The organism is Brevibacillus ruminantium, assembly GCF_023746555.1.
Taxonomy (GTDB): Bacteria; Bacillota; Bacilli; order Brevibacillales; family Brevibacillaceae; genus Brevibacillus; species Brevibacillus ruminantium.
Genome location: NZ_CP098755.1, coordinates 1,856,723 through 1,914,393, shown reverse-complemented (window position 1 = coordinate 1,914,393; position 57,671 = coordinate 1,856,723). Strand labels below are relative to the sequence as shown.

Sequence of the window (57,671 nt, the reverse complement as noted above, 5' to 3'; positions counted from 1 at the left end):
CCAGCGCTTTTACTGCCTCTTCATAGGTGTAGGCAAGGAAGGGTTTGTTCACAAACTCCTGCGTCTGCGCTAGATGAACAGGTGCTGTCCCGATCACAACCGGCAGACCGGCCGCTACCCGGACGGGTGATACTACTGACGTGGGAACTTCTGAAAAACGTACTCCGTGTTTGTATGCCATTATGCAACACCGCCTTTTGAAATTTGGAGAGCTTCTTGAAACCATACATGGTAAGACGATCCCGCTTTTGTGATTTCCTTTAGGGTTTCGTCCAGTTTTTCCGCAGGGACAAACAACTGCTGGAGCGCCTGGCTGCCCGCAAACTGCTCTTGCAGATGAGCAGGCATGCCTCCGATAAACGCGTTCCCGTGATTCAGTCCCAGCTTGGGAAGATTGGGGCCGCAATAAATCAGCGTGCTCGGCTGATTGTGATTGCTTGCCTCGTGAACTTTTTTCTTACGCGATGCCATCTGTCACATCGCTCCTTTCGATTAATGTTTGGGGAATGTGTACGGTCAGTGTCAGGGACGCGGACCATTCCGGTGGCGCTTGCTCTTCCGGCATGCTTGTCTTCATCACCGGGTCAATAGAAAAGGCTCCGAAGAACTGTCGTTCTTGCAGAGCCTGGCGAATCCGGATCAGGACATTCATGCAATCACGCCAGCCGCTTTGCCCGTCTGAGCTGTGCGTGCCTGCCGTGATTTTTACTATCGCTTTGCTGCCATCATCCTCTACGTAGCGGACGGCTACATAGGGAAGTGGTGCCGTGATGGCGTTTGGTTCATCCTCGCTTTGCGGCGGTACTCTGTTTACAAAACCGCCAATGACCTCAGGTGCCTTCCTTTCTCCATCCGGGTCCCCTGTCTCCAAAAGGAAACCGGAAACGATGGGCTTGATCAATTTGACCAACTCGTCAACGAGTACAATCGGAGTCAGCGGTTCCTCACCTCCTTTCCATGCCAACCTGTTTTCTGTGAAAAATGGCGTGAAAAAACCACCCGGCTGCCCGAGTGGCTTTTTCTCTTGCCCTTTATCTTTCACGCTATCATCATAGCACGGTGAAAAGGAAAGAGGATTCCATTTCCCTGTCATAATCCTCTCAAAAATGTTTCACTTTGATGTACGGAAATACTTCTCCCCTCTTGTTTACGCAGACAGATAGCGGTCTTTCCCATCATTTTTGGAAGCGTCCACCATCAGGAGAACCCCGGTTATAATATGCATAATCATTCCTACAAATGGGATCCAGGCTACCAAAGAGGTGACAATCCCGAGAATCGAGCCGTATTTTGTCGTGCCTTGTTTGGCGGAAACCATGAGTGTTGCGATATGGAGCACAAGCATGACAAAGAGTGGAAACCAATAAAGACCTAAAATAATCGTAGCGCCTAGCACCGGAATTCCCAACAGGATTTCTAGGGAACCGGATATCCATTTTAAAATGCGTGCCGTAGACATCTGAGCCTCCTCCTTTTTCATTAGAATTGCTTTTTTGAATGAATGGAATAGATCGATAGCATCACCCCGCTGTGTCAAACTTCAACAAAAACCATCATTTTCCTGTCGTGTTTTATTATCTTATCTAAAAATACGAATAATCAAAATGTGATTCGAATAAATGAGTCACTTGGTTAAAAGCAGGCACCATTACTTTACTTTAATACAAAAAGGTTTGCCCAAAGAACAGGGGAATCAGCTTGCGCGCCAGTCAGAAATGCGGCGGAACAGACAAAACTGCCCAATAAGAAAACCCCCTGATGTCTCAGGAGGTTTAACAGTTTTATTCTCGGCTCGTGATCAATTCCGGCCGTCCACGAAGCAAAATCTTTTTCCCCAGAGGAGAGCGATAGAAACCGCGCTCCAGCAAGCCGAAGAGGGAGCCACTTGTCCAGTACAGCCCCAGTGCAACAGGCGCCTTCCAGAGAATCAGAAGAAAGACGACAACCATCACTAGCGAGCTGGCTATGCGCGGAAACAGAGGAGCATCCGTGACCATCTCACTGGTCAACGGGATCAGGCTGGTGACAAAAGTGAGTCCCGCAGCCAATGCTGGCAGGATATGCCACTGATCAACCTGGGCAAAGGAAGCGACCCAGGGAATAAAAGACGAAGACATGGAAGCGCCATGAGACAAAAACAAACCGTACATCGCCATGAAAATCGGCATTTGCAGAATGGATGTAGTAAACATCGAAAGCGGTTTAATCCCCGCCCGCTGATACAGCTTCATCGTCTCTTCCATCGCCTTTGCCTGATCCTCTTTATGCCGTTCCTGAATCAGCTTCAGCTCGGGTCGAATGAGAGCCTGCCGCATCGTTTGACGGGCTGTTCGCAAGCTGAGCGGAAAAAGCAAACCTCTCACAAACAGCGTCAAGAGAATGATCGCGATTCCCCAATCCTGTACGAAGTGAAACAAAACTTGAAGAATTGACGCCAACAGATCAATAACAGGTTGTACAAAGGTATACATTCTTCACCATTCCTCCTTGGGTGATTGCTTGTGTCAAACACGAACAAGAAGGAAAGTGAATTGGAATCATCGAGTGAACGGCTTCGCTCTTTTGGCGCAATCTTGCGGCGGACAAAGAGCAGCCTTGGATTGGTTGCCAACTGCCCGGATTCTTTATCCGGAAGCGGTGAATCTAGGGTGCTGTGCAGTTGGGCCGTACACAGCAGCGGCATGGCCGGTCCGCGAAACAGATGGGCTACCAGATAGCCCGAGAGACCCAGCGCCACGACCAGGAGCGTCATATCCAGAGAAAACTCCACAGCGTCACCCCCTGCCAAGCATATGGCCGATCCTCGTCACCGAAGTCGGACCTTGGTTTTCTCTACTTGAAGCATACCATAAAAATAGACTGATTCCCTACTGAAAAATCTCTCCTTCCTAATTACTGTCCTTCGATCACGATCTGTTGGATTGAACATCTGCTTAGATTTGATCCCTCACCGTGGCCCGTGCAACGAGGCTGCCGCGAGAAGAATCATGCTGCTCCTTTCCCGCTATTATTTTTGTCTAATCAATGAAATGACAGAAACTCGCATTATTTTCTTTTCCTATTTATATACTATTGATCAATTTTATTTGCTCGCTTTATCTTCATCGCTTCCACCCACAATTTTTTATAAGCAAGCACCGGCTTCTTCTCACTACGGCCACATTTCCACATTTTTAAAGGATAAGCCCCTCAACTTCTTAAAAACGCTACTTCATCTCCAAGAGACAGTAAAAAGCCGGCGGCTCTTAAATTAAGAACCACCGGCTTGGTTATGTGTAAAGAAATGGAGCCATCTTGCTACTTCTTAACGGACGGCTGAACACCTTCCGGGATCGGGCAAACATACGGCTTGCCGCCCATTCTTTGCCTTAGCTCTTCCTGCGCTTTTTCGATCAGCTCAGGATGCTGCAGCATATCGATAGCCGTGGACGCCATCACTTTTCCGGCGTGCAGCATGCCTTTATGTCCGATGGAGGTGCCCCCCAGCGACACCCATTGCCAGGAATGGAGCGTGGAACCGTTGACGAAGCAAGCGGTTGTGCATTGCGCGGTTGGTGTAATCCGGCTGACATCGCCGACGTCCGTGGAACCGTTAAGCGGAATCAGGTCGCCATTATACGGGTTCAGCCAGGTGACCATATCCGCATCTGGTCCACCAGGGAATTCTTTTTGCGAGGTTTGCAGCTCTTCCGGGCTCAACGTCGCACGTACGGCTTTGGCCAGCTTCAGCTCCTCCTCGTCGTGCACAGGAACTCCAAGCTCTTGGTAGTTGCGATACATAACCTCTTCCAGCGTCTGGTTTTGCACCAGATTGGAGCATGCTTTGTCGAAAACGATCTCTACCACGGTGCCGGTCATTAGAGCCGCCCCTTCGGCGATTTTGCATACTCGTTCGTAAATTTCCTGCACCTGCTGCACCTCGGGAGCACGCACCAGGTAGAGCACTTCCGCGTATGCCTGCACCACGTTGGGGGAAAGGCCGCCAGTATTGGTGACGGCATAATGGACGCGCGCTTCCGGGATGATATGCTCACGCAGGTAATTGACGCCGACGTTCATCAGCTCCACTGCATCGAGAGCGCTGCGGCCCAGATGCGGGCTGGCAGCGGCGTGAGAGCTTTTTCCTCTAAATTTGAAATACACCTGATAGTTGGCGAGCGAATCCATCGCCATGATGCTGTTATATCCCATCGGATGCCAGCACAGGGCGAAATCGACATCGTCAAACAGACCGGCACGCGCCATGAAGGTTTTGCCGGAGCCGCCTTCCTCACCCGGGCAACCGTAATAGCGAACCGTCCCCGAAATGTTATTTTCTTCCATGTACTGCTTAACCGCAACCGCTGCGGCCAGCGAGGCTGTACCGAGCAGATTATGCCCGCAACCGTGGCCATTTGCACCAGGGACCGCAGGTTCTTGTGTGGCCTGCCCTTTTTTCTGACTCATTCCGGACAGCGCGTCAAACTCACCCAGGATCGCGACGACCGGACTGCCAGTTCCAAAGCTTCCGACAAAGGCGGTTTTGATGCCGCCTACGCCTCTTTCTACCTGAAAGCCTTCGCGCTCCAGTGACTCCGCCAGCAGCTCGGCCGAGCGATATTCTTCAAAACGCGTTTCAGCAAAGTCCCAAATGCTGTCGCTTACTTTGATATAAGTATCCCGTTTTTGTTCGATCATTTCCGAAATTCGTTTTGTATGCATGAAGAAACATCCTTTCTATCCATATCTGTGGATTCGAGAGTGTCCAATAGAAGGGCTCCTCACGTCAAAAATCTCGTGGCAATGCGATGCAACAGTGCTACGGCACGCGGCAAAATTTCTTCCTGGATATCAAATTTGGGGTGGTGATGCGGTGCCGGAATATCGGTCCCGATCGCCATGTACGTGCCTTTTCCGCCCCGTTCCTGGACGCGCTTGATCATGAAGCTGGCGTCTTCACTGCCCATGGAATTGGAATCGCTCACTTTGAAGGAGGTAAAGCCTTCGACCGCCCGCGCTTCTTCCATAGCCAGCTCGGCAAGATCCAGGTCGCTGTTGATCGGAATCGCTCCTCCCACGACCTCGATTTCATAGTCCAGCTCATGCATCGCAGCACTGTGGGCGATAATCGTGCGGACACGCTGCTCCAGCTCTGCGTTGATCTCCTCAGCCACTGAACGGGTTTCCACGACCATTTTTGCGTACTGCGGAATGATATTGGCCGCCGTTCCGCCCTCCAGGACGCCTACGTTTACGCGTGTCGATCCTGTGCTGAAACGGGAAATGCCATGGATGTTCAACAGGGCAGTGGCTGCTCCCAGCAGAGCGTTTCGTCCTTTTTCCGGCGTGGCTCCTGCGTGGGAAGAAACACCGTGAAAATGAGCCACCATTTTGGTCGTCGCCAAAAATCCGAGGGAGGCCCCATGCACCTCGCCAAGCGGCACATTGGTCCCCAAATGATGGCAGAAAAGATAGTCTACATCATCGAGGTGGCCTTTTTGAACGATGGAGTAGGCACCGCGCACCCCTTCCTCCGCTGGTTGGAAAATCAGCTTGACCGTACCGGAGAAATTGCCATCGGCCAGCTTTTCCGCCAGTCCAAGACCAATCGTGGTATGACCGTCATGCGCACAGGCGTGCATGTTTCCCTCATAACGGGAGCGAAAGCCTTTTGCCTGCGGCACGTGGTCCATGTCGGTGCTTTCCAGGACGGGAAGTGCATCCATATCAAAGCGGAAGGCGACAGTCGGACCCTCTTTGCTTCCTTTTTTGATTCCGATAACCGCTGTGTACCCGCCCCGCATTTTTTCTACAATCTGCGGATTGGCTCCGTCCCGCAGCGCACGCTCATACGCGGCCTCCAAAACGTCTGCCGGCGGAAGACCCCGGCGCGCGTCACCATCCATCGCTTCCGGCCCTATCAGAACCTCATAACCCAGTGAAGCAAGGATTTCGGCTACCTTGGAGGCTGTGCGAAATTCTGTAAAACCAACCTCTGGGTGCATATGAAAATCTCTTCGTAGTGAAACTAGATCCAACATCCTTCATTCCCTCCTGTTTTCCGGGCGCTCTATCCGGTTTTACATTTTCGGATATACACCAGGTCCAATCGGCAGTCCAAGGAAATACCAGACAACCAAAAGCAGCGTCCAGACAATGAAGATAATAATCGGGTACGGCATGATCAAAGAATAGTAGGTTCCCAGTTTGGCATCCTTTTTGTACTCCTGCAAAAAGCCCAGGAAGAGCGGGATAAACGGTGACACGATAGCAAACGGGATGACAGACGAATCGGCGATCCGGAACGTGATTTGCGCAAATGCCGGATGGTAGCCAAGCGCCATGTACATCGGGATAAAGACCGGTGCCAGTAGCGACCAGATCGCGGAGCCGCTTGCAATGAACATACACAGGAATGCAGACAGAAATGCCAGTCCGATAATGACAGGTGCGCCCGTCATGTTCAAGTGCTCAAGCAAATCGGTAATAAACAGGGCCAAAAAGCTGCCCATATTGCTCCAGTTAAACATGGCGACGAATTGGGAGAGCGGGAAAACCATGATGATAAATCCTGCCATGCCCTTGATCGGATCGGTCAGCAGATCCGGGATGTCATTTTGCTTTTTGATCACGCCCACGCGAATACCGTAGGTGATCGCAACTGTGAAGAAGAACAGCAGAATGATCGGCACAATTCCTGAAATAAACGGCGATGGCACGACCGTTCCCAGTTTCGGATCACGCAGAAGCGCACCCTCTGGCACGACGAGAATCGCCATGACTGCGATAAAGACCAATGCGGAAATGCCAGCTGCACGCAGCCCTTTCTTTTGCACCGGGGAAAGATCCTCCAGCACATTCCCTTTAGGACCTTCGTACACACCTAATTTCGGTTCCACAAACTTGTCTGTCACAAAGCCAATTACCGCTGAGAGCAACAGCACAGAGACGGACATGAAGAACCAGTTGTCCAGCACACTTACCGTAACGGCCGGGTCGACGGATTTGGAAATCTCGGAGCTGATCCCGGAGAGCAATACGTCTGTCGTTACAATCAGCATATTGGCCGTAAAGCCTGACCCGACACCAGCGATGGCAGCCAATAGACCTGCGATCGGATTTCGTCCCACAGCCAGGAAGATCAAAGCTCCCAGCGGAGGCATAATCACGAAGGCAGCATCTGAAGACACATGGCTAAAAAAAGCGATGAAAGCGACCAGATAGCTTGCGTATTTTGCGTTTACCCGCAGAGACATCTTGCGGATAACCGCTTCCAAAAGTCCAACCTTTTCAGCTAATCCGACACCGAGCATCAGCGTCAGGATCGCACCCAATGGCAAGAAATTGGAAAAGTTTTTGATAATGTTGGGAAGCAGCCATTGAAGCCCCTCTTGGCTGAGCAGGTTTTTGACATGTACCTCTTCGTTCTTGATCGGATCCATCGCAGTAATGTTGAAGAACGAGAGTGCTGCCGTGACTACGAACAAAATCGCAATCAGATAGAGGAATAGCATGAATGGATTGGGCAGCTTGTTCCCGATCCTTTCCACCCACTTTAAAATGCCCATTCCCTGTTGCTCGTGTAAATCGGATTTAACTTGATGCGAATGCATTGAGCAATCCCCCTTGGCCCATTCTGTCTGTTTTCGTGAGTTTTTTCCTCGTCTTGTTTGATGTCTCGTTTCAAACGTACGCAATCAAAACTGAACGAGCGATCAATCCGACTGTAAGCATCAACATGTAAGCACTTTCTTACAGCGCGTTAAAAAAAGTCACCCTCTCCGCGTGGTTTCCCCAAAAACTCTCCATTATACGAACAAAAAGAGAAATTTTCGTTAAAACAATTATAATATTGCATTTTCCTTTTTTCAATAGAATTGTACGATTTATCTCAAAACAGAAACCGCTTCCATTCTCCAGCCCTTTCCGCTCCTATTCTCGAGCCTTTCTATTCCTTTTCCTTTTTTTCCTTTCAAACATTCACAGCCATAAGCCTCTAAGCGTTGGCCGTACCCTATCATACAGTGTCAGGCAGGCACTCACGCCGCTATACCATCCTGTACATGTTAGAAAAACTTGGCTTATCGCCAAATCAAATAGCGAAAGCCTTAGTTTTTCTTATACTTTCATCATTTAACGCGTTAGCGAAATTGAACTTTCCGAAAGTACAAAAAAGCCAATCCCCAAAAAGAGATTGGCTTTTCTTATATTTCTTCATTATTTTTTCAACTGATACATCTTCTTCGGCCGTCCTCGTGTCGCCTGAAGCTCTTCTCCCCGATACTCGGCCAAACCGTGTTCGCACAGGCTGCCCAAGATACGCTGGGCATTTCGCACCGTCATCGACAAGTACGAAGCGATGTCCGAGGTGGTAAATGAAGTCCAGCCCATTCGCTGAACCAGCGCTTCGATTTTATGATAGGTTTTGACGCTGACATTTGCCTTGTTCAGCTTTTCCAACAGGTCTTTGTCACTGGAGCGGTAGGCGTAGGCAATCTGTTCGTTTTCCCCTACTGTTTCCACGATCACACCGTCATCCTGGACGATCACGATCCCGTAGCCATTGCGTTCTTTTGCATGCTGGATCGCTTTGCGTGCGTTGCTTTCTGCTGAAAAAGCCGTCTCGCCAAAACCGATGCCGACCGCGACCGGAACATCGGCATCAAGCGACAATTGCTGTACCGTGGTGCGCAGCATGTCAATTTCCCGTTCGATGGCGCCGCGAGAGCTAAAGATCTGGTAGCGTCCATTTCCGTTGGCCATCAGCGAGCCGTCCAGTCTTTCGCAGAGATGGAGCAGCACTTGTCTCACTTTCAGCTCCAGGTTTTGCAAATGGTAGCGGGCCGTTGACTTTTCGGCAATCGTGTCAAATTGCTCCAGCTCGATAATTTCGACGCCGATCTGCGTATCTTTGAAATAGGAGCTTCTCGCTTTTTCAATCACCATCTTCATCGCTTGGCGAATTTCCATTTTCGTCATAAAAATGCGGTATACGGGGATACCTTCACTTCGCAGCTTGCGTTCAACGGTAGCGAGTGTGGTAAAAGCTCCCTGTGTCTTCCCGGCCCGCCAGAGCTGCACGTGAAAATCGGCAATTTTCTGCGCATCATAATGCTCATCATACGTCAGCACATGCTGGTCAATATCGGGAATCCCCAGCTCCGCCAACTGCTCATGCAGGAACATCCCTTCCGAATTGATCATATCAATGGAGACTCTTTTCACGGCTACATCATGGTCGATAGACAGTTGAATAAAGCATCGATACAAATTGGAGCCCGTCGGCGGGCAATACACCATATTGGCATCGGGGCTCAGCACATTTTTGGCGATGGTGAACGGAATCGGACCGGAGAAAAACCAGCCGTTGAAATCGGGGCTGCGCTCCATCACAATTTGGCTCACTTCTTTGGCATCTTCATATACAATCGGAACGAACTCGATTTCATGTTCAAACTCGTTGGCCACAGCCATGATCCGCTCGACAGAAGGAAGCGGTCCAACAACACCGATTCGATACATACTTATTCTCTATCTCCTGTCTTGTTGGAATAGTCTTTCATTCCTACTATATCAAACGTCCAGGCGGAAACCAACGGGGAGCTTATCAGCTTTCTTTAGCCGCTGATGCTCTTTCCTTCCCTCTTTGACCAAACCTGCTGCTCCCCCATCGAAGTACAGAACGTGATTGATCTTTTGCCGAACCGAATCGGCTACTACCTGCTGACGTCAACCATGTCGGTCTACGAAGCCCGGATCAGATTCATCGACTCTGACGACGCTGCCCGTTTCCTTTTGCACGCTGCCGAAAACAGACTGCTTGGTCCGTACAACGCTGGTTCTCCTGGCGACATTTCTCTGCAAGAACTGCTGGACCGTATTTCTGCTGCAACGGGAAAGGAAGCACTCATCACCGACTCAAGTAACTCTCGTTCCCGCTCTCCCTACGATGTCGGCCATTCCTTCTCCCTGGATGTCAGCAAAGCGGTCTCGTCGGGCTTCCGTTTCCGCTGGCTAGATGATATTCTGAAGGAGTTAATTCCGTATTTTTTACAGAGACGATAACGACTTGTCGCCCTCCCCCCTTCTTCTGTCCATAAAAGAGGTCCGATCGCAGTCGGCAGGATCATTCTCCGCTGCTGATCTGATCATTTGCGACGAGTGTTGTCTGAAAGGAGGCATTGCGCATGGGTTTGCTAAAAGATCTGGGAATGAAGGCAGGCGAAGTCACCGGACTTGTTCTCGGCGGGTCCGTCCGTGTAGTGGGAGAACTGACAGAGACGGTCACCGGCAGCAAGTCTGCGGGCCGTTTTATCAAAGAGATCGGCAACGGCGTCGAACATGCGACGAAATTCACAGGCAAAACCGCTGGTGAAATCGCGAGCGGCACATGGGATATGGCTGCCGGCGTCCTCACACAGGATCAGCAGCAGTTCGAAGACGGTTGTCATGATGTCGGGGAAGCCGTCACCACCACCGTAAATGGAGTTGGGCGAACATTTTGCCACGTTGTGGAAAATGGGGCCAACGTTGTAAACGGGCTGAAAGACCACGACGAAGAGCTCATGCAAAAAGGCGCAAAGGGCCTGGTATACGCAGCTGCCATCGGAGCGATCGCTGTCGGCGTTGTCGATATGCTGGGCGGCGATGGAGTTCCACTGGCGGAAGATGCCGATGACGCAAGCCATTTGTAAACCCCTTACCCGATGAAACAGTCTGGTAACGAATACCTCGCTGACTACCTTGTCGGCATAAAGGAACAGAGCCGATTTTCCTGAATACCGGAAATCGGCTCTTAACTTGCTTGCTGACCAGCTTGCCAGCATCTGCCCCCACAGCGGAAGCCATCTCCAATCTCCAGCAACGAAAAGCGCTAATCTCGTATGCCAGTCTCATGTTCTGATTTTGTGCCCCGATCTCCAGTGAATGCGGCAAACTACCAGCCGCACCTCATGGCATCGGCTCCGCAGTCATGGCTTCCTTCGGCAGTGTCAGTTCTGGCTCTTCATGCTCCTCCAGCAGCGTAATGCGATAGGACAAACGCTCACGACTCTTGATAATCGAAGGCTTCAGCTCCGCATCCAGCTTCAGCGATTTCACCTTTCCTGTCTGTTCATCCAGCTGCACCTGCATATGCGCCCGGATCACATCGTCGACATGAATCCCGTGAATGTCATCGCGAAACGGCTGAAGTGTCAAGCTGTACATGCCCTCTTTCGTCTGCTCAATGCTTTCCGCTTCCCCGAGCATGCGAAGCCAAAAGGCAAACGGATCGCGCAATCCCTCCAACTCCCCCACGGATGGATGGTTGTAGGCTGCTTTGTTCCAGATCCCGCTGTTTTCGGAGTAGAGATAAACAGCTTCAGGGTGAAAGTACACCTGCAACCGAAAGTCTTCCGTGTCCGTAAGCCGGGAACGAAGCGATACCTTTGCCAGACGAGGAGAAGATTGGGCATGCGTCTGGACACTGCTTTCCATCCGGCCGTCCACAACGACTTGTTCACTCAGAAAATAGGCCTCTTTGCTCTGGGCACTGGAAAGAAGGCGATGCAGCCGCAACAACTGCTCTTCTTCACGGCTGGCCGATTGGGTATACGAAAAGGCAAACAGGCTTACCCACACAAGCAGCATCAGTCCCGCTACTCGCCATCTACGTAATGTAGCCATTCAAGTCATACCCCTCTTTTTCTTCCCAATACCCCAATCCGCGCTGCTCGGTAAACTCGATGCGATTCAGCCATTTGATCGATTTGTACCCGTACATATCGGGATGAACCAGGCGCAGCGGTGACCCCTGTTGCGGCGACAGCGGCTGCCCGTCAAGCTCAAAGGCAAGCAGCACATTGTCCTGCAAAAGCTGCGACAACTCGTACGTCTCCGTATACAACTGATCCGCACTGTACATTTTCACGTAGATGCCTGCCGGATCTGGCTGTACCCATTCGATCAGCGCAGAAAACGGAACACCCTTCCACTCCACCTGTGTCACACTCCAGCCCGTGACGCAGTGAAAATCTTTGGTCATTTCGCGGACCGGCAGACTGACCAGTTCATTGAACGTAAACTCATGTTGTTGTTTGACGATCCCGTCGATTTGCAGCCGCCATTCCTCCGGGTCAAAGCTCGGGTTTTCGCTGCGAACCGAGTAAATGCGAAAATAGCCGCGCCGCTTTCCTGCATCCAGCTGTTCCCGAAACGCCTGCGTCAACGGCTGAAACCAGCGCAGCACACCGCCGAACAGAAATGACGTCAGACCGCCGACGAACAAAAGAATGACTTCTCGCCGCGTCAAGAGCTTGCTGCCAGGCGTATCCGCACTTTTTTCGGCCAAGGTACGGAAAGCTCCCTTCTGATCCGGCACGATCGCGGGCGAGGTCGGCAATACGGTCCGCTGTCTGTCTTTTCTTGCGTACCACAGAGCGATATGTCCCAGCACCCAGGGAATGATCAAGAGGCTGAGCAGATCGTGCAGCAGCGAGGCAAATTGCCTGAGTCCCAAATAATTGGTATCGTTTATCCACAAATAAATGCCGCTCAATCCCCAGCCGAGCCCCAGCGAAAACTGGAGGCAGACATGAAAAGTCTTGGTCCAGCGCGGATCGCGCCGCAGGTAGCGAATCATCGGAACGAGCGCATACAGCAGCAATAGCAGGTAGAGAAGTCCGATGCCAATATGGACAGAGCGGAGCAAATGTACCCACCCTGACAAAAGGGAGCGCAGTCCGGGCAGGTACAGACAGGCACCGGTTGCAAGCAAGCAAAGCAGCACAATTGCGTGAACTGCGTGCAGGGATCGATACCACTGTTTACTTTTCATAGACCTCGCCGTTCACTGTATGCAGCAGCTTTTCTCCGGCCAGCCCGCGCAAAATGTTTTCTGCGGTCATCATCGCCATTTTTGTTCGTGTAGCGATGCTGGCACTGCCGATATGAGGAGCCACTACTACATTGTCGAGGGACAGGAGCGGATGATCTGCCCGGATGGGTTCCTGCTCAAATACGTCCAGGCCGGCTGCCCATATGCGTTTTTCCTTCAACACCAGGTACAGCGCTTCCTCGTCCACATTTGTGCCGCGTGAGGAATTGATGAAAATCGCGTTTGGCTTCATCAGAGAAAACTCCCGCTCTCCCATCAGCTTGCGCGTCTCCTGCGAGGCCGGTGCCATCAGCACCACGTAATCCGCTTCGCGCAGCAAATCATCCAGCTCGCGGCATTTCGCACCCAGCGCGGCTTCCGCCTCTGGCCTGCGGCTCCGGTTGTGATAGAGAATTTTCATGTCAAAGCCCGTGGCACGTTTGGCTACGGCTTCCCCGATTCGGCCCATGCCGATAATCCCGATCGTAGCCCCGTAAATATCCTGTCCGGTCAACAGCATCGGCGACCAGCTTTTCCATTTGTCTTCACGGACAAAGCGATCCGCTTCCGGTATCCGTCTGGCCGTTGCCATCAGCAGTGAAAACGTTAGATCAGCCGTCGTTTCTGTCAGGACACCAGGGGTATGTCCGACCGGAATCCCGCGGCGAGTTGCCTCTTTGACGTCAATATTGTCGTAGCCGACTGCCATCGTCGCCACCACCTGCAAGGCCGGGGCAGCATCCAGGACCGTCTTGTTAATCGAATCGGCAACATTGGTAAAGATTGCTGCTGCATCTCGAACCTCTGCAAGCAAAACGTCCTGCGGAATGGACTCTTCATCGGAATCCCATACATAGACCTCAGCGCGTGATTTCAAAAGCTCAAGCACTTCTTGCGGAATTTTCCTCGTTACCACAATCTTTTTGCTATTCACGGGAAATCACTCCTTCAGTTTATAGGGAAAAAGACAGCAGATTGATTCTTCTCTCTGCTGTCTTCTTCTTGTTTGTGTCTTATGCACGCTTGGGCGCCAGTTCAATGGCCTGGCGAATCGCTTCTTTCAGGCTGAGCTCATCGGCAACGCCTGTGCCGGCGATGTCAAAAGCCGTTCCATGATCCACGCTTGTGCGAATAATCGGCAGTCCCACCGTGATGTTGACCCCGGCTTCCAGTCCCAGCACTTTAACCGGGCCGTGACCCTGGTCATGGTACATCGCCACTACGATATCAAAATCTCCGCGAACGGTGCGGAAAAACAACGTATCTGCAGGCAGCGGGCCGACGACTTCAATCCCCTCCTGCTGCGCCTTTTCAACAGCGGGAACGATTTTCTCTTCTTCTTCGCCATAGCCGAACAAACCGTTCTCGCCGGCGTGCGGATTGATCCCGCATACGCAGATGCGCGGCTTGGCATAGCCAGCTTTTTGCAAAGTTTCATGGGCCAGTCGGATTACTTTGTAGACACGATCCGGCGTAATTTTTTTCACGGCATCGATCAATCCAATATGCGTCGTCACATGAATCACTTTCAGCTTGGGTGCCGACAGCATCATCGAGTAGTCTTCGGTGTCAGTCAGTTTGGCCAGAATCTCCGTATGTCCGGGATAGATGTGGCCGCCCTTGTGAAGTGCTTCTTTGTTCAACGGTGCTGTACAAATGGCATCAATCTGCTTTTCATTCGCAAGCGCAATCGCCTTTTCCAGATAGCGAAACGCTGCATTGCCCGCTTCTGCTGAAACAACCCCAAACGGCAGATCAGCAGGCAGCAGGTTCAGGTCAAGGCATTCGACAACTCCTGGCTGGAATGTCGCTTCTTCGACCGATTGGATCGTACGGACGACCAGATCTGCCTGAACAATCTCTTTGACGCGTTCCAGCATTTTGGCGTCGCCAACCACGAATGGACGGCATGCGTCATACACTGCTGGGTCCTTCAGCGACTTCATGATGATTTCCGGACCTACGCCGGCAGCGTCACCCATCGTAATGGCAATAATCGGTTTGTTGTTCATCGTCATAGCTTCTTCCCTGCTTTCTCATTAGAAAACTTGGTTCCGCCAAGCCTTTGGCGGGGCCTTAGCTGAACTGAAAAGTTGCCGTTACAGCGCTTTGCGCAGCAGCTCTTCAAGGCTCTTCTGGTTAGGCACACGCGGGTTGTTGCGAATCAGGCGGTTGATTTCGAGAGATTTGCTGGCGATTTCCGGCAAATCCTCTTCCTTGATGCCGATCTGGGACAGTTTCGTTGGAAGGCCGATCATTTCGAGCAGCTTGTACACTTCCTGCCAAGCTTGACTGGCCAACTCCTGTTCGGTTTTACCAGCCGGGTTCACGCCAAAAGCGAGCGCAATTTTCGCCATTTTTTCCTGTTCAACGGCGGTGTTGTACTCCATGACGTAAGGCAGTAGCAGACCGGTTACCTCACCATGCGGAGATTTGACCAATCCACCGATCGGATATGCCATCGCGTGTGCAGCCGCTGTTCCCGCGTTGGAGAAGGCCATGCCGGCGAGCAGGCTGCCCAGCAGCATATTGCCCCGCGCTTCCAGGTTGCTGCCTTGCTGAACGGCGAGCACCAGGTTTTGAGAAATCAGTTCAATCGCTTTAAAAGCAAGGGCATCCGCGAGAGGCAGCGATCCTTTGAACAAAAGCTCCCCTTCTGCCTGAATGTAACGGTAATCCTTTGCCGTATAAGCCTCAACCGCATGGGACAAGGCATCAATGCCGGAGCAAGCGGTGACGTACGGCGGCAGGCCGACTGTCAGCTCAGGGTCAAGCAGAGCTACGGCAGGGCGCAGGAAGTTGTCAGAAATACCGATTTTCAAGTTGTTTTCCAGATCTGCCAGAACAGCGACAGACGTCACTTCAGAGCCGGTTCCCGCTGTGGTCGGAATCGCGATCAACGGCGCGATCGGCCCTGGCACACGATGCTCGCCAAAATAATCTCTCGGATGGCCGCCGTGAGCCATGAGCAGCGCTACGACCTTGGCCAGATCGATGCTGCTTCCGCCGCCCAGACCGATGATCGCGTCTGTATCCATATGCGCTTTGGCAAACTCGTAGCAGTCAATCGCGGTTTGAATCGGCGGTTCTGGAATCGCTTGATCGTAAACGACCACCTTGTAGTCCGCTTGTTCCAAAAGCTGAATCACCTTATCTGCAATTCCTGCACCCTTGATGCCCGGGTCGGTGATCAAAAAGACATTTTTGGCTTTGAGACGCTGCAGGATTTTATCCAGTTCACGAATCGAACCATTTCCGAACACAATTCTCTCTGTAGAAAAAAACTCCCATGAGCTTCTCATCACTGCTTCTCTCCTCTTCCTATCCGTTTATGTCAGCGAAATCACAACGATACGCTCTTCTGTCATTTCCTCCACAGCCCAGCGAGGGCCTTCCTTGCCGATTCCGCTGTCTTTCACTCCACCGTACGGCATCACGTCAGCCCGGAATGTGGAAACATCATTGATGATAACGCCGCCGAACTCCAATTCATGAATCGCGCGCATCGCCAATTGCAGATTGGATGTAAACAAGCCAACCTGCAGGCCGAGGCGGCTATCGTTAGCCTGCTGGAATGCCGCGTCGATATCGTCAAACGGAATGATGCTGATGACAGGGGCAAAAACCTCCTGACAAACGACTTTCATCTCCGGCGTCACATCGACCATCACCGTCGGATAGAGAACAGAGCCTTCTCGTTTGCCGCCGCATGCCACTTTAGCACCTTGCTCCAGCGCTTCTTGAATCCATGCTTCCGCACGTTTCGCTTCTTTCTCGGAGATCATCGGGCCGACATCTGAAACTGGATCGGTCGGGTCGCCTACCTTGATGGATTGTGCCGTTTTGACTGCACGCTCGACAAACGCTTCATACACATCGCGATGTACATAGACGCGCTGCACCGAGATGCACGCTTGGCCGGCGTTAGAGAAACCGCGCGTTACACACAGCTCGGCAGCCTTGTCCAGATCAGGCGCATCGCGGTGTACGATATTGGGAGAGTTGTTGCCCAGCTCCAGCGTGACCCGGCGGATGCCGGTGGTGCTTTTAATGTGACGGCCCACACCGGGACTGCCCGTAAACGTAAACATGGCGATACGGTCGTCTTCCAGCAGATATTGGCCTGTCTCCTGACCAAAACCGTTTACCACATTCAAAAAGCCTGCTGGAAGACCGGCTTCTGCCAGAATTTCTGCCAGTTTCAAGGCGATGATGGGAGTCATTTCAGCTGGCTTCAGCACGACGGTATTACCCGCAGCGATCGCCGGCCCCACTTTATGCACGGTCAGGTTAAATGGGAAGTTGAACGGCGTAATGGCGCCAATAACACCGACCGGTACACGCACAGTAAAGGCCATCTTGTTGTCATTGCCCGGCTGACCGAGCGGCACACCTTGGCCCGCGATGCGCTTCGCTTCTTCTGCAGAAGCAATCAGCGTCTGGATGCCGCGGTCAATCTCTGCACGAGCATCCTTGATTACCTTGCCGACTTCCGCCACCATAATCAGCGCTAGTTCTTCCTTGCGCTCCTGAATGATCTCAGCAGCACGCTTCAGAATATCATAGCGCTGTACAGGGCTCAGTTTTTTCGTGCGGAAGGTGTGGAGGGCATTGGTCACGGCCTCGTTTACATCTTCCCTCGACGCTTTGCTGACACGGGCGAACTCTTCGCCCGTATACTTGTTCATGACGGCAAACGTATCGTCCTTGACCTGCCATTCTCCATTGATGTAATTTCCGTACACAGCGGTAACCTTCTCTTTTTGCTCTTGCATGGTGCACGCTCCCCTCTTTGTATAATCGTTTTATGATGATCAATGAGACATCATTTTCGGCAGGTACCCCTGCTCATCAAAAGCCATCTCTTCCAGCTCGCCGACTACTTCCACATAGGGTAGGGCTGCCACTTCCGGAAGCAGCGCTTCGGAGACATACAGATACTCCAGATGAAGGGTGTTAGGGATTCTCATGATGCGCGCTTTCTCTGTATCCACACCCCAATTGGCACGAAGCGCAGCCGCAAACGCTGCCTTGTCGTTCTCCAGCACGATTGGAATGCTTGCTCTCGCCAGGAAAGTACTGGTGATTACATTTTCGTTCATCGCCTTTTTATCCAGCTTGTCAAAAAAGCGCTGTGTCGTCAGATCGGCCAAACCGATGCCCAGTCCGTTGCCGTGTGATGCTTCGGACAGATCGCTGGCAATGATGTATTTGATGCGCGGAGAAGCCGGTTCAGGCGTCCCCTGGATGCGCAATCGACCGATGATGTTAGTGTCCATTCCCGTGCCGCTGTAGTTCTTGCCCACTTCATCGACGAACAGAATATCGATATCTTCTACAGGAAGCTTGGGCATCAAGGCTGCGGATTCCGCCAGTAGCTCCCTTTCGCGTGCTTCGATCTCGGCCGTCGGGATCGCTTCAATAATCGCGGTTTGCTCAAAGGCATTTTCCACAATCGCCACGCCGCAGAGAATCTTGGTGTTGGCCAGCATGACGCGGGCCACTTTTGGCATGATGTCGCGGATGCCAGCTACGCCATAGCTATGAATCAACAGGGCTTGTTTATGCTTGCCAAGCCCGATTGCCGCCATTTTCATGAGACCGCTCTCGATGCCGATGGGCGATTTGAAATCGGTATGCACCTTGACGCGTCCCATAAGAATGATGCCATCTGCGGCCAAAGCATGTTTGTCCACATAAACGGGCATCCCCTCTTCGGTTTGCCCGATCTGCTCTACATCCATCGAAGAACGGACCGGAGCTTCGCAAAAGGCCTCGGTAACTCCCAAGCTTTCCAGCACTTCTACTTGCCCTGCTGCGGTAGCGCCGCCGTGACTGCCCATCGTCGGCACGATGTATGGCTCTGCGCCCATTTTCTTCAGTTCCCGTACCGTTGCGCGGATGATCAGATGAATATTGGCGATGCCTCGGCTTCCTGCAGTAATAGCGATCTTCATTCCTGGTTTGATTTTTTCAGCCAACCCGACGCGGGCAAGCTGCTCGCTTACCGCCGCGTCGATGTCTGAAATCGCCGGACCCGTGAAGTTCTGTCTGATTTTAATCATTTTTGGAAAGTTCATGATTGGATAATGCGCCTCCCAACCGACATTTGATTCGTTATTTCATAAGGCTTGGCAACCAGGTGGAAATCGCCGGAACATACGTGATAATCAAAATGTCGAGAATCAATACGATAAAGAACGGAATGAGCGCCTTCGTAATCTCCTCGAGCTTGATCCCCGCGATCTGGCAGGCTACAAACAGATTCACACCTACCGGCGGAGTGATCATTCCCATCGCCAGGTTCACGATCATGATCATCCCAAAGTGGACGGGATCGATCCCAAGCTGAATGGCAATCGGCGTCAGCAGCGGAGCCAAAATAATGATCGACGCAGATGTTTCAAAGAACATGCCGACAAACAACAGGAGCACGTTGATAAGTGCCAGGAAGATAATCGGGTTGTCGGAAAACGCGGTAAAGCTGGCAGCAATTTTTTGCGGTACCTGCTCTCGCGTCAAGATCCAACCGAACATCCCGGCTGCGGAAATGATAATCATGATAATCGAAGTGGTAATCGCTGATTTGGAAAAAATCTCAAATAGTTCTTTCCATTTTACTTCGCGATAGATAAAAACACCTACAATAAAAGCATACAATACAGCCACAACTGCGGCCTCTGTCGGTGTAAAGAAACCGCCGTAAATCCCGCCCAGAATGATAATCGGCATCAGCAAGGCAAGCAACGCTTCCTTGAAGGTCTTCCAGCGAACAGCCCACGTAATGCCACTCTCTCCACGGTAACCACGCTTTTTGGAAATGTACCAGCACACTATCATCAGTGAACCGGCGATCATGATTCCTGGCAGGAATCCAGCGATAAACAAGTCTCCGATCGAAACACCAGCAGAAATACCGAACAAAATCATCGGGATCGACGGAGGAATGATGACCCCCAGCTCTCCGGAAACAGCTTGGGTTGCACCAGCAAAGCGGATGTCATAACCCTTCTTCACCATAGCAGGGATCAGGATGGAACCGATGGCAGCCGTCGTCGCTGCACTGGAACCGGAAATGGCAGAGAAAAACATAGCCGTGACAACCGTCACAATAGCCAATCCACCCGTCATTCCTCCTGCCAGCGAGTTGGCAAAGTTGACCAACCGGCGGGAAATGCCCCCTGATTCCATAAGAGAACCAGCCAGAATAAAGAATGGGATGGCCATCAGCGGAAAGGAATCGAGCGCAGCGAACATCCGCTGAACCAAAACGATAAGCGGCATGGTTCCATCGCTCATGAAAGCGATCGTCGAAGCCAAACCGATTGACAGAGCAACAGGTACGCTCAGCAGGAGCAATACCAGTAGCGAGATCATCATGACTGCTGCCATGGTTATTCAGCTCCTTTGAAGAATTCACGGTTCATCTTGCCTGTGATCACTTCGATCAGAACCGCAATCGAATTTAGAAACATGAACACGCCGCCCACGGGCAATGCTGCGTAAGGAACGGTCATCGATATTTTTAAACCGGGGGAAAGCTGCTTTCCAACATGGCCAAGCATTTGAAAACCGTAAACAATTAAGACAAGGAAAAAGACCATCGAAACCAAGATAACAGCGATTCGGAGCCACTTTTGCAGATTCTCTGGCAATCTTTCAGCGATCGCCTCCACTCCAATCAGAGCACTGTAACGAACCGCTAGCGCTGTACCAATCAGTACAAGCCAAATCATTCCATAGCGAGCCACTTCCTCCGTCCAGCGAGGAATATCCATATTGATATAGCTGCTCATTAAGCGCGCCAACACCTGATAGACGATCAACGCCGTCATCACAGCGAGGAGCAATGCAATTGCATAACGCAAAATCTTGTTTACCCCATCAATTGCTTTTACGATTCCCTGCAAAGGACTTCACCCCACCTTATGAATCGGCGGATAGGTGCCCCTATCCGCCGTCAATCTTGCCTGCTTATTGAGTGTTGCGAATTTTCTCAATCAGGTCTTTACCGAATTTCGGCTCATATTTTTCGTAAACAGGTTTTACAGCATCAACGAACGGCTGCAAATCAGGGTTTTCGACGATCTCCATACCGTGATTCTTCAGCTCACCGAGGTATTCTTTCTCCATGTCAGCAACGACATTACGCTCGTATTGGCCAGCTTCCATCGCAGCTTCTTCGATTGCTTTTTGCTGTTCTGGTGTCAAAGCATCGTATTTTGCAGTAGCCATCATCAGCAAAGATGGGGAATAGAAATGGCGAGTCAACGTCATATGCTTCTGCACCTCGTAGAAACGAGAGGTCATGATGATTGGAATCGGGTTCTCTTCTGCGTCAATCGTGCCTTGCTGCAGTGCAGTAAACAGCTCGGTAAACGCCATCGGTGTCGGCTGCGCCCCCATTGCCTTGAAGGAATCCATGTGGATATCATTTTCCATGGTACGAATCTTGAAGCCTTTCAGATCTTCCGGTTTGTTCACTGGATGAGAATTGTTGGTCACATGGCGGTATCCATTTTCCCACCAAGCAAGAGCTTTGACACCCATGGTATCTTCCACTTTTTTGCGCAGATCCAGACCGATTTCGCCGTCGAGCACTTTGTGTGCGTGGCTTGCATCACGGAACAAGAATGGCAGGTCAACAACGGTAACCTCCGGAACAAATCCGCTCATGGGACCAGTTGAAGTGAGAACCATGTCGATGGAGCCTACGCTCAGACCTTCGATCATATCCCGCTCACCGCCCAAAGAACCGTTCGGGAAGGACTTAATTTTTACAGCGCCGTTGGTTTTGCTTTCTACCAACTCAGCGAACTTTTCCATACCCTTTTCATAATGGGACGTGTCAGCCAGTGTGTGGCCAACGCGCAGCAAAATCGATTTGCCATCTGCTTCTTGAGCGCCGTCATTACCATTCGCTGCCGGTTTTCCCTGTTCTCCTCCTCCGCCACCACATGCGGTCAAGAGAACCATCGTTGAAACAACGAGTGTACTCAACAGTTTTTTCATGCTTGATTTCCCCCTCTTATCGTCTGGGTATTGTATATTTTTTCCACTGCACGCAGCAATGAAAAACGATTCCCAAAAGCCCCCGCTTTGGTCACCACGGGAAGCTTGTCCGCCAAACCGCCGATAATCACGGCAAGCGGAATTCCTTCTTCCACTTCACTGATGATTTGCAGCGCTTCCACACCGAGATGCAGACATGTGCGGTAAGCGATATCGCCACCTGTCAGTACAAATCCCTTCAGCCCGCGTTTGCCCAGCACTCTTTTTCCCAGAGCGCCCAGGTGATCCGCGATTGCATTTCCTACTTCCAAGCCGCTTGTGCCTGTGGATTCCATCCATTGGAGCACAGCTTGTCTCATGGAATCAGAAGAATCTGTAACCAGAACCGGTGAACGTTTGTCGTCAATACACTTCAGAATTTCATCTTCGACGCGTTTTTGCTCCAGATCGGTTGTCTCCTCTTGCAGAAGAGCCAATGGATTGGCGGTGACGATATGAAACTCCTTATGTGCACTCAGCTCTTCAATCTGTTGGGCAGTAATAGCGCTTACACTACCAGCAATAACAAAAACGGGCAGATCACCCGCTGTGATCCCGGCTGTCTCTACAGATTGAACAGGCTGAATTTCGTACTGATTAACGAATTCATTGGATAAGGCAAGTGCGAGTCCGGCTGAACCGACCCACAAAATCCGCAACCCTGAAGCGAGAAGCGCTTCCGTCGCTCTTTGCAAGTCCAACTGGTCAGCAGCGTCAAACACAATCAAGTGCGATCCCGCTGCGTGCTGACTCCGAATCTCGGCGGTCAGCTCGTCGCGTCCGCGGCGAATCGCTTTTACATCAATATGACTGACTTCCCGGCCCGTTTGGACACTCAGGAGTGTTGGCAGATGAGATTCTTTGACGGGCGATTTCGGATCGCGAGCAATCTCCGTATCCTCCAACAACACCTGGTTGATCAGATGATATCCCCCGATCGTAATCCGTTTGTTTCCCGGATACGCAGGTATGAAGGCAACCACATCAAACGGGTAACTGTCCAGCATTGCGTTGATTTCTACCCCTACATTGCCGCGCAGGGTTGAGTCGATTTTCTTGTATACGCAGGAAAAATGGGACAGATCGACTGCATCTGCCAGTGCTTTACTCTCTGCATATGCTGTTTCCGGATCAAGCGACCTGGTTTCCGCATTGATGATCCAAACGTCTGCTGCTTGTCCACCTTCTTGCTCTGCTGGATGAAACAAAGAGACAGTATGGAAGCCTTTTTTGGCAAACTGTACACCAGAATCATTTGCACCAGTTAAATCGTCAGCAATTACTACTATCCTAGCCAATAACACTATCACCTCTTTGATTCAGGGCACCCGTCCAAGCCGCTCTCTTTTTGAGTTTCACACATTCGGATGTGTTGCATAATTAGATTAACTCAAACAGTTGCAAAATACAATACAGAATAAACAGACAAATTGTTTCATTTTGCAACATTTTCTCTTGCAGAGAAACAAAAGTTCCATGAGGATAAAAAAAATAACAAGCTGATCGCTTGTTATCATCTACTGATTCGGTGTTTGTTTTATTTTTCTCCAGAGTGTGGACCGATTAATCCCCAGTCGTCTTGCTGCCTCGGATTGATTCTGTCCCTCTTCCTCCAACACTCGCCAAATGATGTCCCGTTCGATCTCTTCCAGTGTCTTGCCGCTGATGTCAATGCCTCCGTATATGGGCATGGAGGCAGCTTCTGCTCTCCCCAGTTCACTGACAACCTGCTCGACCTCTGCTTTCGTAATAAAAGGACCCGTAGCCGTCAAGCACAGCTTCTCTACGGTCGACTTCAACTCCTGAATATTGCCATGCCAATCCGCACGCTCGAAAATCGCCAGTGCTTCAGGGCGCATCCCGACGATCTGTTTGCCTGATCGGGAGTTGAACGAGGCGATAAACCAGCGAACCAGATCAACGATGTCTTCCTTTCTCTCGCGCAGCGGCGGGATGGCAAAGGAGAATCCATTAATCAAATGAAACAAATCCTCGCGAAATTCTCCTTCTTCGATGCAGCTCTTCAAGTTCCAAGCATTTGCACAAATAATCCGAACATCGAGAGAAATAGGTGAGGTGCTGTTTAGCCTGCTCACCTTTTTCTCCTGCAGGACATTAAATACCATGGCCTGGACGGAAAGCGGCATTTTGCCGACGGCGTCGATAAAGAGGGTGCCGCCATGTGCCAGTTCAAACACTCCCCGCTTAACCCGTCCTCCTTCGCTTCCGAACAGCTCCAGGGACAATTGCTCCTCGCTGTACGCTTCACAATTGATGAAAACAAACGGAAAGTCCTTTCTCGCCCCTGCGTTGTGGATCGCTTGGGCAAAGCTTTGCTTGCCTGTTCCGGGCTCTCCGTAAATCAGGACTGGAAGATCGGTTTGACTTGCTTGCGTGGCAATTTTCAGCGTATCCTGCATCTTGGCTGATCCGGCCACCAACTGGTTGAAATGCATGGTGGCCCGCTGCTCATAGCCGGTAATCGATTGGCGAATCCGCGACTCCGCTCTTTGAATCCGGCTGGCTGTGGAGATGATCGCGATACCGCCTTCTGCCCGCTCCTCAACCAGCAGCGGCTGCTTGGACAGCAAAACTTTTTCACTGTTTAGCGACACGACTTCCTCGCTTGCGGACTCCCCTGTCTTCAAGACATGGTCCAGGCTCAGCAGTGGATGAAGCTGCCCGACCGGCTTGTCCAGCGCAAACTCTTTTTTCACTCTGAACAGCTCTTCGGCCAGCTGGTTAAAGGCAATCACGCGTCCCTTTTCATCTACAGCGACGATGCCCTCCGGAAAGCACTGGATCACCGCTTCCATCCGTTTCCGCGCTTCTTTTTCGCGACGCGTGTAGTAGGCCATATGGATCGCTTCCATAATCGACTCCATCACGGCTTCTTTTCCCGAGGTGATGAGGATCGCCTGCAAGCCCAGCCGCGTGGCAATCGAAGTCGAAATCACGTCACCGATAATCACCTGGACACCCTGCTCCAGGGCAGAGATCAAGCCGTTTTCAATTTCCTCTTCCTTGTCAATCGGAAAAAAGGTAAGGTTCATATCCAGCAGGGTTCCGATGGCATCTGCACCGTGGATGGTGTTCATGTAGCTCATCAACCCGATTTTGCCTGTGTATCCCTTCACCAGCGTCAAGGTCCGCAAAATATCGTAGCCAGAAATCTTCACTTCCACGACCGGCATATTGCAATGACTTCTCAGCAGCCTGGCGGTAGCTCCCCTGCTGATAATCACATCATACCCTTTGTCTTCCAAGCTTTTCGCCAATGCCAACCCTTTGTACAAGTCGCCTTCTTGCACATCCAGTTCGACATCACTTGGCACTTCCTCTTTCATTTCAAGAAAAACATCGCACATCCCCTGATACGGGGCGACAACCAGGATTCGTGTCAAGGAAAATCCCTCATTTTTTACGCAACATCTCACAAACTTTCCATGTTGCAATTTAATACATACAGTGTACAGGATGTGCTTTTCTCATTTCAATAGGGAATCAAAAAGATAATTCCAAACAATAAACCACGGACGCTTGTTGCCCGTGGCGATGGCGATACATAATCCATCTTTAGCTTGTCGAAAGCTTCAGCCCATATGGATAGCGAGCTGTGCGGAGCGCGTATTCAAAGGCTTCCACATCCGGCATGAACAGATCCTTGGCGATCGAAATGGCCTTCTCGATATCATAGCTCACCCTTCTGATTTGCGCGGCCATATCCTGTTTTTGTATGTCCACGATGGCATAGCTGGCCCGGTTATCCCCATCGAATGGCAGCCCGATGCTGCCACAATTCACGACAAGACGTCCGTTTCCTTGTCGGACATGAGAGTGATGGACATGTCCATACAGGACCAGCCTTGTCTCCTCCCGTCTGTGCAAGGTGTCAAGCTCCTCCAGCGTTGCCCAGGGATAGACCACCTTGTACAGGGAATCTGGACCGGCATGATACATTTCTGTCGGAACCTCATCGACCAAGAGCGAAAGCTCCGTGGGAAGGTTGCCCAACCACGCCTGATCTTCCGCCGAGATATGTTGGCAATCGTACTCAAAGGCACGCAGAACAAGCTCTTCTTTTTCCGAGCTGGGCGACCAACCCGGCTCGGGAAAGCGGGTAAACAGATCGTCGTAATTCCCCCGGATGATCGCATGCGGCTGCAGTGATTTAACCATTTGTATGCACTCTCGGGGCTGAGGCCCGCGCATCACCATATCTCCAAGAAAGACGATAGCATCTGGACTTTGATTTTGCAGATCACGCATGACTGCCTCCAGAGCAGCAGCGTTGCCATGTGTATCAGAAAGAACAGCTAGTCTCATGAAAACCTCCAGATTACGATAGGAATACTCCCCGGACGGGAAGACAGGATTACTCAAAAATCACGTGATCAGCATATAACTGCAAAAATATCTCCTTCGGATAGGCGATAGCCATCGGCGGGAGAGCGGACTCGTCAAAATAGCGGAGCTCCCCCATCTCCTCATTCATCGGGTGAAGCTCTCCCCCCAGGATTCCGCAAGCAAAGACAATGGTCAGATACTCCACCTGATGACCATTTTGATAGGTAAATCGGTGTCCTTTACCGCCAAACACGCCGATGATTTTCTTCGGCTCGACCTGCAGCCCCGTTTCTTCCCAGACCTCTCTGCACACAGCCTGTGCCGGGGTTTCCCCGATCTCAATCGCTCCGGCAATAAGCCCCCAAAGCTCCTCGCGATGCTTTCTTCCCAAAAGGATTTGCCCGCTTTCATTTCGGATGATTCCTGCTACGGCTGGCATGAACAGCAAGCCAGAACCGTATTTCTCTCTCAATTCCTGATAGTACAAAGACATCCCCATATGCTTCCACCTCTTGTTGGCAGGCAACCTTTTTAGGCCTGCACCATTTGCCTGCTACCATATATTGGCGAAAAGCGCTGCTATTCCTCTTTTTCGCCATCGATAACTCCATTCAGGATGGAATTTCAGCGCTGTGGACAAATTAAATCATGGAAAATCAAGAGGAAAGGGCGATGAACAGCGATGACTAAAAAAGAGTATGTAATGGGCATTATCGAGAGTTTGCAAGCGCATCAGGATCTCTTGCCAAATGACTTGCAAACACTGCTGCAAGAGGTGAAAGAGAGTCTGGATCGCGTCTCCGCTGACTCGTTTTTTATGGAGTCGAACCATGCTGTTTCCCAGCCTGCGCAGTACCAGCCGTATCAGTCGGACTCCCCGCTCTTCCGCTTGTCTGAGGGGTACTGGGAAATAAAGAGACTGGCAGAGGTGAACAGAGAATCACACCCTGACATGATTCGAGCTGCTGATCAGTTGGGAGGATTGCTGGGAGCTTCAGAGAATTATTCTCCGGAATGAGCAGGCCGAACCATGTGCATAACTTCCACTCGTGCACGCGTAGGGTGGTATTGAGGGGAAACGCTGCCTGCAAACAGGTGCAGGCAGCCCACTATTCTTACGCCTGAAACCATAAATCCTTAAACTCCACCCATCCCCTGGCGTTCACCTTTACTCCCTTCAGCGAATGATGCGAAAAAGCCCTAACGTTTTTATGCGTCAACGTGATCCAGGCATATTCTCTACCCAGTGTTTCCTCTATTTCATCAAAATGCTTCTGTCGGACGGCTTCCTCCGGTTCCGCAAGCAGCCTGTCCAGCTTTTTATCCACCCAGCCGATTCGCTCAGGGGATAAATGTCGGCGAATAAAGCTGTTCTTCCCCTGAAGATACTCCAGGAGCTTGATCGCCCCTTCGCTTACGACCGCTTCAAACAAGATCAGGTCGGCTTTGCGAATCTGTTCTTCGTCCAGCATCTCTTTCCAGGACACGATCTGCACATCAACCATGATTCCCAGTTTGCCATACGCGGTTTTCAACCATTCGGCATCCGGGGCATGACGCGGATAGGTATACAGCTGAATTCGTTCACCGCGATACCCCGACTGACAAAGAAGACTTTCCACCAACTCCTCCCCATCATGACTTCCATCACCCCCGGCTTTTGGGGAAACTTGTCCCCTCCATTGCAAGCTGTAGGCAGGATACAGACACGGCTCCCCCATGTCATCAACCAGCTGCTGCCGATCCAGGAAATGAGAGAGAGCTTTTCGCAAAGGAAGCGCTTGAAGCGGGCCCTGCTTCTGCAGATTGACGGTCAACAGGCTTGTTCCGATACAGTATGCCTCCGCTTCCTGTTCATCGTCTGCCGACGGCAACTGTTTTTCGCCTGTTTTCACTTTCAACACATTCCCTTTTCCCAATCCATCTGCCAGCTCGCCTTGCTCCGGCATGATCATGATTTCGACGCGATCTATAAAAGCCCGCCCATTAAAATAATGGTCGAAGGCTTCCAAAACACAGAGGCCGGGTGTCACTTTCCCCACTCTGTATGGGCCGCTTCCGACAGGCAGCTGCAGAGAATCTGTCCCATCCTGTGCATACACATCTTTGGGCAAAATGGATGACGGAGGGTAACTCATAAACGCGAGAAACAGGTAGTTTGCTTTTTCCAGCTTGATATTCAGCGCATAACGGGACAGGATGGTGATTTCCTGAATCTGATCGGCCAGCCAGCTTTGCCCGGAATTCATCTGCTTTAGCCGACTCAGGCTGAAGGCCACATCGTCGGCAACCAGTTCCCGCCCATGATGAAAGAGAATCCCTTTGCGAAGGTAAAACGTCCAGCTCGTCCCCTCCCTGTCCGCCTCCCAGTAATGGGAGATTCCCGGCTTAAACCGGCCCCACTCGACATCAAAGGATACAAGCGTATCGAAAACCTGTGACACCATATGGAGGTCATGGGAATAGATCGCTCCCGCAGGGTCCCACGTATGGATGGAGCGATAGATTGGCAAGCGCAGGGTTTCGATCGGTTGATCTTGATTTGCCACTGCCTCGTAGCCGAAATAGCCGGATAACCACGAAAACAAATTTTCTCTGGCTGCCGTTCCTTCTCCGAATTCTTTGATGAGTTGAAAAGCGCGCTCTACATGTCCGGCCATTACCAGCTCCTCGGTTTGTCGGGCGAGAAATTTTTCTCTGCCGATCAAAAAGGAAAGCTCCGACGTATGACCTCTCCCACGTCCAGGGGTGTAGCGTATCCACCCCATCTGCTCCATTTTGGTAAAAATGAGCTTCACGTTTCTCGGGGTGCAAAACAGGATATTCGAGAGCTCCGCCATCGTAACGGATCGGGGTTCTTTTTCTTTTTGCTCAGGAAATGCCTTCATGAGCATCAAATAATCGTTGGCGAGTCGCTCCACGCTCGTCCCTCCCTTTGTCTGCGCTGCCGGTAAAAGTTGAAATTTTTCTCGCCGTTTCTACGATTTTTCTTCCTTTCTCCTCCAGATACAATGCAATCAACCTAGCTTTTTTCAATCGATACAAGGAGGATATTGCACCATGTCAACAACCGTTTCGGCTGCCCAGCCGACGTCACTGTGGAGAAGCAGACCGTTTACCATTCTATTGATCAGCGCCTTGTTCCTGAATATTGGGAATAAGGTGTACGAGATTGTGCTCCCTTTGATAATCTACGAGATTACGCACCACTCTTCCGTCGCCATGACGACGATGCGGACAGCAGAACTGCTGCCCAATCTGCTGTTTGCCGTGTTTATTGGCGTCTTCGTCGACAGGGTAAACAAGAAACGCTGGGTGTTGTGGATGATCGGCGCACAAGTCATTCTCTTATTATTTCTGGTTGCGTTATATCGGTCAAATGTTCTCTGGCTTCCCTTTTACTACCTCATCGGTTTTCTCTTGATGACCTTTAACTACGGCTATTTCAACGCGCAGGTCAGTCTGCAGAAGCTGAGCGTCCCAAACCAACTGCTCACCTCTGCCAATGCCCGGTTTACCTTTGTGGAAACCTCAGTCGGCATCATGGGCCCGGTCTTCTCCTCCCTGCTTTTGCTCATGTCCAACAAATCCAACGGCTTTCTGATAACGGCTTTGTTTTATCTGTTCTGTATGTTGCTCTTTCGCCGCTTTTCTGTTTCTGAGCCGCAGGTTTCCCATAAAGACAGCCATTTCTGGCAGGAGCTTCGGGAGGGCTGGGTCGCTTTTCGCTCCAACCGGAGTCTGTGGATGATTTCCCTGTTCAGCGTCTTTTTCAACTGCAGCTCCATCGTCGTCAATACGGCTGCCATCTTCTTTGCCATTAACGATCTGTCCCTCACTTCATCGATGGTCGCTCTGGTTTTCTCAGTCTCCGGTGTTGGCGGGCTGCTGGGAAGCCTGTTGATGCCACGGCTGCGCAGCCGTCTGGGACTGGGAGCTCTGTACGGGTGCTCGGCCATCCTGAGCAGCATCGGCTACCTGGGACTCTACCTGACGACACATCTATTTGCGCTGACTGGCTCGCTGTTTCTCATTGGCTTCGCCTTCTCCGTCTACGTTACCTCCGTCTATACCTTCCGCCACGAGCAGACGCCCTCTCATCTGATGGGCAGGATCAGCGGGATCACGGGCTGCCTGTTTCGGGTAGGCATGCCGTTTACGATGTATGCGTCGGGATGGATGATGCTGTGGTGGGGCACTTCGTCGATCTTTCTCAGTTCTATTATCTGGAATGCGGTTTTGATCGTGCTTTATGTTTGTACGCCGCTGTGGAAGCTGAAATGATGGAAGCCGTTTGTCCTTTGCTTCCTGCGTGTTTTCACGTATGATGGAAGGATAGGTAATGATTTTGGAAAGGATACAAAATGCCGTCTCCATTCAAATTTTTCCCAATCAAATGGATATTTGCGATTGTAATCGCTTGTCTCTGCCTGCTTCCAATCACGCCGGCCACGCATGAGGCCTTTTCGAAGGACACCAACACCTACTATTTGTCTGCCGCGAAAGGTGCTTTCTACGTTGTCGGTCATCGGCACCAGGTTTCCATAAAGTTTTTGGATGTGAAGTCTCACTTCCCTTTGCACATGGACACGCTTCGCCATGTCCTGGATGCGCGGGGCACAAGCCTCGTCATTTTCCTGATCGTGATCCAGATCATACTAAAATGGATCAAGCTGATGCCTTTAAAATACCGGTCAAAATTCGTGATCGCTTCCCTCGAAGGAACGCCAAACATTCCAGAGAGGGGAAACAAAACACGTGAAAACTACCGAAAAAGAGATCAAATTGATCCGGAAAACCGTCAAGGATTTGAAAATCTTCTTTTTCTTCATCGTCTTGGTGGTAGCTGGCTTACTGGCCGCCAAGTATTTTATGGGTTAACGCGACATGACCTCCCCCAATCACAGGGGGAGGTCGCTTTTATCTACAGCTCGTTTTCTTTCACCAGCTCTCTCCCCTTTACAAGCTCATTCCCTTTCACAAGCTCGTTCACGTATCCAATCGCTTGCTCCAGTCGCTGCTGATAATCTCCCGAAATGGTCTGGTAGCTGACACCAAACTCCCTGAGCAAATTCTTGAGCAGCTCATTATTCTTCTCTCTCACCTGCTGGTCGCCGAAGGAACGGGTACCATCATCCACCCATTTGACATCCGGCTCCAGGAAGAGCCACAGATCATACTGCTGCAGCCGGGCGACCTCATCCAGAACGGGCTGGCGCTGACCGAGATAGAGCATCGAAAAATACTGGGTGACGATCGCTTCCGTATCGATAAACAGCACTTTGTTTGCTTTGGCCAGCTGTACCTTCTCATGGTATTTATGCTCAAATGCAATCTCCGGGTAGTCCTCCGGCAAAGTGATATCCTCGCAGTTCCCCAGCCGTTCATAGTACGTGCGGCCCCACTCTTCCACGTATGTCGTATTGTAAAGATTGGCCAGATTGCGCACCAGCGTCGATTTGCCGCAGCTTTCAGTGCCCACCACCACTACTTTTTTGGCAAAAGAGGGCTTGACGATCTCCGGCAGCATATGCCAGTGCTTCATGACCCCTTCGGTTCGCAGCATCGTACCGGAGATGGGATAAGCTTCTCGGTTCGCATCAATGACGACATGACGGGCATCTGGGTACAAATCCCGAAAAATCTCCGTGTATCCGTGCTCCGAGCTGAATACGGTGTCGATTGGCTTTCCGATCGCAGCCCGTATCCCTTCTGCCCCCCGTTCCCAATCTGAGCGGTTTCCCGTCTGCTGTTCGTAAACGGCATGGACATGGACATGCGGCATATCTTTCGTCAGTTGCGACCACCAACGCAGCCGGACACGGTACGGAATGTGCGGAATTTTGCTACCTGCACACATCTTCTTTTCATGCTCTTCATCATAGGAGAGGATGACGTGCAGCTCATCCACCATCGTAGATGCCCGAATCATGGCATACACATGCCCCATATGCGGACACGGAAGAAATTTACCCCCGAACATCCCTACTTTTCCGACTGTCATGCCTGATACGCCCCCTGTGCTTTGCTCAGTTTGGTCCAGTTGTAATAACCGTATATCGAGTTAATCAGGAAAGCGGACCACATGACGACCATATTCATGTCGTTGCCTCCCTGTGTGATCAGAGTCACGACCCATAGGGAAATCGAAAGTACATTGACCGCGATCCATAGCGCCCATTGCTCTGCATATCGCTTCAGCATCAGAATTTGGGCAAAGATCGAGAGAACCACGGCTGCCGAGTCAAGACGCACGGCCTGCCCGCCGATGTAATGGAGCAGCTCTGCATACAGCACAATGCCAATGATGGACGCGATCACCAGGTAAATCCAGCCTTTCTTCGTCAGCCGCTTTACCGCCACATCCTCCCCTTTTACACTGTGCTGCGCGCGGTTTTTGGACCACATGTAGATGCCGATAAACTGCACGGGCAGGTAAAAGAGACCATTGAGCATCGCTTCTCCATAAAGCGAATAGGTAAAAGAAATGTACGCGTAGGTAGATGTCTGGATAATGCCAAAATAGTAGTTGGAGATTTTGCCTTTCGCTACCAGCACGACACACAGCATGCCAGAAAGAGAAGAAATCAATCCCAAAAGCGAATCTTCAAAAGCGAAAAACAAGTAGATGTTTACAAGCGTAAATAACAAAAGCCAGGTTTTTTCAAAGAAAGTCCAATCCCTTAGCATCGTGAACACTCTCCCTTTTTTATCTGTAGAACCTTCCTTTATTGCTCATGATTCCAGTTGGGGTTGTATTTATATAATTTGGATGGGCGATGGCCCGCATTTCGCCGGATCTGGTTGGTTTCGACGACCTTATCCGTGATTTTTCTTCGGAAGGCGGCTGCCAGAAGCTCTTTTCCCAGAATCACTTCAAACACCTGCTGAAGCTCAGAGAGCGTAAATAATTCCGGAAGCAGATGAAAAGCGATATCCGTATAATCCACTTTGTTTCGCAGCCTCTCCAGCGCGTACAAGATCATCTTGGCGTGATCGAACGCCAGGTTATGGGATTCCAGAATTTCCTGCTGCTCGCGTGAATGACCGTTCTCGACAGTTTTCGTGATTTTCAGCTTGGCAGTGGCGCTTTCCTCATCGTTCCAGATACGCAGCTCCACCCATTTTTCGATGACCCAGCCTTTCTCGGTGACGGTCGTCTTTTTTTGTATCCACTGATCCTGAACGTGGAACCACTTCGCGTCAGCGGCATCCTCCCCGGCTTGTATGTGATACAATTCACAATCGATCAGGGCCATGTAGGAACAGCTGATCACTCTCGCGCGCGGATCTCTGCCGATATCTCCCCAGGTGTACAATTGCTCCAGATAGACTTCACTTACATTCGTTTCCTTTTTCAAGACGCGGATCGCTGCCTCGTCAATGCTCTCATCCGCGGAGACAAAACCGCCCGGCAACGCCCACTCCCCCTGATACGGATGCACTCCCCGCTTGATCAACAAAATTTTCAAGGCTTTATCCGACAGCTTGCGGTAGTTATCCCTCTCCTCATCCGTCACCGTAAACAGCAGCATGTCGACAGAAACGGAAGGCCGCACATAGCGGTTGACATCGTATTCATCCAAAAACTGCTGCTCAGTCAGTGCTTGCTGTCTGGTTTGCTTTTCGGTCATCTTAATACCCCTTTGTTATTATCAATTTGTTAATAACAATTTGTTACTATGATAGTACTGCTAAAGATTTCCTTTGTCAACGAGGAATTTTAAATCGGGCTGGCCAGTGCGTGTTTTTTGGAAAACAGCGAAAAGCCGGAGTCAATTCCCCCGGCTTCCCCTCACTTCTCGTTATTCAGGATTTACAGGAACGTACACGTCCCCGATTTACACGATCTCCTCGAAAAACTCCACCGTCTTCATCCGGCCGCCCGGTTGCCTGAGTCCCCAGGTTTCGTCCAGATAAATGTCAGCCAGCTTCTCAAATTTCCCGCCGTATCTGCTCGCCCACTCGATTGCCACGACACTTTCGTACACCCAGGCCATGCGCTGGGCCAGCCCTTTCGCTTCAAAGGTTTGCAGCGCTTCCTCATAGCCGGCAAACTGATCAAGCAAATCGGCAAGGCGCTCCAGCTCACTTGCAACCACTGCTTTGCCCGGACTGTCTGCCAGCGCAGCCAACCGCCCTTTCATTTCATCGACAAACAACGTATGGGCCGCGTATTTTTGGACAAGCCTCACCAGCTCCAGCCCTAATATATTGGCTGTGCCTTCCCAAACGGTCAAAACCTGTGCGTCCCGCAGTAAGCGCGGGGTGACGAAATCCTCGATATACCCGTTGCCGCCGTGCATTTCAATCGCTTCATGCGCAAAATGAATCGCCTGCTCCGCCGTCTCCTTTTTCATGATCGCAATAAACACCCGGTGGAGAATCACTTCCCGCTCGGATGCCGTCCCGTCCGTTACTTTTTCATAGAGCTGGATGAGGTCAAACATCGTGGCCACTTCCACATGGAGCTTGGCAGCCAGCTTGCCCAATGTATCCTTTACCATCGGAAAATCGGTAAGACACTTGCCGAAGGCATTGCGTCGCGACGCATATTCCTTCGATTCAACCAATGCCCGGCGCATGATGCCAACCGAGGCGATAGCGTTGCAAATGCGCGACAGATTGAGCGCCTCCATCATGTAATAAAAGCCTTTTGCCGGATCGCCCACGATATACGCTTCCGCTCCGTCAAACTCCACTTCGCCCGAAGGGACAGCACGCACACCCAGCTTATCCTTCAAGCGGCGAATACGGATGCCGTTCAAGCTGCCATCTTCTCCGCGCCATGGCACGGCAAACAATGTAAGTCCGCGAAAGCCAGTCGGTGCTCCTTCGATGCGGGCAAGCACCATGGCTACTCCGCACTTCCCTGCATTGGAGGCAAAGTATTTTTCGCCGTAGAGCCGATACGTACCGCCGTTTTCTACAGCCCGGACAACATTCGCCCCGACATCGGAGCCTCCCTGGCGCTCTGTCAGAAAAGTGGCTCCTTCGTAAAGCTGCAGCTCCCCCGTCGAGCAAACATGAGGCAGGAGTTTCTTTTTCAAGCTATTGTCAGCGTAATGGTCCAGCAGATAAGCAGTGGCCATCGTGAGCGTAACCGGACAATAGATTCCCGGTTCTGCCTGTGACAACAGATATCCCTGTGCGAAGCTATAGGTGTAATTTCCTTTTTGTCCCAGCTCGGGAATCTTTTTGTGCACATAGCCGACAATCCCTGTGTCATAGGTCTGCTGGATGGTTTTCCGATAGCCTTCGTTCACCCAGACGTCGGAGCGCTCTTCCCCAAACCGGTCGTAGCGTTTTAGCACGGGCTGTCCTTCCCGATCCGAATGCTTCGCCCTCTCGTCAATTTCATTGGCGCAAAGCTCGCCAAATGCATCTAACTGGCGGGTCGCATAGTGGGACAGCGGCCCGTTCAACAAGTCACGGACGATGATCTGGAGCGTGTCATCTCCGGCAAAAAAATTGCGTTTTTCCGTCACGCTTATATCCTGGAGTACTTTCATGAGGCATCTCCTCCTGTGCGGAGCGGCTGCTTCAGGATTTTGCCGGACGAATTTCGCGGAAGCGCTTCCACTTGTTCGTACAGCCGAGGCAGTTTAAACTTTGCCAACCGCTCTCCGAGATATTCTTTCAAGCTTTCCACATCAACCAGTTCAGCCGCAGCATAGACGGCTTTGACGGTCTCTCCCCACTCCTGATGCGGCACACCAACGACGGCGACCTCCCGGATGCCCGGGAATTGCAGCATGACCTCTTCAATTTCTTTGGGATAAATATTGATTCCCCCTGTGATAATCACATCTTTTTTCCGATCCACAATCCAGATGTATCCATCCTCGTCAAATCTGGCCAGATCGCCTGTTTTCAGCCACTCGCCGAGGAAAACCTCCTTGGTGGCCTCCTCATTTTTATAGTAGCCAATCATGTTTCCTTCGCCGCGCAGAACAATCTCTCCAATCTCACCAGCGGCTACATCCTCCCCGACATCATTGACGATGCGCAGCTCAGTCGACAGAGCTGCCCGTTTGCCGATGCTGCCCGCTTTGGTTTCATGCTCATTTCCCAAGAGCAGGGTGCCGCTGGGGCCCGCTTCGGTCAAGCCGTAGACGCTAACCAGATTGTCGGTTCGAAACGCAGCTTTCACCGCCTGCACTTCTTTGGTCGTAAGCGGTGCACCGCCGTATACCCACCACTTCATCGATGACAAATCAGCCTCGTGAATCCGTGGATGAACGGCTGTCAGGAGATAGGCGACCGGGGCGCCAAAAAAGTGAGTGGTCCTCTCTTGCTCGACGGCATACAGGAGCAGGTCTGGTGTAAAGGTAGGCGTGAGTACCAGTGCAGCTCCGACGAATACCCCCGCCATCAGGAAGAGATGCAGCGGCGCGGAGTGGCTGAGCGGCATCATCAGCAAGATACGGCTCTCGGGCTTTACCTCCATCTCCACACAGATCATCTGCGCCACCGTCAAGATGTTGCGATAGCTGAACAGAACTCCTTTGGGTTGGCCGGTCGTGCCCGAGGTGTATAGCAGGGTAGACTCGTCATCCTCCTTTAAATGGCATGGAATGGCTGCTTCATGTCCGGCAGCAAGAAGCACCTCAAAGCTTTGCCACCCCCCTGCTGCTTCGCCTGTTATGATGCGAATCACATCGGCGCGAAGGTTCTCCACGGTACCGAACAGCATCTGATGGGCAATAACGGCTTTCGCATCTGAATGCTGGACAATATACTCTACCTCCGGCAGCGTCAGCCTCGCATTGATCGGAACGATGATTCCCCCGATCCGCTGTACAGCGAAATAGGCGATCACAAACTCTGCGACGTTTGGCATGAACAAGACGACTTTATCGCCTGGGCGAACCCCTTGATGCTTGAGGGCATGACTAAACTTGTTGACAAGCTGATCCAGCTCCCGGTATGACAGACGTTTTCCCTGACTGATCACCCCCTCATGGTCTGGATATTTCCGCGCATTGCGCTCCAACAGTTGCGAGCTATTCATATCCCTGCTCCCCCTCGATATTATTTAATTTTTCTGAAAACTTATGTAACAACTGTTCCATTTCTTCCTTTAATTCCTGAAATTCTTTGATCTTCGCCTCAATTTCACTGATCCGCTGCTTGCCGTATTCGATCGTGCGCTCCAGTTGCTTGCGGCCCGAGCGGTCTTTATCGAACAGCAGCACCATTTCTTTGATTTCATCGAGAGAGAAACCATATCGCTTGCCTCGGGAGATGAGCTTGATTTTGGCGATTTCGGCTTTGGAGTAGAGACGTTGATTATTCGCGGCGCGCTGAGGCTTCAGGAGTCCGATTTCTTCGTAATACCGAATGGTTCGAGTGGACACCTCGAATTGCTCTGCCACCTCCCTGATCGTTTTCATCGTGATCACCTCTTGTTTAGGGGTAGTATAGCATTTACGTTAACGTAAAGGGCAAGGAGAAAAATCGCCTGTTTTTCAGAACACAGGAGGTGATTGTCTGCCTTTGCTCATCGGTCTGAAACATTTCTGCCGGAAACGCGTACATACAGATAGAACATTGTAGGGGAGCGTGATTGCATGAAATTTCAAGCCGGAGGGAAGCCACTTGTTTGCCCCTGTTGTCAAAACGATACATTTGACAAGGACTACCGGCAACTAAACTCCAGAGGCGCCACTTTCTTTGGCCTGGATTGGGCAAATAAAGAAGCGGCCATCCTCATCTGCAAGAATTGCTCGTATATCTCGTGGTTCATGAATGAACCCCGGCAACGCAAATAAGGGAGGACAGCCTCTCCCTCATTGCAGTATGGAAACTCGTGCAGCATAAAACGGATACGGTTCGATCCGCTTCCGTTTTACAGCGAACTGGCTGGCCGGCAGCAGCTTCTCAATGAATGGGAGTCCCGGAGCGTAATAAAAACTGCCTCCATTGGTCAAAGAAGACAAGATTCTCATGTAGAGCTGCGCATATCTTTCCGGCTGCCCGTTTCGCCTCAAATGATGGTGGTGAAAATGGTGCCAAGGAGTAAATACATATCTTTGCCATTCCGGCCAACGGGAGGACCATGAAAAACCAAACATGGAAAAGGAACTTTCATTATGGTATATTTTCAGAAGATTTAAAATTTTGTTTTGTGGGCATGTGCTTTTATTCCCTATCCGGAAAGAGAGGTTTCACACACATGGCGAACACAACGAAAAACAGCATTTGGCAGTCCTATCGTTATCCCATCATGCTTTTGATCTGTATCGGTCTGGGCGCCATCATCGGCATGGCGACGGGCAAGGACGCAGAGGTCCTCAAGCCTTTTGGCGACATCTTTATCAACATGATGTTTACCGTCGTCGTTCCGCTCGTCTTCGTGAACATCAGCAGTGCTGTGGCCAACATCGTCGATCTGAAGCGATTGGGGAAAATCCTCGGCGTCATGCTGGCTGTTTTTATCGTCACCGGCATCATTTCCGCCAGTCTGATGCTCATCGGCGTCTCCTTTTTCCCGCCTGCCGAAGGCATCCACCTCGAATTGAAGGCCCCTGAAGAAATCAACCAGTTGAATACGGCAGACCAGTTCGTCCAGGCTTTTACCGTCTCCAACTTCAATGATCTGCTGTCTCGCAAAAACATGCTTGCACTTATTGTATTCTCTATTTTATTCGGGTTATCCGTCAGTCTGGCTGGAGAGAAAGCGAAAAAAGTGGCTGAAGGGCTGAACGCTTTGTCGGAAGTCATGATCAAGATGATCAAAATCCTGATGTACTACGCACCGATTGGCTTGGGTGCTTATTTTGCCAATCTCGTCGGCGTTTTCGGCCCGGATCTGCTCGGCTCCTACGCGAGGGCAATGGCTGTGTACTATCCAATCTCCTTTCTTTATTTCTTCATTGCCTTTACGGTTTACGCCTATCTGTCAAGCGGAAAACAGGGCCCTCGACTGTTTTGGAAAAACGCCATCTCTCCCGCTGTGACATCGTTTGCCACCGGCAGCAGTGTCGCTACGATCCCTGTCAATCTGGAGGCCACAGAGAAAATTGGCGTTCCGAAGGATATCCGCGAAATCGTCATTCCCTTTGGTGCAACGGCCCATATGGATGGTTCCTGTTTAAGCGCGATTTTGAAAATCTCTTTTATCTTTGGGCTTTTCAATATGCCTTTTCACGGGCTGGACACGTATTTGACAGCGATTATGATCGCGGTGCTGAGCGGCGTCGTCATGTCAGGTGTTCCGGGCGGCGGATTTATTGGCGAAATGCTGATCGTGACAATGTACGGCTTCCCGCCTGAAGCTCTGCCGATTATCGCGATGCTGGGCACGCTGGTTGATCCCCCTGCCACTATGGTAAACGCTACCGGAGATACAGTCGCCAGCATGTTGGTCGCCCGGATTGTCGACGGAAAGCAATGGATGAGGTCAAAATTCATGACAACTCGCGAAGAAACAGTCTAACCATATAGGAGAATCTTCATGCCGATCACAAAAATCCCGTTTGCCAAAATGAATGGTTGCGGAAATGACTTTATCGTCGTTGACAACCGCAAGAAAATGATGAAAGGCTTCGATCTGGGCACATTTGTGAAAAACATTTGTGCCAGAGGAACGTCCCTCGGGGCCGATGGCTTTATGATGCTGGAGCCCTCGGATATCGCAGACTTTAAGATGAGATATTTCAACGCCGACGGCAGCGAGGGCGCGATGTGCGGAAACGGGGCAAGATGCCTGTCCCGCTTCGCTCATCTGGTCGGAGCAGCAAGCGAAACCATGTCGTTTGAAACCATGGCAGGTATCTACCAGGCAGAGGTGCTTCCCGCTACGCACACGGTTAACGTAAAGTTTCCCGATGTCCCGCTGAAAACGTTGCAGCTTAATCAACCATATCCGACTGAAGGGCCTGCCTCTCTGTACCATTACGGGTTTGTCGGGGTTCCGCACACAGTTTGGTTTCTGGACAATGTAGCGAAGCTCTCTGACCGCCAGATCACGGAATGGGGAAAACAGATTCGCTATGACCACGCCCGCTTTCCTCAAGGAACCAACGTCAATTTTGCCCAGGTGATTGATCGCCACTCGCTGCAAATCCGCACCTATGAACGCGGGGTTGAGGCAGAGACGTACGCTTGCGGCTCCGGGTCGACCGCAGCGGCTATCGTTGCTGGTATATTGGGATTGGTAGAGAGTGACAGCCCGATCCGCATGCAGACCCGCGGAGGTGTTTTGCGCATTTCCTATCAGCTTTCCGAGGAGCTGGCCCGGGATGTGTACATGGAAGGAAACGCGAAGCTGGTGGCAACGGGCGAGCTTCTGCCGGATGCCTGGTTGTAGATAAAACGAATGACGGGGGTCACGAATGCGGCCCCCTTTGCACAGGATCGTTCATTGTTATCCATTTCCTTTTAAAATATGGTGTTTCCCGACAGCCTGACCAGCCAAAACGGCTGGTTTTTTCGGTTTGTCATTTGTCAGTTTCTATGTCGGTCTATGGTTTTAGACCGGAGGAAAATCCGGGTTATGTCACGACCGGCCATTTTTCCGTCCGCAATTCATGCATCAGCTCTGGCCCTACACCTAGATTTTCCTGCATCAACTGATGAGGGGTCAGCGCCATCCACTGATTGAGAGAGACGTCTTCAAAGCGGTCACTTTTAAACATTTCCAGAAACCACAGACTCTGGTTACCCGTGTTCTGAATGTAGTGGCCGAAAGCGAAGGGGACATACCCTACATCACCGGCCTGGTAATCGAAGGTACGAGCGGTTCCGTTCGCCCCAAAGACCGTCATGCGTCCCTTTCCAGAGATGTAGTACTGCCACTCGTCTGCATTGGGGTGCCAATGCATTTCCCTCATTCCGCCCGGTTTGATTTCTACCAGCGCCGCTGCGATTCTAGTCGAGATGGGGAAGTTTGACGAGTCGGCGATGCGCACTGTCCCCCCTGGTGTGACGATCGGCTTTTGTGCGAGTAACCGATGGGAAAAGGAAAGTGGCACCGTACCGTAGGGATCGGGAACTTGCTGACTTTCCAGCGAACCGGGAACATCTCCTTGGAAAATGTAAACTTGTTTGCCGGGGATGTGGGCAAATGCGCTTTCCGGTATGCCGAAATTGGCGGACAGCACGTCCTTTGGCGTACGAGCGAACCAATCGGAGATGGACAACGTATTTAAGTCCGAGAAGTGTCCGTCATCAAAGCCGAGTAAAAACTCGCACCCTTCCTCCATGCCTTGAATCGAGTGTGGAATGCCGGGCGGGAAATACCACAAGTCTCCTACCCCGATATCCGCAATGAAGTGCCTCCCGTTCTGATCGACGGCAGTAATGCGTGCCCGGCCAACCAGCATAATGGCCCATTCTGCTTGCTGATGCCAGTGAAGCTCGCGTACACCCCCTGGCGTCAAAGCCATGTTCACACCCGCCAGCGTGGTGGCGATCGGAAGCTCTCTCACCGTTATTTCCCGCGACCAGCCGCCGTGATTTAACTGCATATGGGCATCAGAGAAAGAAAACCTCATGTTTGGAATGGTTCCGGCATCTGTAACAGGCGGAACAAGCAGATCAGGGTTCTCCAGATCTCTCATGATATTCCGCGGGCCAAAATCCCACCAGCCGGTATCGTTTCGGATCGGTTGCGGTATCTCATCAAACGCCGCTTGATCGAAGCGTCGATTCATTTCTATATACTCCTCCTTGTCATTTACACACAGTGGCATACGCCTATATCATGCTATGAAGGCGTGGCGGAGGAGGAAATCGTTTTTGGAAAAAGGAGCTCAAAATTTGTTTTAAACCGATCCGAACAGGAAATGAAGGCAAAGAGCTTTCTTGTTACCTTTGTAGCGCTCGTTGGAACCACCGGTGGCGCTTTGTTTAATCGGACTTTTGCTCTCGTTTACTGGGCTCTTACTTTGTGTATGCAAATAACGAAAACGGGATCTTGATGTCGACAGGTTTTCTTTGTCACTTGTCTTTGCTGAAAAAATGCACGAAAAATTTCAATCCACGCACTCCATACGAAGTGCGACGTGGTCCCGGAAGCTTATCGCGTGCCGGTAGCTATTTCAATCCACGCACTCCATACGAAGTGCGACTAACTCCTTCTCTGATGCTGCTGAAACTGTTCCCTGATTTCAATCCACGCACTCCATACGAAGTGCGACCAGCACAGAGACTCTTGATTACCACCGTTTCCATATTTCAATCCACGCACTCCATACGAAGTGCGACTAAGCGTCCTCCAAGCTTTTATGTCCACGGAACCCATTTCAATCCACGCACTCCATACGAAGTGCGACTGTAGTCATCGGAGAATCCAATCAAATCCTGCCAATTTCAATCCACGCACTCCATACGAAGTGCGACGTAGTACAGGGTCGCGTGCTGGCACACGCATAAAATTTCAATCCACGCACTCCATACGAAGTGCGACGTGGTTCTTTCGGCAATTTGCCGATCGCCATTTTTATTTCAATCCACGCACTCCATACGAAGTGCGACTCCCGATGAGCTGGTAGACCCGGACGCATATGGATTTCAATCCACGCACTCCATACGAAGTGCGACTCGGATGAGCAGGCTGCTGACATCCTCACTACGCTATTTCAATCCACGCACTCCATACGAAGTGCGACGTGGTTGGAGTCAGCTAACAGCCACCCCCTATGGATTTCAATCCACGCACTCCATACGAAGTGCGACGTGGTTGGAGTCAGCTAACAGCCACCCCCTATGGATTTCAATCCACGCACTCCATACGAAGTGCGACGGTAGCTATCAACGCTATTCCAAACAGTAACCGATTTCAATCCACGCACTCCATACGAAGTGCGACACAACCTCTTCTTCCCCCTCCAGATCCTCGAACACCTATTTCAATCCACGCACTCCATACGAAGTGCGACTATGTACGGCAGATTAAAAAACACGCAATGATAGTATTTCAATCCACGCACTCCATACGAAGTGCGACTCCTTGCTAACTGAGGTTACCCAGCAACGCAAACAATTTCAATCCACGCACTCCATACGAAGTGCGACGTGGTTGGAGTCAGCTAACAGCCACCCCCTATGGATTTCAATCCACGCACTCCATACGAAGTGCGACACGTTTACCACAGCTAAAGGTCTAATGGTGCTGGTATTTCAATCCACGCACTCCATACGAAGTGCGACTCGCAAGTGTTTACTCGTGTTGCCAAGCCTTTGCGTATTTCAATCCACGCACTCCATACGAAGTGCGACCTTTGTCAGGTGTTCCGGCTTTGTTTGGGTGGATAATTTCAATCCACGCACTCCATACGAAGTGCGACAGTGGTTGGAGTCAGCTAACAGCCACCCCCTATGGATTTCAATCCACGCACTCCATACGAAGTGCGACAAGCCACTGCCATCACGCCCATTAAGTAAACGGGTTATTTCAATCCACGCACTCCATACGAAGTGCGACCAGGTAGCTATCAACGCTATTCCAAACAGTAACCGATTTCAATCCACGCACTCCATACGAAGTGCGACATCCGTCCAGATTTTTACCTTCAATGGGAAAACGATTTCAATCCACGCACTCCATACGAAGTGCGACAGGCTCAGCTCACTTACACCGTGGACAACCTCAATATATTTCAATCCACGCACTCCATACGAAGTGCGACGCAACAAGCCGTGACCATGATCGCTGCCGATGTGAGATTTCAATCCACGCACTCCATACGAAGTGCGACCCAATTCTTTTTCTAGTGATACAGACCACTATAAAATTTCAATCCACGCACTCCATACGAAGTGCGACAACGAACGATTGTATCTGAATACACTCCCGACCACGATTTCAATCCACGCACTCCATACGAAGTGCGACCGTTGCTGGGTAACCTCAGTTAGCAAGGATTCAGGATTTCAATCCACGCACTCCATACGAAGTGCGACTGGGGGCGCTACGAGGACGGATTCAATTAGCTATTATTTCAATCCACGCACTCCATACGAAGTGCGACTGTGCTAATGTGTTGCTATAATCAAGTTAACAAATTTCAATCCACGCACTCCATACGAAGTGCGACATTGATCAATGTGCGTGAGCTGCGCGAACAACTATTTCAATCCACGCACTCCATACGAAGTGCGACGAGATTAAAGTACGGAACAATACCTATAACTTAGATTTCAATCCACGCACTCCATACGAAGTGCGACACGGGTGCAAATATCGTAACAGGCGCGTCAAAGGATTTCAATCCACGCACTCCATACGAAGTGCGACGATGAGCTGCGCCGAGAATTAGAAAAATGGGCAGGATTTCAATCCACGCACTCCATACGAAGTGCGACGGAGTAACGAACAGGCGATTGATAGCGTGGATGGATTTCAATCCACGCACTCCATACGAAGTGCGACCAATTAGTTCATCCATACCCCCTACTTCTCAGGGAGATTTCAATCCACGCACTCCATACGAAGTGCGACTGCTAAGCCCTATCAGGTGATCACCCGTGAGCAAGGATTTCAATCCACGCACTCCATACGAAGTGCGACGATTATCGATACCATCGGCTCCAACTCGATTGCCGATTTCAATCCACGCACTCCATACGAAGTGCGACGCGAGGCGTTTTGCACCGTGGTGATTTGCGAGTGGATTTCAATCCACGCACTCCATACGAAGTGCGACAATTTACGGACAATGCCAAGGATGCCCTGTCCGGGATTTCAATCCACGCACTCCATACGAAGTGCGACACCGTGGCCTGCCTGTTATTGACGAGCAGGAACACATTTCAATCCACGCACTCCATACGAAGTGCGACAATCAAAAGTTTGTCACACCGTCTGGGAATCCGTTTGATTTCAATCCACGCACTCCATACGAAGTGCGACCGCAAGTCTACTCTCAACAATTACGAGCAAGGGGATTTCAATCCACGCACTCCATACGAAGTGCGACGAGGATGTCAGCAGCCTGCTCATCCGAAAACTCAATTTCAATCCACGCACTCCATACGAAGTGCGACGTATCCGTTTGTGGCGGTGCTGGACACCAAGGAGATTTCAATCCACGCACTCCATACGAAGTGCGACTATTGATTGCAGCGTCCGCAGCAGCTCCAAAAAGATTTCAATCCACGCACTCCATACGAAGTGCGACCAAGTCAATCGCAAACGATATCTAAGGAGGATATATTTCAATCCACGCACTCCATACGAAGTGCGACGACGCTGGGCGTTTCCTTTCTTCGCACAACAGCAATTTCAATCCACGCACTCCATACGAAGTGCGACGTGATCGACTCAAGGATACAAACGATCTGTGGGGAATTTCAATCCACGCACTCCATACGAAGTGCGACGTCGATTCGTTCCTCGACCACGCCAAGACCCTGATATTTCAATCCACGCACTCCATACGAAGTGCGACGAAGAGCTGCGCCGGGAGTTAGAAAAATGGACAGGATTTCAATCCACGCACTCCATACGAAGTGCGACCTGAAGCTAACATGGGTTTTGTACAATCAGATGGGATTTCAATCCACGCACTCCATACGAAGTGCGACCCAAAAACGACACCATCCAGCGTGCCGCCAAACATTTCAATCCACGCACTCCATACGAAGTGCGACGTAAAGCTGTCACAGTGATGACAAGCATTAAGTTTATTTCAATCCACGCACTCCATACGAAGTGCGACGGTATAATCGCGCACATGCGGCCACAACATAGCATTTCAATCCACGCACTCCATACGAAGTGCGACAAAGGTACTGAACTCAAGATGAAAACGGAACTTCGATTTCAATCCACGCACTCCATACGAAGTGCGACGAGGTTTATGTCCTTGGTTTTTGTGTCGTAGTTATTTCAATCCACGCACTCCATACGAAGTGCGACAACAATTGGATACATACTTTCGGCCACAGACAAAATTTCAATCCACGCACTCCATACGAAGTGCGACAAGGGGATTTACAGGTCCTGCCACGAGCCGAAATCATTTCAATCCACGCACTCCATACGAAGTGCGACTACTTGGAGGACGAGAGGGCGATTGCCTTTTTTCTATTTCAATCCACGCACTCCATACGAAGTGCGACGTAGCTTGGGATTTCCCCTTGCCTCGCGTGGTGCCGATTTCAATCCACGCACTCCATACGAAGTGCGACCCAGCCATTGCTCCAAACCTCTTGTAACTCACTCTTTGATTTCAATCCACGCACTCCATACGAAGTGCGACCCGATAAGCCAAAAGCACACCTTCTTTCAAATTGTCTATTTCAATCCACGCACTCCATACGAAGTGCGACAAGTGATAGCCACTTTTCTCGATGCTGTTTCTTCTGATTTCAATCCACGCACTCCATACGAAGTGCGACTTTGTTCGTGTAGTTTACCTGTTCTGCACCGATAAACAATTTCAATCCACGCACTCCATACGAAGTGCGACGTTCGGTGTTGTATCCGGTGCCAGTGCGGCTGGTATTTCAATCCACGCACTCCATACGAAGTGCGACGTATGTATCCAATTGTTGCTTTGGATAAGGCAGTAATTTCAATCCACGCACTCCATACGAAGTGCGACAGCGAAAATGTATGAAATTAATACGATGAATGAATCAATTTCATGCATTTAGCTAAAAAAATCATTAATTAACTAAGTATCCCTTATTGACATTTACCACTGATTACTTATTTTTATGATTTTCGACAAAAATCGAGGTGCGAAGGACTCGGGAAATTCATGGGAGCCTTACATTCGCACCTTAAAGCTTAAAGAATCAACGGGCCTTCCATGTCATAGGAATGCTTTATTCCAAGATGTTCTACTTTAGTCTTGTATTTGTCACCGAGATTATAGAAACGCAAACTATCCTTTTCCGTGTCTATCAATTCCTCCAATTCATATTTGAGACGGCGAAACTGGGTCGTATCAAGTATGCATTCAAAAACAGAATTCTGTACTCTTTGACCATAGTCCAAGCACTTTTTAGATACTCGGGTCAGTCTTCTTCTGCCTTCCGCGCTTGATGTACTTACATCATAGGTAATGAGGATTAACATGACAACACCTACTTCCACAAGAATGGAGGATATTCATCCAAATCCCCTCTAATAAACCTGGCTAATAGCAACGCTTGCGCATAAGGGACCAGTCCCCAAGAGATTTTTTCATGCAGATACGGATGAATAATCTTTTCTTGTTTTCTTTCTTGCCAGGCTTTTAATACTTGTTTTCTTGTATCTTCGTCCATAATGACCGCGCCATTTTCTTTCTTATGGAAGCCCTTGCTGTTTATGATCCTTTTATTAATCAGGGACAGCACCAGTCGATCTGCATAAACCCCTCTGAGTTCTTCCATCAGATCAAGCGCCAGCGAAGCCCGCCCCGGTCGATCCCTGTGCAAAAAGCCAACGTAGGCATCCAGTCCCACCGCCTCCAAAGCCGCCTTCATATCATTGGCAAGCAAGGTATAAGCGAAGGATAACAAAGCGTTGACATTATCAAGCGGCGGCCGTTTGCTGCGGCCGCGAAAAGAAAAATGCTCTTTTTGCTGCAAGATTAGATCATCGAACACAGAGTTGTACTGAACCGCAGCAGTCCCTTCCAGGCCTCGCAAAATCCCTAGGTCTTCTACATTACGGACTAGTTTCATCGTCTCGGACAACGAGGCCGTCACCCGCTTCATTCTGTCGACATCGATTCGGAGCGGGTAGTCACGTGTCGCACGCTCCAAAATCCATTTGCTGTTGTACAGTTTCCCTACTATTATATTTCGGGCCACCAGGGCACTTCTTCTTTCATTGTCGGAGATCCGATACTGTTCCTTTCTGAGTACCACATTTCCTCTGTCTTCTCCAATCACCCTGGCCAAAAAACGCCCATTTCGGGTTAGAAAAGTCAGTGAAATATTACGTGCAGCACACGCCCCCATTAAAGCTGGACTTGCGCCTGCATAACCAAACGTACACACCGCCTCTAAATTGTGCAGGGGGTAGCGCCCTAACGTTTCCTCTTCATTTTTGACTACGATATTTTCACCATCTAATGATAAATATGCGTCCTGCGTGGTAACGAACAACGTATTCAGCAGCTTTCTCATTCGTTCAACCTGCTTTCAATGAAACTTGAAACCTTTTTTCTATTCATCATCTCAGGCAAGCAAACTTGGTTTAAAGAGCAGCTTTGGCAGTGCGGACCTGCTTTCGCCTTCGGGGTGTGATTCTTTTGAAAATAATGGTGCATTTCTCGAAAGATTTTACGTACCTGCTCCTTATCCGAGGGAGTAACAGGCACTTCTACTCGTTGTTTGATCTCATCGTAATAGAGATATCCAACTGAGAGTTCGCAAACCAGCATTTCTTCCAGACACAACATCTGGGCAATTAACTGCGAACGGTCTGAATCATCTTTTTTGGGTTTTCCCCGCTTGTATTCAACAGGGAAAGGAAGGTACAGACCTTCCTCCCCTGCAAGCGATATCCCTTCAGGATCACGGACAAACTCAACAACATCACAAATTCCTGCGACCCCTAGCTGCTTTGAGTGAACAGGCAATGCACGAACGATCAGCTTCTCCCCTCTTTTTTCACGAAGCAGAGGTTGATCCGCTACTCTGTGTACATATGCTCCCTCAAGCGTTCGGACATTTTCCTCCCATTGCTGTTCAATATGAATGAGCGCCCACTGTCTTCTGCAAAAATTAAAATGCTGAATGCCTGAAAGCAGCAAGAAATCCTCTTCGTTATAATCCATCATACTCTTGAACTTCCAGACCTTCGAGAGGTTGTATGGTGCAGACATAGTCTTCAGCCGACTTCGCTTCGCCAATTCCTTCCCTTAGCTGAATCTGTAAGGAACGATGCACCTTGGCGGAAGAGTATTGCCCTAATTTGGACTGATGCTCCCACCAGTACAGACGGTATACCTCCATACTTCCATCCGGCCGGGCGGAAGATGCGTCATTTTCGAATAATGTGAGCAAAGCCTGCTTAATTTTATCAGCATCTTCATTTGTGAATCCGGTCTTTTCAGCCAACTGGGTATTGATGCTGCCATAGAAAACATACACGCCAAAATCGACTCTGTGTTTCATCCCCATCGTATCAGAGCTTTTCTTGTTCGGATCTTTTGGCGTGACCGCATTTACGCTTTTGGTAATCTGAATGCTGGAAATATCAATTGGGTCGATGCTGACAGCCGGATGAATAGAGACCGGACCGCGAATGCCGATCGATACATCCGAACCACTAAAAGCAAAGACTTGTCCAAAGCTGCGTACATCAATCCATGTGTTGCAAGCTACTTGCGCGTACAGATCGTTGTTCTGCTTTTTCCCTTTGGCAAACTCTTGGAGTTCTGCATTGGCATCCACGCGGTCTTTAATGCTGCGATATGCATCTGAGCGCCGTTCGTCGGACTGGACTAGAATAGGTTCGCCCATATCTTGCAGTCTATTGCGAATTTTTCTTTTAATGCAAACATCCGAGATCTCACCGCGTCCATCGTAATTTTGACGAGGGCGATTGCCATTTAACGGATCGCCATTCGGGTTTGCATTGCGAACTGACAGAACAACAGCAAAATCAATTTTGTGATCGAGTGTACTCATTCCAACATCTCTCCCATCTTAATGATTCGTAGAATCTTGCCCTGTTTCTTCTTCTTTCTCTTTCTTGCTCTTGTATAACTCGTGGCGTTGACTGTAAAATCCAAGCAGGTACAAACCACTTAGCGGCCGATCAGTAAAATGTTCCGCTTTTAGTTGGGCGCCGACCTCATCTAGCAATTGGTTATAATAAGTTGCTTCGGTACCCATCCTTGCCTGATAAGGCTGCAGATTCGACTGAATAATGGTCCAAGTTCTTCCTGGTCGTTGTGCAAAGGCATTCATATAACGCACTGCATTGGTAGCCCGTTTTTCTTCACGGCCTAATGCCCTTCTTTCCAGTACATCGGCAATAGCCAGCATTCTGCCGAACAGATAACTCCGATCCGTGTTCCCGGTATCTAAGCCCACCGTAAAACCCTCCTTCTCGTAAGTCTTTTTCACTAATGCACATGTGATACTGAGTGTTTTTTCCCACTCCCACTCATCCATTCCTACCGGATTGGAAGCGCGAGTGATGGCGCTGCGAACAATATCAAGCGGAATCTTAGCTCCGTCAATAATAGGTGGAAGCATTCTTTCAATCATTCCCTTGACGACCTTGTCATTGGCTCGCGGACCGTAGGCGGCGAATGCGATATCTCGTGTTGCGGGAGCTCCAATAAACGAACGAATCCGATTCTCCCCGTCCTTTTTGTAACGGTGCAGCCAAGAACAGGTTATGTGCCAGTTCTCCAAGCGATTGAGAAAGAGCTCTTGGTTTAAATCACGATAGTAAACAATTGCCATCCGTCCGGGAGTGGCCGCATCCAGCACCATGATGATGACTTTGGATTTGTAATCACCATCGTACCGATAGCCGCCGATTGCCAGTCGGATCTGATTGGCAAACTCCTTATTCGCCAAATCCCCGCCTAATGCCTCTTCATCTTGGTACAAACTGAATGTATCGCTGAAAGGGTCAGGTACAGCCAGTTTTTCCGTTCCCCATACCAGAAACACCTTGCCATCTATGGTAAAGCCTTGGCGTTCAATCAACCATTTCAAAGCGTTGTGCGCTTTCTGTGAGACCTCGTAGCTTACCGACGCTGCTTCCCGGCTGCTGCGGAATCTCCCGCGAAACGTAAAGCCGCTCGTATCATTGGCCGAAATCAATTTCGACTTGTCAGCAGAATTGCGTATACGCGACGCATGCTTGTCCGCATACGGAAGATGATCACCGCTGACATAGCACAAGTCTGTATCTGTCAACTCTCTGTCATAGTATTGAATGAAGGACTGCTGCACAGACTGATCTCGCCACAGTCGCGACTCCGCTTCACCAGGCACATGTACGGCAAAGCGGACAAAAGCGGCACTTTGGTCGGAGGCAATCACTTTGAAAATCTCCGGCTTTTCTCCATACTTTTCTTCCATCACCGTTGTCCACTTATCCAGCAGCTTGCCCTGCTCATCTACCCATAGTACTTTCTCCCGAATCAGGTCAGCCATCAGTGTTCCTTTACAAAGGTACGTGTACACGCTCTTCACCTTGGGGTGGGAGGCAGGAGATTCACACCACGAGAGCAGTTGCTCCAAATATTTTTCGTGAGGATTTTCTTTAACATCGCCACAATAGCGTGTAAAGTCGCCTGCCAGATAAACCAGTTTGTCAAAGAGAGGATGGGGAACCGGGGCGCTCGTTCTGCTAGCAGAGGCTTCGGTGCAGGGGATAATTGTGCTTGCCTCATTTTTGTCTACCACTTTTGCCGAGATAAAATTTCCCTGCCCATCCAGGTTCACCTCGATATGCGCACTTTGGGTAGTGTGCGAAATCGGCAGCAGTGCGTACTCTCGATCATTACGCTTTTTTTCAAACTGGCCAATCACATCCGCGTGATTCTCATATGTCTTCTTTAGAGTAGCGAGCCAAGTCATTCACTCCCTCCTCCTCTCGGAAGCAGTTCCTCATACAAGTTGTCTACAGACTGCATATTGACGGGGCCAAACGGCTTGGCTGAACCTTCGCCCGTCTTGCGAATCAGCGCGCACTCCTCCGGGCGGATAAAGCGGATGACGCCATATTCCATCTTGACTCGCCACAAACGCGTTTCCCGTTCCTTCCTGCCTGTTTCATCCGGGTAGCTGATGCCATGAACCATGATGCCGAAATCAACTTCGGGAACCTCATCATAAAAGCCTTTTCCCTCGCCGAAAACACATGGTTCCACATAACCCTGGCATTCTCGCGCTCCGAGAAAAATATCCCGGCGGCCTCCCGCCTTTAATGCCCGCTTTGCAATGTTAAAGTGCTTTCCCTCGTTGTGGTCATGATTCAGGTCTTGGCGATAAGGGTTGAATTCAAAGTGACAGCGTACCTGGTACCGTGGGTTCCTGAGATAAGTGTAATAAGCCAGAGTATTTCCGCCGTTATACTCAATCGGACGGACTCCTTTGGATTCTGTCTGGATCGCGTTTATGATACGCACTTCGTCGATATGCCAAATGATGGAGGGCTTCCAGTATATTGATTCAACTATCCCTTTCAGTGCCTGATAGCTAGGGACGTGATAAGAAAACTTCTCGCCTCCAAGTTTTGTCACAGGGTCGGTAAAAAGCGCATAATTTCCATAAACCTCAAACTCTAGTTGATTCCTCATCGTTTCACCACCTTCTTGTATATAATCATTTGTATTTTTGGGATCTAATGGTATATTATCCTATTATCTAGGTGAACGCAATATCAATTGGAAAAATTGCCTTAATTCACTCTTCTGTGCTACACTCTTTCTATCGCTGAGAAGCGTGGATTGAAACTTGTACATCATCATTTGTGGAAAAGACCCGCTCAAAAGCGGGTTTTTCCCTTATAACATCGCCATCGCCCATTCGCCTTCTCCCTCCGCTTCAACCCCGAAACGATCCGAATAAGCAACTTCTCGTAATGCCAGGACATGACCGTGCAGCAGAGGATAAATATCCCCATTTTTCTCCAGCTTTTTTAATTCATGACTGTATATATTGACCACATATTGTTGAGATTTTTGCAGCAGCTCCCCCAGACTTCGGGTATCAAGCTCTCCGTTTAATGCCAAGATCACACTCTCCGCCTCTTGGTTGTAAGGGACGAGTACCGATGTAGCAGTATCGCTAATCACCTCAAAGTGTTTTTCCGCCGTCGCAAATGATGAGCGAGTAAGAAATTCAGGGCTTTTCCCGTGCTTATTTTTGTAACCCTCAAAATAATCCTTATTGGTACCGAGCAAATCAAACAGATTTTTTTCCAGCTCTCGAATCGGATAGTGAAGCCCATCCTTCATATGATCGTAATAGTATTGGAAATAGGCATTGAGTGCTGATGCCGAAAGCAAATCATGACCAAAACGTTCCGGCTCTTGCTGAAATTCAAACAGAATACGTTGTGTTTTCTCTGCCCCGATACGAATTTCCGGTAGCCGAGTCAACATTTCCTCAGCAGATTTGATAATATAAACATGTCGTACCTCATCTTTCCCATGTCGGTTGCATCTGCCTGCAGCCTGTGCAATCGAGTCAAGCCCTGCCAAGGAGCGAATGACGCAATCAAAGCTGATATCTACTCCCGCTTCGATCAACTGCGTACTGACACAGATGACTCGCTCCTTAGCTGAGAGCGCCTGCTTTACCTTCGCTAACACTTCCTTTCGATGAGCCGCACACATATTCGTACTCAAGTGAAACAACCTCACCGGACGATTACCACTCCGTTTGTTCTCTTCTAGTTGAACAAACAATTTACGTGCAGCCGTCTTCGTATTTAAAATAACGAGAACACTAGCGACTTCATCCAGCCTCTCCTGTATAAACGCTGCCAACTCCTCCGTTTTCCAACCTAAAGGAGTCGTATAGTCGATCAGTTCCACTCGCTTAAAGCTTTTTCCCACGTCATCCAGATTCTCAATCATTTCAGCCTGGTCGGACAAAAGCAGTTTATGTTTGACAAAATCCAGCGCAGGTTGTGTAGCTGTGCATAAAACCATACTTGAACGTCCAAAAACATGCAGAAAGTTTAGAGCTGCGTTAAATAACGAGACACATTTGGTTGGAACAGATTGAACCTCGTCAAAGATCAGAACAGCATTAGCCATCTGGTGCATCCTTCGTATATTACGTGTACCTTTGGCATAAAACGTATTTAAAAACTGTACCATCGTGGTAAAAATAATGGGTCGGTCCCAGTTATCTTTGGCAAGCCTGATTTTCTTCCTGCGGATATAATCGCTTTCATCCTCAACATCGCTTTCCTCGATTACATTTGAGTGATGCTCAAGGATCATGTCATTCTCTTTTAAAATCTCCCTGATCTCCTTGGCATTTTGCTCGATAATTGTCGTATAGGGAACGATGTAAATGATTCGTTCCTTGTTCCAGGTAATCGCGTGTTTAAGCGCATAGCGCAAACTGGCTATCGTCTTTCCTCCTCCAGTGGGGATTGATAGCGTAAATATACCTGATGGTCGCAGGGCAAACGCTTCGCATTGACGTGACATCTCGCTTCTTAAACGGTTAATTGGATGGTCAGCGTCTTCAGCTTGTTCAAACTCCATTAAAGTATCCATTAACTTCCGGTAGCTTTTGCCAAAGAATGCAAGACTGTCAATCTTTTCTTCTGTAACCTCCCCCTCTTCAAACTCCCGCGTATTTGTTCGATCTGCATCAATCAAACAACTGAATATGTACTTGATAAGTAGGGAAGCGGTAATCGATGGCAGGCTTTGTTTTTTGATCACATTCAATACATGCTGAATCTCCGCTTTTGCCCCTGCAAAATAGTGATCCAACTCTCTTTCTGAATAATTTTCAAAAAAAGCTGCCACCGCCTGTTCGTATTCCTCCAACTCTTTCACCGCTACACGTTCTAAAAATGGCGAAAGCAGTTGCGGATCGAGAAAATCTCTTAATCCTTGGTGATGGGAAATTATGCAATTAGCGATCCATTCCGCAGCCAGCTTGTCTTCAACTGTTACGGCTTTCTGATGATAACGCTGATAAAGCAATCTACCCCCTGCTGTCGAATGATCTACAGATCCTCTGCGTGGAGGAGCATCAGGATTCGCTGCCGCTTCATTAATATACGTCTTAAAACCGGTTGTATTTTTCCCAAGGTCGTGCAACAAGCCTGCCAAACCCGCGAGATGTCGGACACCGATTTTCATACCATAACGTTCACACTCCGTTTGAACTTCCCGCAAATGTTCGTTCACAGTCTGAATACATCCGTCCTTTTGGCGGATATGAGCAATAAATCCCATAGTTCCAAGCTCCTTTTATCAAATGATCACTCTCGATTCACCAGGGTAAAAAGACTCATTTTCCCTATTCAGCATAATTTTACAAATACCTCTTCATTTCAACAAATACATACATTTTTTAATTGAAGCTTTCACAACTGTCCGATTAGTTAACACGTATTGCTTCGCTTATGTGCTGATTGTATTCTTCTTTTCCTGCCTCGCTGTGCCAATCGATTTAATTCGGTAGCACCACTCCGGAATCGAGGGTGCAATAGCGCGATTCACGATAAGCGGGGATGAGGATTTCTTCGATGTCCAATGCCGCGTTGACTGCCTGACGCGCTTTTACATTGCTGCAGAGTCCCGATTTCTTATTGAACACGAACGTCGTCATTCCGCCCTCGCTGACAAAACTGCTCGCACCGGGTGTGTTCTCGATTTGCTCAGCGTTTTCAAACGGAATGCTGAAGGCGATAGCGTACTCCCCTGTCGTGATTCCCACTACGCGCGTCGATTCATCCGTGACATAGTGGAAGTACAGATCATCCACCAGCGCTTCTTTTTTGCCGCCGAGTCCATCGCTCGGTTCCGTACGGGGCGAATAGTCCGAATATTTTTTTCAAATGCACGTATTGGTCCTGCTTCCATTCTTCCAGTTGGAATGGCCCCGTGCCGATAAAGGTCTTGACTGCCTCCATACCTCGAATGAACCTTCTTCGAGGGTACTCTTGACCGAAAATATATTCTTGACAAAAATTTTTATTTGTGTTAATGTAAAATATTTAACTACTTTACAAAACAGGACACTCCTAGCATAATGTCCTGTAAAAGAACGTCTGCTAAAGGACAGGAGAAAGGTTGTACAGCGTATGGAAACGTTGCCTTGTCAAGGTTGCAAAGGATTATGTTGCGGCCCCGTTCCAATCACGGAGAAAGAACTCAAAAAAATCCAAAAAAAGATAAAAACGATGCCGAGAAAGATTCGTGAGGAGCTCGAAAACCAGCCCAGACTTTTCGGAACATGCATCTTCTACGATATTCATCATGATCGCTGCGGCATTCATGCCGTTCGTCCAGAAATTTGCCGCGCATTTGGCTATCACAAAGAACTTGTCTGTTTCCGCAAACCGGAGTTGGCCACAAAGGAAAAAGTAGCCTTCAAGGAAAAACCGATTGGCCACCTCAGTATTGACATTACCTGGAAGGATTTTTAGCATGGGGGGATATCTATGAAGGTCAAACGAATTGTTGCCAATATCCATACACAAGAGATCGTCGCAGCCAAAAGCTTTTACCAGGACGTGCTGGGCCTTGACCTGTTGATGGATCACGGCTGGATTGCTACGTACGGCTCATCCGAAGAAATGAGCATTCAAATCAGTTTCGCCTCGCAGGGAGGCTCCCAAACGCTTGTTCCTGATCTCTCGATTGAAGTGGATAATGTGGATGAGGCCTATGAGCGAGTGAAAAGTGCAGGGTTTCCGGTCGAATACGGTCCTGCCTATGAGCCATGGGGTGTTCGCCGCTTCTATGTCCGCGATCCGTTTGGCAAGCTGATCAATATACTTTCTCATGCAGCCTCTCGCTGATTTTCCGGATTAATGTTGCCGCGCTGGATCAGGCAATGCAAGCGAAAGTAATTCCGACAAATCGTCGATGACCGCATCAGCCCATTTCGCCCTTTCCCAATGCGGATTTCGTTTCCAGACGGCCTTCATGCCAACATCGCGGCTGGCGCGAACATCGGTGTCAGGATGGTCTCCCACGAAAACAGCCTGCTGCGCAGATACACCCAGTTTGCGCAAAGCTCGTGTAAATATGGCCGGGTCCGGTTTCCGCAGCCCTTCCCATTCCGAGATCAGCACCTCATCGAAGAGATGCTCAATGTGCAGCGCTTTGAAATTGTCATACTGGAACTGCCCAACCCCATTTGAGATCAACGCTATCTTGATTCCCTGCTGCTTACAGGCAGTCAGCACGCTCAGCAGGTTGGGAAAACCGATACAATGCCTTTGGAAATGACGCATGTAATCATCCAATAGCGAAGCCCAATCCAGGTTTTGAATGGAAAACTCTTCGATCAGCTGCTGATACACTTTGTCCTTCCATACATAACCGTGTTGATCCAGTTCGATAAAGCGCTGGACAAACACTTCTTCTTCTACTACCTGGAATTCGGGATAGCGTTTGTATTGATCCCTCACAAACGAGAGCAGAGAGGAGTCACGATCCAGCAAGGTACCATCCAGATCAAAGAGAATCGCTTTGATAGACAAGAGACACACTCCTTTTCACGTTGCCGCTTTTGTTCATTGTCACATAACTCTCTTGCGCGTGAAAAGTAAATATTTCCTTGTCCATCATGCTTTGGGCTTCGCGGCAATAGCCTCGCTAGGCCTATGACACGAAAATCCCCTGTAAGCTGCGTGTAATATTCTCCGTAAAGGAGGCTCTTACACGAAAGGCTTGCAGGGGTTTTTTACATCAGAAAGTGCTTCGAAAGGCGTTCTTGTCTTTCTCGTTTGACTCAGGCAGGACCAGGCTGATCAATTGATTATTCGACAGATGCATATTCAAAGATCGTATGTCCGATAAAGTTTTTCATC

At 50.0% G+C, this 57,671-nt stretch carries 51 protein-coding genes and 1 CRISPR repeat array (2 of these 52 running past the window's edge); of the genes, 9 read left to right on the top strand and 42 right to left on the bottom strand.

All coding sequences use genetic code 11. The features are described from left to right. The 10 genes from NDK47_RS09285 to NDK47_RS09240 all read right to left on the bottom strand — a co-directional run. On the bottom strand, positions 1–181 hold the start of the coding sequence (locus NDK47_RS09285) for a phage tail sheath family protein (protein ID WP_251874546.1). The gene continues 1,280 nt to the left of window position 1, outside the view; only the first 181 of its 1,461 coding nucleotides appear in the window; it begins with the start codon at positions 179–181; its stop codon lies off the left edge, out of view. After that, on the bottom strand, positions 181–471 hold the full coding sequence (locus NDK47_RS09280) for a hypothetical protein (RefSeq protein ID WP_251874545.1): 291 nt from the start codon (positions 469–471) through the stop codon (positions 181–183). The genes NDK47_RS09285 and NDK47_RS09280 overlap by 1 nt, the downstream gene beginning before the upstream one ends. After that, the gene (locus NDK47_RS09275; protein ID WP_251874544.1) at positions 458–1,042 is read right to left on the bottom strand and encodes a hypothetical protein; all 585 of its coding nucleotides are present in this window, start codon (positions 1,040–1,042) and stop codon (positions 458–460) included. The genes NDK47_RS09280 and NDK47_RS09275 overlap by 14 nt, the downstream gene beginning before the upstream one ends. 105 nt (positions 1,043–1,147) lie before the next feature. After that, a complete protein-coding gene (locus NDK47_RS09270) occupies positions 1,148–1,459 on the bottom strand; it encodes a hypothetical protein (RefSeq protein ID WP_251874543.1) in 312 nt (103 codons plus the stop codon). Between the two features lie 322 nt (positions 1,460–1,781). Beyond that, positions 1,782–2,471, bottom strand: coding sequence for a YidC/Oxa1 family membrane protein insertase (locus tag NDK47_RS09265; protein ID WP_251874542.1), 690 nt, complete (start codon positions 2,469–2,471; stop codon positions 1,782–1,784). Continuing rightward, positions 2,372–2,770, bottom strand: a complete 399-nt coding sequence (locus NDK47_RS09260; RefSeq protein ID WP_251874541.1) for a hypothetical protein — start codon at positions 2,768–2,770, stop codon at positions 2,372–2,374. Before NDK47_RS09260 ends, NDK47_RS09265 begins: the two co-directional genes overlap by 100 nt. Before the next feature lie 527 nt (positions 2,771–3,297). Then, entirely contained in the window at positions 3,298–4,701 is a 1,404-nt protein-coding gene (locus tag NDK47_RS09255; RefSeq protein WP_251874540.1) for a M20 family metallopeptidase, read from the bottom strand. Positions 4,702–4,760: 59 nt separating this feature from the next. Beyond that, the gene (locus NDK47_RS09250) at positions 4,761–6,020 is read right to left on the bottom strand and encodes an amidohydrolase (protein WP_251874539.1); all 1,260 of its coding nucleotides are present in this window, start codon (positions 6,018–6,020) and stop codon (positions 4,761–4,763) included. A 39-nt stretch (positions 6,021–6,059) separates the two neighbouring features. Continuing rightward, positions 6,060–7,592, bottom strand: a complete 1,533-nt coding sequence (locus tag NDK47_RS09245; RefSeq protein ID WP_251874538.1) for an AbgT family transporter — start codon at positions 7,590–7,592, stop codon at positions 6,060–6,062. Positions 7,593–8,196: 604 nt separating this feature from the next. Next, complete coding sequence (locus NDK47_RS09240) at positions 8,197–9,501, bottom strand: helix-turn-helix domain-containing protein (RefSeq protein WP_251874537.1); 1,305 nt, start codon at positions 9,499–9,501, stop codon at positions 8,197–8,199. A 162-nt stretch (positions 9,502–9,663) separates the two neighbouring features. Between NDK47_RS09240 and NDK47_RS09235 the strand changes: the two genes are divergently transcribed. After that, entirely contained in the window at positions 9,664–10,044 is a 381-nt protein-coding gene (locus NDK47_RS09235) for an NAD-dependent epimerase/dehydratase family protein (protein ID WP_251874536.1), read from the top strand. 122 nt (positions 10,045–10,166) lie between these two features. Beyond that, complete coding sequence (locus tag NDK47_RS09230) at positions 10,167–10,673, top strand: hypothetical protein (RefSeq protein WP_251874535.1); 507 nt, start codon at positions 10,167–10,169, stop codon at positions 10,671–10,673. A 256-nt stretch (positions 10,674–10,929) separates the two neighbouring features. Here NDK47_RS09230 and NDK47_RS09225 read toward each other — a convergent pair whose 3' ends face one another. From NDK47_RS09225 to NDK47_RS09160, 14 genes are all read right to left on the bottom strand, one after another. Continuing rightward, complete coding sequence (locus NDK47_RS09225; RefSeq protein WP_251874534.1) at positions 10,930–11,646, bottom strand: hypothetical protein; 717 nt, start codon at positions 11,644–11,646, stop codon at positions 10,930–10,932. After that, the gene (locus NDK47_RS09220; RefSeq protein ID WP_251874533.1) at positions 11,630–12,796 is read right to left on the bottom strand and encodes a molybdopterin-dependent oxidoreductase; all 1,167 of its coding nucleotides are present in this window, start codon (positions 12,794–12,796) and stop codon (positions 11,630–11,632) included. Before NDK47_RS09220 ends, NDK47_RS09225 begins: the two co-directional genes overlap by 17 nt. Next, the gene (locus NDK47_RS09215; protein ID WP_251874532.1) at positions 12,786–13,769 is read right to left on the bottom strand and encodes a 2-hydroxyacid dehydrogenase; all 984 of its coding nucleotides are present in this window, start codon (positions 13,767–13,769) and stop codon (positions 12,786–12,788) included. The genes NDK47_RS09220 and NDK47_RS09215 overlap by 11 nt, the downstream gene beginning before the upstream one ends. Before the next feature lie 79 nt (positions 13,770–13,848). Next, the gene (pdxA, locus tag NDK47_RS09210; protein WP_407653399.1) at positions 13,849–14,853 is read right to left on the bottom strand and encodes a 4-hydroxythreonine-4-phosphate dehydrogenase PdxA; all 1,005 of its coding nucleotides are present in this window, start codon (positions 14,851–14,853) and stop codon (positions 13,849–13,851) included. Between the two features lie 81 nt (positions 14,854–14,934). Beyond that, positions 14,935–16,137, bottom strand: coding sequence for a hydroxyacid-oxoacid transhydrogenase (locus NDK47_RS09205; RefSeq protein ID WP_251874531.1), 1,203 nt, complete (start codon positions 16,135–16,137; stop codon positions 14,935–14,937). 27 nt (positions 16,138–16,164) lie between these two features. After that, complete coding sequence (locus NDK47_RS09200; protein ID WP_251874530.1) at positions 16,165–17,610, bottom strand: aldehyde dehydrogenase family protein; 1,446 nt, start codon at positions 17,608–17,610, stop codon at positions 16,165–16,167. A gap of 39 nt (positions 17,611–17,649) precedes the next feature. Further along, positions 17,650–18,915 (bottom strand): nickel pincer cofactor-dependent isomerase, group 22, encoded by a 1,266-nt coding sequence (locus tag NDK47_RS09195; RefSeq protein ID WP_251874529.1) that lies wholly within the window; start codon positions 18,913–18,915, stop codon positions 17,650–17,652. Between the two features lie 37 nt (positions 18,916–18,952). Continuing rightward, a complete protein-coding gene (locus NDK47_RS09190; RefSeq protein ID WP_251874528.1) occupies positions 18,953–20,227 on the bottom strand; it encodes a TRAP transporter large permease in 1,275 nt (424 codons plus the stop codon). Positions 20,228–20,229: 2 nt separating this feature from the next. After that, entirely contained in the window at positions 20,230–20,745 is a 516-nt protein-coding gene (locus tag NDK47_RS09185; RefSeq protein WP_251874527.1) for a TRAP transporter small permease, read from the bottom strand. 64 nt (positions 20,746–20,809) lie between these two features. Further along, positions 20,810–21,847 carry a TRAP transporter substrate-binding protein gene (locus NDK47_RS09180; protein WP_251874526.1) on the bottom strand — a complete coding sequence of 346 codons (1,038 nt, stop codon included), beginning with the start codon at positions 21,845–21,847 and terminating at the stop codon, positions 20,810–20,812. Further along, positions 21,844–23,184 carry a four-carbon acid sugar kinase family protein gene (locus NDK47_RS09175; protein ID WP_251874525.1) on the bottom strand — a complete coding sequence of 447 codons (1,341 nt, stop codon included), beginning with the start codon at positions 23,182–23,184 and terminating at the stop codon, positions 21,844–21,846. Before NDK47_RS09175 ends, NDK47_RS09180 begins: the two co-directional genes overlap by 4 nt. Before the next feature lie 219 nt (positions 23,185–23,403). Continuing rightward, positions 23,404–25,290, bottom strand: coding sequence for a PrpR N-terminal domain-containing protein (locus NDK47_RS09170; RefSeq protein WP_251874524.1), 1,887 nt, complete (start codon positions 25,288–25,290; stop codon positions 23,404–23,406). A gap of 172 nt (positions 25,291–25,462) precedes the next feature. Further along, the gene (locus NDK47_RS09165; RefSeq protein WP_251874523.1) at positions 25,463–26,212 is read right to left on the bottom strand and encodes a metallophosphoesterase family protein; all 750 of its coding nucleotides are present in this window, start codon (positions 26,210–26,212) and stop codon (positions 25,463–25,465) included. Between the two features lie 49 nt (positions 26,213–26,261). Next, positions 26,262–26,732: an NUDIX domain-containing protein gene (locus tag NDK47_RS09160; RefSeq protein ID WP_251874522.1), complete on the bottom strand. Its 471-nt coding sequence runs from the start codon at positions 26,730–26,732 to the stop codon at positions 26,262–26,264. A 183-nt stretch (positions 26,733–26,915) separates the two neighbouring features. Between NDK47_RS09160 and NDK47_RS09155 the strand changes: the two genes are divergently transcribed. Continuing rightward, entirely contained in the window at positions 26,916–27,251 is a 336-nt protein-coding gene (locus NDK47_RS09155; RefSeq protein WP_251874521.1) for a hypothetical protein, read from the top strand. A gap of 97 nt (positions 27,252–27,348) precedes the next feature. On the opposite strand, the gene NDK47_RS09150 is transcribed toward NDK47_RS09155, so the two are convergent. Continuing rightward, the gene (locus tag NDK47_RS09150; protein ID WP_251874520.1) at positions 27,349–29,154 is read right to left on the bottom strand and encodes an ABC transporter substrate-binding protein; all 1,806 of its coding nucleotides are present in this window, start codon (positions 29,152–29,154) and stop codon (positions 27,349–27,351) included. A gap of 139 nt (positions 29,155–29,293) precedes the next feature. On the opposite strand from NDK47_RS09150, the gene NDK47_RS09145 reads away from it, so the two are divergent. After that, complete coding sequence (locus tag NDK47_RS09145; protein ID WP_251874519.1) at positions 29,294–30,517, top strand: MFS transporter; 1,224 nt, start codon at positions 29,294–29,296, stop codon at positions 30,515–30,517. A 474-nt stretch (positions 30,518–30,991) separates the two neighbouring features. Beyond that, positions 30,992–31,114, top strand: a complete 123-nt coding sequence (locus NDK47_RS27645) for a hypothetical protein (protein ID WP_256481462.1) — start codon at positions 30,992–30,994, stop codon at positions 31,112–31,114. 43 nt (positions 31,115–31,157) lie between these two features. Here the strand turns inward: NDK47_RS27645 and nadR are convergent, their stop codons facing one another. The 6 genes from nadR to NDK47_RS09115 form a co-directional block, all read right to left on the bottom strand. Further along, positions 31,158–32,237 carry a multifunctional transcriptional regulator/nicotinamide-nucleotide adenylyltransferase/ribosylnicotinamide kinase NadR gene (nadR, locus tag NDK47_RS09140; protein ID WP_251874518.1) on the bottom strand — a complete coding sequence of 360 codons (1,080 nt, stop codon included), beginning with the start codon at positions 32,235–32,237 and terminating at the stop codon, positions 31,158–31,160. After that, complete coding sequence (gene pnuC / locus NDK47_RS09135) at positions 32,234–32,923, bottom strand: nicotinamide riboside transporter PnuC (protein ID WP_251874517.1); 690 nt, start codon at positions 32,921–32,923, stop codon at positions 32,234–32,236. Before pnuC ends, nadR begins: the two co-directional genes overlap by 4 nt. A gap of 38 nt (positions 32,924–32,961) precedes the next feature. Then, positions 32,962–33,867: an NUDIX hydrolase gene (locus tag NDK47_RS09130; protein ID WP_251874516.1), complete on the bottom strand. Its 906-nt coding sequence runs from the start codon at positions 33,865–33,867 to the stop codon at positions 32,962–32,964. A gap of 207 nt (positions 33,868–34,074) precedes the next feature. After that, positions 34,075–35,745, bottom strand: coding sequence for an acyl-CoA dehydrogenase family protein (locus NDK47_RS09125; protein WP_251874515.1), 1,671 nt, complete (start codon positions 35,743–35,745; stop codon positions 34,075–34,077). Beyond that, a complete protein-coding gene (locus tag NDK47_RS09120; RefSeq protein WP_251874514.1) occupies positions 35,742–37,247 on the bottom strand; it encodes a class I adenylate-forming enzyme family protein in 1,506 nt (501 codons plus the stop codon). Before NDK47_RS09120 ends, NDK47_RS09125 begins: the two co-directional genes overlap by 4 nt. Next, the gene (locus NDK47_RS09115; RefSeq protein WP_251874513.1) at positions 37,240–37,629 is read right to left on the bottom strand and encodes a MerR family transcriptional regulator; all 390 of its coding nucleotides are present in this window, start codon (positions 37,627–37,629) and stop codon (positions 37,240–37,242) included. The genes NDK47_RS09120 and NDK47_RS09115 overlap by 8 nt, the downstream gene beginning before the upstream one ends. A 782-nt stretch (positions 37,630–38,411) precedes the next feature. Here NDK47_RS09115 and NDK47_RS09110 point away from each other — a divergent pair. Both NDK47_RS09110 and dapF read left to right on the top strand, forming a co-directional pair. Next, positions 38,412–39,674: a dicarboxylate/amino acid:cation symporter gene (locus NDK47_RS09110; protein ID WP_251874512.1), complete on the top strand. Its 1,263-nt coding sequence runs from the start codon at positions 38,412–38,414 to the stop codon at positions 39,672–39,674. An 18-nt stretch (positions 39,675–39,692) separates the two neighbouring features. Beyond that, positions 39,693–40,547, top strand: coding sequence for a diaminopimelate epimerase (gene dapF / locus NDK47_RS09105; RefSeq protein ID WP_251874511.1), 855 nt, complete (start codon positions 39,693–39,695; stop codon positions 40,545–40,547). Between the two features lie 184 nt (positions 40,548–40,731). On the opposite strand, the gene NDK47_RS09100 is transcribed toward dapF, so the two are convergent. From NDK47_RS09100 to NDK47_RS09060, 9 genes are all read right to left on the bottom strand, one after another. Then, complete coding sequence (locus NDK47_RS09100) at positions 40,732–41,892, bottom strand: oxalate decarboxylase family bicupin (RefSeq protein WP_251874510.1); 1,161 nt, start codon at positions 41,890–41,892, stop codon at positions 40,732–40,734. A gap of 318 nt (positions 41,893–42,210) precedes the next feature. Further along, positions 42,211–46,788: direct repeats of the CRISPR family, unit length 33 nt; unit sequence ATTTCAATCCACGCACTCCATACGAAGTGCGAC. A gap of 188 nt (positions 46,789–46,976) precedes the next feature. Beyond that, on the bottom strand, positions 46,977–47,267 hold the full coding sequence (gene cas2 / locus NDK47_RS09095; protein WP_251874509.1) for a CRISPR-associated endonuclease Cas2: 291 nt from the start codon (positions 47,265–47,267) through the stop codon (positions 46,977–46,979). 8 nt (positions 47,268–47,275) lie between these two features. After that, a complete protein-coding gene (cas1c, locus tag NDK47_RS09090) occupies positions 47,276–48,307 on the bottom strand; it encodes a type I-C CRISPR-associated endonuclease Cas1c (RefSeq protein ID WP_251874508.1) in 1,032 nt (343 codons plus the stop codon). Beyond that, positions 48,304–48,963, bottom strand: coding sequence for a CRISPR-associated protein Cas4 (gene cas4, locus NDK47_RS09085; protein ID WP_251874507.1), 660 nt, complete (start codon positions 48,961–48,963; stop codon positions 48,304–48,306). Before cas4 ends, cas1c begins: the two co-directional genes overlap by 4 nt. After that, positions 48,950–49,816: a type I-C CRISPR-associated protein Cas7/Csd2 gene (gene cas7c, locus NDK47_RS09080; RefSeq protein ID WP_251874506.1), complete on the bottom strand. Its 867-nt coding sequence runs from the start codon at positions 49,814–49,816 to the stop codon at positions 48,950–48,952. Before cas7c ends, cas4 begins: the two co-directional genes overlap by 14 nt. Before the next feature lie 18 nt (positions 49,817–49,834). Then, a complete protein-coding gene (cas8c, locus tag NDK47_RS09075; protein ID WP_251874505.1) occupies positions 49,835–51,730 on the bottom strand; it encodes a type I-C CRISPR-associated protein Cas8c/Csd1 in 1,896 nt (631 codons plus the stop codon). After that, positions 51,727–52,452, bottom strand: coding sequence for a type I-C CRISPR-associated protein Cas5c (cas5c, locus tag NDK47_RS09070; protein WP_251874504.1), 726 nt, complete (start codon positions 52,450–52,452; stop codon positions 51,727–51,729). The genes cas8c and cas5c overlap by 4 nt, the downstream gene beginning before the upstream one ends. Before the next feature lie 207 nt (positions 52,453–52,659). Next, positions 52,660–55,083 carry a CRISPR-associated helicase Cas3' gene (cas3, locus tag NDK47_RS09065; RefSeq protein ID WP_251874503.1) on the bottom strand — a complete coding sequence of 808 codons (2,424 nt, stop codon included), beginning with the start codon at positions 55,081–55,083 and terminating at the stop codon, positions 52,660–52,662. A 217-nt stretch (positions 55,084–55,300) separates the two neighbouring features. After that, positions 55,301–55,615, bottom strand: a complete 315-nt coding sequence (locus NDK47_RS09060) for an ABC transporter substrate-binding protein (protein ID WP_251874502.1) — start codon at positions 55,613–55,615, stop codon at positions 55,301–55,303. 319 nt (positions 55,616–55,934) lie between these two features. Here NDK47_RS09060 and NDK47_RS09055 point away from each other — a divergent pair, with 319 nt between their 5' ends. Then, a complete protein-coding gene (locus NDK47_RS09055) occupies positions 55,935–56,279 on the top strand; it encodes a YkgJ family cysteine cluster protein (protein WP_251874501.1) in 345 nt (114 codons plus the stop codon). 15 nt (positions 56,280–56,294) lie between these two features. Continuing rightward, positions 56,295–56,654: a VOC family protein gene (locus NDK47_RS09050; RefSeq protein ID WP_251874500.1), complete on the top strand. Its 360-nt coding sequence runs from the start codon at positions 56,295–56,297 to the stop codon at positions 56,652–56,654. 9 nt (positions 56,655–56,663) lie between these two features. Here the strand turns inward: NDK47_RS09050 and NDK47_RS09045 are convergent, their stop codons facing one another. Both NDK47_RS09045 and NDK47_RS09040 read right to left on the bottom strand, forming a co-directional pair. Then, on the bottom strand, positions 56,664–57,341 hold the full coding sequence (locus tag NDK47_RS09045) for an HAD family hydrolase (RefSeq protein ID WP_251874499.1): 678 nt from the start codon (positions 57,339–57,341) through the stop codon (positions 56,664–56,666). A gap of 278 nt (positions 57,342–57,619) precedes the next feature. Beyond that, positions 57,620–57,671, bottom strand: the 3' end of a protein-coding gene (locus NDK47_RS09040; protein ID WP_251874498.1) for a peptide ABC transporter substrate-binding protein. 1,613 nt of this gene lie beyond the right edge of the window; the window shows 52 of its 1,665 coding nt (coding positions 1,614–1,665); the start codon falls outside the window, past its right edge; the stop codon is at positions 57,620–57,622.

Coding starts and splice junctions, on each gene's coding strand:
- NDK47_RS09125 (WP_251874515.1), bottom strand. CDS start 35,745: ATGAAAGTACTCCAGGATATAAGCGTGACGGAAAAACGCAATTTTTTT.
- pnuC (WP_251874517.1), bottom strand. CDS start 32,923: ATGCTAAGGGATTGGACTTTCTTTGAAAAAACCTGGCTTTTGTTATTT.
- NDK47_RS09160 (WP_251874522.1), bottom strand. CDS start 26,732: ATGGGGATGTCTTTGTACTATCAGGAATTGAGAGAGAAATACGGTTCT.
- NDK47_RS09110 (WP_251874512.1), top strand. CDS start 38,412: ATGGCGAACACAACGAAAAACAGCATTTGGCAGTCCTATCGTTATCCC.
- NDK47_RS09255 (WP_251874540.1), bottom strand. CDS start 4,701: ATGCATACAAAACGAATTTCGGAAATGATCGAACAAAAACGGGATACT.
- cas4 (WP_251874507.1), bottom strand. CDS start 48,963: ATGATGGATTATAACGAAGAGGATTTCTTGCTGCTTTCAGGCATTCAG.
- NDK47_RS09120 (WP_251874514.1), bottom strand. CDS start 37,247: ATGAATAGCTCGCAACTGTTGGAGCGCAATGCGCGGAAATATCCAGAC.
- NDK47_RS09205 (WP_251874531.1), bottom strand. CDS start 16,137: ATGAGAAGCTCATGGGAGTTTTTTTCTACAGAGAGAATTGTGTTCGGA.
- NDK47_RS09195 (WP_251874529.1), bottom strand. CDS start 18,915: ATGAACTTTCCAAAAATGATTAAAATCAGACAGAACTTCACGGGTCCG.
- NDK47_RS09270 (WP_251874543.1), bottom strand. CDS start 1,459: ATGTCTACGGCACGCATTTTAAAATGGATATCCGGTTCCCTAGAAATC.
- dapF (WP_251874511.1), top strand. CDS start 39,693: ATGCCGATCACAAAAATCCCGTTTGCCAAAATGAATGGTTGCGGAAAT.
- cas7c (WP_251874506.1), bottom strand. CDS start 49,816: ATGAGTACACTCGATCACAAAATTGATTTTGCTGTTGTTCTGTCAGTT.
- NDK47_RS09265 (WP_251874542.1), bottom strand. CDS start 2,471: ATGTATACCTTTGTACAACCTGTTATTGATCTGTTGGCGTCAATTCTT.
- NDK47_RS09220 (WP_251874533.1), bottom strand. CDS start 12,796: ATGAAAAGTAAACAGTGGTATCGATCCCTGCACGCAGTTCACGCAATT.
- NDK47_RS09055 (WP_251874501.1), top strand. CDS start 55,935: ATGGAAACGTTGCCTTGTCAAGGTTGCAAAGGATTATGTTGCGGCCCC.
- NDK47_RS09050 (WP_251874500.1), top strand. CDS start 56,295: ATGAAGGTCAAACGAATTGTTGCCAATATCCATACACAAGAGATCGTC.
- NDK47_RS09200 (WP_251874530.1), bottom strand. CDS start 17,610: ATGCAAGAGCAAAAAGAGAAGGTTACCGCTGTGTACGGAAATTACATC.
- cas1c (WP_251874508.1), bottom strand. CDS start 48,307: ATGAGAAAGCTGCTGAATACGTTGTTCGTTACCACGCAGGACGCATAT.
- NDK47_RS09180 (WP_251874526.1), bottom strand. CDS start 21,847: ATGAAAAAACTGTTGAGTACACTCGTTGTTTCAACGATGGTTCTCTTG.
- NDK47_RS09130 (WP_251874516.1), bottom strand. CDS start 33,867: ATGACCGAAAAGCAAACCAGACAGCAAGCACTGACTGAGCAGCAGTTT.
- nadR (WP_251874518.1), bottom strand. CDS start 32,237: ATGACAGTCGGAAAAGTAGGGATGTTCGGGGGTAAATTTCTTCCGTGT.
- cas2 (WP_251874509.1), bottom strand. CDS start 47,267: ATGTTAATCCTCATTACCTATGATGTAAGTACATCAAGCGCGGAAGGC.
- NDK47_RS09225 (WP_251874534.1), bottom strand. CDS start 11,646: ATGGCTACATTACGTAGATGGCGAGTAGCGGGACTGATGCTGCTTGTG.
- cas5c (WP_251874504.1), bottom strand. CDS start 52,452: ATGAGGAATCAACTAGAGTTTGAGGTTTATGGAAATTATGCGCTTTTT.
- cas3 (WP_251874503.1), bottom strand. CDS start 55,083: ATGGGATTTATTGCTCATATCCGCCAAAAGGACGGATGTATTCAGACT.
- NDK47_RS09100 (WP_251874510.1), bottom strand. CDS start 41,892: ATGAATCGACGCTTCGATCAAGCGGCGTTTGATGAGATACCGCAACCG.
- NDK47_RS09155 (WP_251874521.1), top strand. CDS start 26,916: ATGACTAAAAAAGAGTATGTAATGGGCATTATCGAGAGTTTGCAAGCG.
- NDK47_RS09280 (WP_251874545.1), bottom strand. CDS start 471: ATGGCATCGCGTAAGAAAAAAGTTCACGAGGCAAGCAATCACAATCAG.
- NDK47_RS09245 (WP_251874538.1), bottom strand. CDS start 7,592: ATGCATTCGCATCAAGTTAAATCCGATTTACACGAGCAACAGGGAATG.
- pdxA (WP_407653399.1), bottom strand. CDS start 14,853: ATGACGATGAACAACAAACCGATTATTGCCATTACGATGGGTGACGCT.
- NDK47_RS09115 (WP_251874513.1), bottom strand. CDS start 37,629: ATGAAAACGATCAGGGAGGTGGCAGAGCAATTCGAGGTGTCCACTCGA.
- NDK47_RS09145 (WP_251874519.1), top strand. CDS start 29,294: ATGTCAACAACCGTTTCGGCTGCCCAGCCGACGTCACTGTGGAGAAGC.
- cas8c (WP_251874505.1), bottom strand. CDS start 51,730: ATGACTTGGCTCGCTACTCTAAAGAAGACATATGAGAATCACGCGGAT.
- NDK47_RS09190 (WP_251874528.1), bottom strand. CDS start 20,227: ATGGCAGCAGTCATGATGATCTCGCTACTGGTATTGCTCCTGCTGAGC.
- NDK47_RS09240 (WP_251874537.1), bottom strand. CDS start 9,501: ATGTATCGAATCGGTGTTGTTGGACCGCTTCCTTCTGTCGAGCGGATC.
- NDK47_RS09165 (WP_251874523.1), bottom strand. CDS start 26,212: ATGAGACTAGCTGTTCTTTCTGATACACATGGCAACGCTGCTGCTCTG.
- NDK47_RS09250 (WP_251874539.1), bottom strand. CDS start 6,020: ATGTTGGATCTAGTTTCACTACGAAGAGATTTTCATATGCACCCAGAG.
- NDK47_RS09230 (WP_251874535.1), top strand. CDS start 10,167: ATGGGTTTGCTAAAAGATCTGGGAATGAAGGCAGGCGAAGTCACCGGA.